Here is a 52,486-nt window from a genome sequence, read left to right as displayed (position 1 = left end):
AGACATACAAGCCAAAATTCCATTGCCGCAGGCAATCTGGAATGAATTTTGGCTATGTTACTGAGAACGGAGTGAACAGTAACATATATTTTTGAGGAAAGAGGCTATTCAGACTTTTTACTTGCGTAACTCTGGCGGGAAACGTATAATAGAAAAAAGCAATACTCGAGGGTGAGGAAAAGAGGATGAAGATAACAGAAGAACTGTTAAATGAGATGAAAATTAAGGATGAGAACTTTTCTGACGGTCTGATCAAGCCGGACGGCGATTACGTAAGAATACCCAGAGGACATCTTCATGGAATGATGGAATTGCTTCCATGGACAGAGAACGAAATCTGGAAAATGATCCCGGATGATGATTCTCCGCTGTTCTGGCTGATTGAGAAAACAGGATGCGTTCTTACGGATTATAATAATTCTATTGGCATGAAGATGACACCTGCTCAGCAGACTGTGTTTGATATGATGCGAAAACATGGGGTTCTTACAGATGATTATTACGATCTGACGAAACAGAGGGAGAAAGTAAGAGAAGCCAGAGAACAAAAAGAGAACAGGAAACAATAGTTAAGTGCATATGAATATATGGGAGTGCATCGATGGAAAAGCATGCTCATTAAAGTCATCCGATGCAGAAAAAAACAATATACGATATTAAAAAGCAGCATATCAGAGTTATGGATCATAACCTGATATGCTGCTTTTAACGTGTCTGAAGAAAAATGAAATGTCAATCATAAAAACAAAACAAAAACAACCAGAACAGAAGAAAAAACAAATAAAAAACAACATAAAAGTTCGGGATATATATGTTGATTTATGTTGACTTCGCGATAGCCATAAGGTATAATGAATCTATATGAAAACATGGAGGATATTGCTGTCAGAATGATACCGGAATGTATTGGGGTCTGGTATGGGTGCAGCTTTTATTCATGAGAAAGGAGTAACATGGAAAAATTTCAAACATCAGATATTCCCAAGTCTCCCAGAATTCAGAAACTGGTAGATGCATTGTATGAACATATGCCGGTGATCGAATCAGCCAGAGCAAAGCTGATCACAGAATCTTATAAGGAAACAGAAGGAGAACCGATCATCACACGCAGAGCAAAGGCTTTTGCGCATATTCTTCATAACATTCCGATCATTATCCGTGACAATGAACTGATTGTCGGAAGCAGTACGATTGCGCCGAGGGGATGTCAGACATTTCCGGAGTTCTCTTATGAGTGGCTGGAAGCTGAACTGGATACAGTTGCGACCAGAACTGCGGATCCTTTTGAGATTGCTGAGGAGACCAAAGCCGAACTTAAGGAGGCAGATAAGTATTGGAAAGGGAAAACAACCAGTGAACTTGCAACTTCCTATATGGCACCGGAAGCAATCAAGGCAATTGAACACAATATTTTTACACCTGGAAATTATTTTTACAATGGTGTAGGACATGTAACAGTTAAATACTGGGAAGTACTGGAAACCGGTTTTGAGGGAATCATGGAGAAGGCTCAGAAAGAGCTGGATGGATGCAGTGTCGGTGACGGTAATTATGCAAGAAAGTCTCACTTCCTTGAGGCAGTGATTTTAAGCTGTAAGGCGGTGATCGATTATGCAGGCAGATATGCAAAACTTGCGCAGGAAATGGCGGCACAGACAAGTGATCCGGTAAGAAAACAGGAACTTTTTGTTATCGCAGAGAACTGCAGCAGGGTACCGGCAAAGGGTGCACAGAATTTCTATGAGGCATGTCAGTCATTCTGGTTTGTACAGCAGCTTCTTCAGATGGAATCCAGTGGACATTCTATTTCACCGGGGCGCTTTGATCAGTATATGTATCCATATTATAAGAAGGATATGGAAGCAGGAACTATTACCCGAGAGTTCGCACAGGAATTGATGGATTGCATCTGGGTTAAATTAAATGACCTGAATAAATGTCGTGATGCGGCTTCAGCGGAAGGATTTGCAGGATATAGCCTTTTCCAGAATCTGATCGCAGGTGGTCAGAATAAAGAGGGAGAGGATGTAACTAACGATCTTTCTGTTATGTGTATTCAGGCATCCATGCATGTGCATCTTCCGGCTCCATCACTGTCTGTGAGAGTGTGGAATGGTTCTCCGCATGAATTCCTGATAAAGGCAGCCGAGCTTACGAGAACAGGAATCGGACTTCCTGCATATTACAATGATGAGGTGATTATTCCGGCACTGCAGAACAGAGGCTTATCCCTGGAGGATGCCAGAGAGTACAATATCATCGGATGTGTGGAACCGCAGAAAGCCGGTAAGACAGAAGGGTGGCATGATGCCGCATTCTTTAATATGTGCAGACCTCTGGAACTTGTTTTTTCGAATGGTATGGATAAAGGTGAGATGGTGGGAATCCCCACCGGCGATGTCACTCAGATGAAGACCTTTGATGAATTCTTTGACGCATATAAGAAACAGATGGAATACTGCATTTCCTTGCTGGTGAATGCAGATAATGCTATTGATGTAGCTCATGCGGAACGCTGTCCGTTACCATTCCTTTCCTGTATGATAGATGACTGTCTGAAAGAAGGCAAGTCTGTCCAGGAAGGTGGAGCTGTTTACAACTTTACAGGTCCTCAGGGATTTGGAATCGCCAATATGGCAGATGGACTTTTTGCAATCCGCAAACTGGTCTATGAGGATAAGAAAGTATCTATGAAAGAACTTAAGGAAGCTCTTGCATGGAACTATGATAAAGGACTGGATGCGCAGTCCGCCGGTGATATGACAGAGATGATCATGAAGGCAATGCAGAAAGCAGGCAGAAATGTGGATGCTTCCACTGCAGAAGGACTTCTGAAAACTTTCATGGGGATGAAACCGGGTGAACAGAAGACACAGAGATTCAAAGAAATCCACGATATGATCGATGAAGTTCCGAAATTTGGAAATGATATTCCGGAAGTTGATTATTTTGCAAGAGAAGTTGCCTATACATATTCCAAACCGCTTCAGAAGTATAACAATCCAAGAGGCGGAAAGTTCCAGGCAGGTCTGTATCCTGTATCTGCAAATGTACCGCTGGGCGGACAGACAGGAGCGACGCCGGATGGAAGATATGCACACACACCTGTTGCAGACGGCGTTTCGCCATCTGCGGGCAAGGATGTAAAGGGACCTACGGCAGCGGCAACTTCCGTATCCAGACTGGATCATTTTATTGTATCCAACGGAACACTCTTTAATCAGAAATTTCACCCATCCGCACTTTCAGGAAGAGAGGGACTGGAGAAATTCGTTGCACTGATCCGCGGATACTTTGACCAGAAGGGAATGCACATGCAGTTTAATGTAGTTGACAGGCAGACACTGCTGGATGCACAGGAACATCCTGAGAAATATAAACATCTGGTAGTACGCGTAGCAGGCTACAGTGCACTGTTTACGACACTTTCCCGTTCCCTTCAGGATGACATCATCCGTCGTACAGAACAGGGCTTCTGATCCAGACGTTTTTTGCAGGAAGTAAAAGTGACGGGCAGAGGATGTATGGATAACAGAATAAGAAAGGAAAAGCATGGACTATTTGGATACAAAGGGCAGAGTGTTTGATGTCCAGAAATATTCTATTCATGATGGACCGGGTATAAGGACGATCGTATTTCTGAAAGGTTGTGTCCTGCGGTGCAAATGGTGCTGCAATCCGGAATCTCAGGAATATAAGATCCAGACAATGAAAGTGCAGGGAGAAGACAAGGTCATCGGACGTGATGTGACAGTCAGGGAGATGATTGAAGAAGTTGAGAAAGACAGGGTATACTATTACCGCTCGGGCGGAGGTATGACTCTTTCCGGCGGAGAATGTCTCTGTCAGCCGGAATTTGCAGGAGCACTTCTGAGAGCTGCCAAAGAGAGAGGGATTTCTACTGCGATCGAGAGTATGGCATGTGCAAAATGGGAGACGATTGAGACAATCTTACCGTATCTGGATACTTATTTAATGGATATTAAACATACAAATCCTGCGAAACATAAAGAATTTACAGGACGTTCCAATGAACTGATGATGGAAAATGCCAGAAAAGTGGCGCTTTCCGGTAAAACCAGGCTGGTAATCCGTGTACCGGTGATACCCACATTTAATGATACAGTGGAGGAAATCCAGGGGATTGCAAGGTTTGCAGACACACTTCCCGGAGTGGACAAGATTCATCTTCTTCCGTATCACAGACTTGGACAGGATAAATATGAGGGACTTGGCAGACCATATCTGATGGGAAATGTGGAACCACCGTCCAAAGAACATATGGAAACATTAAAAAAGGCAGTACATGCGGTCTGCGGTCTGGACTGTCAGATCGGTGGATGAGGTATTTTTTGCATCTGATACGATTATTGGAATAAAAAAAGAAAAAAACAAACAAAAACAACACAATAAAACCCGTAAAAACAACATAAAACAACGGAAATGTATTGACTTTTTATGACCGATAGTGTAAAATCACAGGTAGAAACGTCAAAAACTATATCAATGCCTTAAGGAGGAAAATGAGCATGGTAAACGAATATGAAATCAAAAAACAGATCTGCGACATCGGAAGAAGAATCTACAGCCGCAACATGGTAGCTGCAAACGATGGTAACATCTCTGTAAAACTGAACGACAACGAATTTCTTTGCACACCTACAGGTGTATCCAAAGGTTTTATGACACCGGAGTATATCTGTAAAGTAGACAGAGAAGGAAATGTGATCCAGGCTAACCCGGGATTCAAACCATCCTCTGAAATCAAAATGCATATGAGAGTTTATGAGAAGAGACCGGACGTAGGTTCTGTTGTGCATGCTCATCCGATTTATGCAACATCTTTTGCAATTGCAGGTATTCCGCTGACACAGCCGATCATGCCTGAAGCAGTTATCTCACTTGGATGCGTTCCGATCGCTGAATACGGTACACCATCTACAATGGAGATTCCGGATAATCTTGAGAAATACCTTCCATATTTCGATGCAGTTCTTCTTGAGAACCATGGAGCACTGACATGGAGCACAGACTTAAACGCAGCTTACATGAAGATGGAATCTGTTGAGTTCTACGCACAGCTTCTGTATCAGTCAAAAGTTCTTGGCGGACCTAAGGAATTTGATGAGAAGAACATTAAGAAACTGTATGAAATCCGCCGTAAATTCGGTATGGCAGGCAAGCATCCTGCAAACCTCTGCCTGAATAAAGATGGCCATAACTGCCATAACTGCGGCGGCGCATGTCATGACGGCGAATTCAAGAAATTCCCTGGATATCAGTATGATTTCGTAGGCGGCGGAGATTCCCAGCCGGCAGCAGGAACAGCAGACAAATCTGAAGCTGAATTAGTTGCTGAGATCACAAAACAGGTAATGGCTCAGTTAGGAATGAAATAAGAGTATAGATGACCGATAATCAAGGAGGACAGTCTCATGCCAATTAATGAGAATATGGTACAGGAAATTGTACAGGAAGTAATGGCAAAAATGCAGATTGCAGACGCTCCGACTGGTAAACATGGTATTTTCAAAGAAATGAATGATGCGATTGAAGCGGCGAAGAAATCACAGCTTATCGTAAAGAAGATGTCCATGGATCAGAGAGAAAAAATAATTACCTGCATCCGTAAGAAAATAAAAGAAAACGCAGAAGTAATGGCTCGTATGGGCGTGGAGGAAACAGGTATGGGAAATGTTGGGGACAAGATCCTCAAACATCATCTTGTAGCTGACAAGACTCCCGGAACAGAAGTTATTACAACAACTGCATGGTCCGGAGACAGAGGATTAACCCTTATCGAGATGGGACCTTTTGGAGTGATCGGTGCGATCACTCCATGTACCAACCCAAGTGAAACAATTTTATGTAATACAATGGGAATGCTTGCAGGAGGAAATACAGTTGTATTCAATCCTCATCCTGCAGCGATCAAAACTTCCATTTATGCAATCAATCTTTTAAATGAAGCATCATTAGAGTGCGGTGGTCCTGACAACATTGCAGTTACTGTAGAGAAACCTACACTTGAGACAAGCAATGTGATGATGAAACATAAAGACATCCCGCTTATCGCTGCAACCGGCGGACCTGGAGTTGTAACTGCAGTTCTTTCTTCCGGTAAACGTGGTATCGGAGCAGGCGCCGGAAATCCTCCGGCACTGGTTGATGAAACCGCTGATGTCCGCAAAGCAGCCACAGATATTGTAAACGGATGTACATTTGATAATAATCTTCCATGTATTGCCGAGAAAGAGATCGTAGCAGTTTCCTCTATCGTAGATGAGCTGATGCACTATCTTGTAACTGAGAATGACTGCTATCTTGCTTCTAAGGAAGAGCAGGACAAACTTACAGAAGTTGTTCTGGCAGGCGGAAAGCTGAACCGTAAATGCGTAGGCCGGGATGCAAGAACACTCCTTTCCATGATCGGAGTAAATGTACCTGCCAATATCCGCTGTATCGTATTTGAGGGGCCAAAGGAACACCCTCTGATCACTACTGAGCTGATGATGCCGATCCTCGGTGTTGTAAGAGCAAGAGATTTTGATGATGCAGTAGAGCAGGCAGTCTGGTTAGAACATGGCAATCGTCATTCCGCACATATTCATTCAAAGAATATTGATAATATTACAAAATATGCGAAAGCAATTGATACAGCAATTCTTGTTAAGAATGCACCGTCTTATGCAGCTTTGGGATTTGGCGGTGAAGGCTACTGTACATTTACCATTGCAAGCCGTACAGGTGAAGGCCTTACATGCGCAAGCACATTCACCAAGAGAAGACGCTGCGTAATGGCAGACAGTCTCTGTATTCGATAAGAATTGATATAAGGAGAGAAAGAACATGGACATGAATAATGTAAATATAGAAGAAATCGTGAAACAGGTTCTCTCCGGCATGACAGGAAATGCACCGGCAGCAGCTTCTGCACCGGCAGCATCAACTGGAATCCCGAAGACAGCCAGAGTAGCTGTATTAACTGAGAAAGAGCATTTTGACATCAAAGAATATCCAATCCCGCCAATCGGAGATGATGATATCCTGGTTAAAGTTGAAGGATGCGGCGTATGCGGTACAGATGCACACGAATTTAAGAGAGATCCGTTTAACCTGATCCCGGTAGCACTTGGACATGAAGGTACAGGTGAGATCGTGGCAATGGGTAAGAATGTTAAAGTTGACACAGCAGGAAAACCTGTAAAGGTTGGAGACAAAGTTGTTACCTGTATGATCTTCAAGGATGATCCTGATATTACAATGTTTGACCTGAACAAGAAGAACGTAGGCGGAGCTGATGTATACGGACTTCTTCCTGACGATGATGTACATCTCAACGGATGGTTCTCTGATTACATCTTCTTAAGAGGCGGAAACTTCGGAACTACATTCTTTAATGTAAGTGATCTGGATCTGGATTCCCGAATTCTCATTGAGCCATGTGCAGTGCTTGTACATGCAGTAGAGAGAGCAAAAACAACAGGAATTCTTCGTTTCAACAGCAGAGTAGTTGTTCAGGGCTGCGGACCAATCGGACTGATCTGCATTGCAGTACTCCGTACTATGGGGGTTGAACATATCTGCGCAGTAGACGGAAATGAGAAACGTCTTGAATTTGCCAAGAGAATGGGTGCAGACACAAGCGTTAACTTCATGAACTTTAAGGGAATCGAAGCACTGACAGAAGCTGTAAAAGAAGCTCAGGGCGGACATCTTGCAGATTTCGCATTCCAGTGCACAGGAAACCCGAAAGCTCATGCAAACATTTATAAATTTATCCGCAATGGTGGTGGTCTTTGTGAACTTGGCTTCTTCATCAATGGTGGAGATGCTACAATTAATCCGCACTTTGACCTCTGCTCCAAAGAGATCAACTTGGTTGGTTCCTGGGTATATACTCTGAGAGATTATGTAACAACCTTTGATTTCCTTAAGAGAGCAAAAGCAATTGGTCTTCCGATGTCTGAACTGATCACAGATAAGTTCCCGTTAGAGCAGATCAATGAAGCTCTTCAGACAAACCTGGCAATGACAGGACTTAAGATCGCAGTTGTAAACAAATAGTTACTGTTCACCGGTAATATCCCGCAAAGAGTATTGCTGTGAACAGTAGCAACAAATAATAAGCCTGGCAATAGAGGAGAAAAGAAATGGCAGAAGCTGTAGGAATTTTAGAGGTATTCGGGTTGGCGACAGCCTTTGTAGCAGGCGATGCCGGATGTAAGGCAGCAAATGTCCGCCTGGAGGTTTTTGATAAAAACAAACCAGCCAATGCTGACAGCCTGCCGGTACCGCTCCTTGTCTGCATTAAATTCAGAGGAAGTGTAACTGATGTTACAGCGGCTGTGGAAGCAGGCATGGAAGTTGCAAACAGAATGACTGGTGTGGTACAGCATTATGTGATCCCGAACCCGGAAGAGGGAACGGAAAAAATGCTGAAGATCAGCGCCCTGGATAAGGATTAGCAGTTGCATATCCATTGGGCATCAGTTAAAATATAATCAGATATTTATTTGTAGATTCAGGAGGAAGCAGAAATGGCACAGGAAGCATTAGGAATGGTAGAAACCAGAGGACTTACAGCAGCAATTGAAGCAGCTGATGCAATGACAAAAGCAGCTGAAGTAGCATTAGTAGGAACAGAGAAGATCGGATCCGGACTTGTAACAGTTATGGTACGCGGAGACGTAGGAGCTGTTAAGGCAGCAGTAGAAAGCGGAAGCGCAGCAGCATCCAGACTTGGCGAATTAGTTGCTACTCATGTAATTCCGAGACCTCATACAGACGTAGAGAAAATCCTTCCAAGCATCTGACCAGCAGATTGAGAAGTGTAAAAAAGGAGTTCGCTCATGAGTAAATCATATGGATTTATAGAAATCACTGGTGTCGTTGCAGCAATCGATGCACTGGACATCATGTGCAAAACTGCAGACGTTGAGCTGGCGTCATGGGAACGTAAGCTGGGCGGACGACTGGTTACTATTATAGTTGAAGGCGATGTATCTGCCGTTACAGAAGCAGTAAATGCAGCAGCGACAGGTGCGATCAAGAAACCGGTAAGTTATGCAGTAATTGCACGTCCCCATGAAGAAATCGTCAGAATGGTGGAATTAAGTGCAAGTCGCTGGAAGAACAATCAGGGGGATGAATAATGGCTGAAGAGAAGAAACCGGAAGCAGATAAAAATGCCCCTAAAAAGGCAGCCGCTCCAAGAAGAACGAAAGCAAAAATTTCTTCAAAACCGGAAGTAAAAGCTCAGACGGCAGATACGGCGGCAGAAACAGCAAATAAAACAGAATCCCAGAAAGAACAGATAAAGGAAACAGTATCTCATAAGGAGGAAAAAGTTATGACACAGGAAGCATTAGGAATGGTAGAAACCAGAGGACTTACAGCAGCAATCGAAGCAGCAGACCAGATGTGCAAGGCTGCTAACGTAGCATTAGTAGGAACAGAGAAGATCGGATCCGGACTTGTAACAGTTATGGTACGTGGAGATGTAGGAGCTGTTAAATCAGCAGTAGAAAGCGGAAGCGCAGCAGCATCCAGACTTGGTGAATTAGTTGCTACACACGTAATCCCAAGACCACATACAGATGTAGAGAAAATCCTGCCTGTATTAAAATAGTAATCCATCGTAACTGTCCGGTATCTGCACAGCAGACTGCCGGATGGTTATAATCCGTCATATTTGACAGAAAGCAGGTGTATTCTTGGAATCTAATAATATTGAACTGATTACCAGAATGGTCATTCAGGCAATCAATCAGAATGAAAAAAAAGGCGATGGATTCATGGTTCCCATCGGGGTTTCCGCAAGACACATTCACCTGACACAGGAACATGTAGAAGCATTGTTCGGACCCGGATATCAGCTTACGAAGAAGAAAGAGCTGATGGGAGGTCAGTTTGCTTCTAATGAAACAGTTACCATTGTGGGACTGAAACTTCGTGCCATTGAGAATGTAAGAATCCTTGGACCGGTGCGTAAAGCTTCACAGGTTGAGGTATCTGCGACAGATGCCATTAAGCTTGGAATGAATGTTCCGGTTCGCGAATCCGGAGACGTTGCAGGAAGTGCACCAATCGCAATCGTAGGTCCAAAAGGAGCAGTTTATCTGAAAGAGGGATGTATCGTGGCAATGCGCCATATACACATGTCTCCGAAAGATGCACAGGCTGCAGGTGTGAAGGACGGCGATATCGTATCAGTAAAGGCAGATAATGAGAGAGGAACCATCTTCAATCAGGTCAAGATCCGTGTAGACGACAGCTTTACACTGGAAATGCATATTGATACAGATGAAGCAAATGCAGCAAAGATTGCTACAGGCACTACCGTAACAATAATTAAATAATATCGGGGGCCAAAGGTCAAAAAGCCGTTCGTGCCTGCACGATAAGGTTTTTGAACAGAAACCCTTAAGCGTTAATTGGGGGCAGAAGTATTTGCCCCCAATATTATTATCAGAAACAATTTGGAGGCTCATATGATCGTAGGCAAAGTTGTAGGAAGTGTGGTATCCACACGAAAGAGTGAGAAGCTGATTGGAAGTAAATTTATGATTATCGAGCCTGTGCATCATATGAAAGGCGACCTGAGCCAGCTGGTTGCGATCGATATGATCGGAGCCGGAGTTGGTGAATATGTATTGGTGGCACAGGGAAGCGCAGCAAGAATAGGCTGCGGCGTAGAAACAGCACCGGTAGATGCCGCAATTGTCGGTATTATTGATGACGGTGCAGGATTGGAGTAACGCCATGGAAATCAAAGAATTACAGGATATTATACAGCAGAATGGTGTGGTAGGTGCCGGCGGAGCCGGATTCCCTACTTATATGAAGCTTACAGACAAGGCTAATACCATTCTTATGAACTGTGCAGAGTGTGAACCATTACTGAAATTACACAGACAGTTATTGGAAAAACACGCATATGAAATTATGAAAACATTCCATATGATCCAGGAGACGGTTGGTGCTTCTGAAGCAATTATTGGAATTAAGAAGTCTTATGTACAGACAATTCATGCATTAAATCAGCATATTGAAGAATTTCCTGGCATGAGGCTGCATCTTCTGGACGAAGTTTATCCGATGGGAGATGAGGTTGTACTTATTTATGAGGCAACCGGAAGAGTAGTACGGCCGGGAGGACTGCCGATCGAGCAGGGAGTAGCTGTATTTAACGTTGAAACTGTATACAATGTATATCGTGCTGTGGAAGAGAAGCAGCCGGTTACAGACAAATATGTATCTGTTGTTGCAGAAGTAAGTGATCCTGTTACAGTGAGAGTTCCCCTGGGATGTACTCTGGAGGAAGTGGTAGCACAGGCAGGCAGCACAACAGTAAAGGATCCTGTCTATTTCGTAGGCGGCCCGATGATGGGGCGTATCGGAAATGGTTCAGATCCGGTGACAAAGACAACAAATGCGATTTTGGTCCTTCCAAAAGACCATCTTATTGTAGCGAAGAAGCAGCGGACTTCTTCCATAGATTTAAAACGTGCAGCATCTATCTGCTGCCAGTGCAATACCTGTACAGATTTATGTCCGAGACATAATCTGGGACATCCGATCGATCCGGCGAAATTTATGAGAGCTGCATCAAATAATGATTTCAGAGACCTGAATCCATATATAGATGCTTCCTTCTGCAGTTCCTGCGGTGTATGTGAGATGTACTCATGTCCGCAGAGTCTTGCACCGAGAAGTCTTCTCGCAGATATGAAGGGCGGTCTGAGAAAAGCAGGTATCCGTCCTCCGCAGGGTGTACAGCCGAAACCGGTACAGGAATCCAGAGAATACCGTAAGGTTCCGGAAGAACGTCTGATGGCGCGACTTGGTCTTACGAGATATGACAAGGATGCTCCTCTGAAAGAAGAACTTGTACAGGTTAAGAAAGTAAGGATATTATTGAGCCAGCACATCGGAGCACCTGCACAGGCAGTGGTCAAAGCCGGTGATGAGGTAACAAGAGGGCAGATGATCGCACAGCCGGCACAGGGCTTAAGCGTTGGTATTCATGCTTCTGTCAGCGGTAAAGTAACAGAAGTAACAGACCGTTACATTATTATTGCAGTAAAGTAGAAAGGACGTGCACAAAATGAGTAAAGCAATCGGAATGATTGAATTTAAAACCACATCTACAGGCGTTACTGCAGCAGATGCTATGGTAAAAACATCTGAGGTAGAGATCGTCGAGGCACAGACCGTATGTCCTGGTAAATATATTGCAATTATTACCGGTGACTTAAGTGCGGTAAAGGCCGCCGTTGATACGGCAGTAACTACATATGAGGATAAATGCATTGACAGCTTTGTGCTGGGCAATCCGCATGAATCCATTTTCCCGGCAATTTACGGAACTACTCAGGTAGAAGATATCAGTGCGCTGGGAATTCTTGAAACTTATGATGCAGCTTCCATTATCGAAGCAGCAGACCAGGCAGCTAAGACTGCGATCGTAGATTTGATAGAACTTCGTATTGCCAAAGGTATGTGCGGAAAATCATATATGATGATCACCGGTGAAGTTTCTGCGGTAGAGGCTTCCATTGACAGGGCAAAAGAACTTGTAGCTGCCAAGGGTATGTACCTGGATTCTTCCGTTATCGCACATCCTGACAGAAGAATGATCGACAGTATTTTATAATATCCGGGGTAAGAAGTTTCTGACCCTGACACTCATAAAAAATTTCTCAAAAAAAGGGGGCAAAGATATGCTTGCACTGGAGAGAAGAAATCTGATTCTCGAAAAATTACAGGCAGAAAAGCGGGTGGTGGTCAGCGAGCTGAGCCAGCTTTATGATGTCTCTGAAGAGACCATACGCCGTGATCTGGATAAACTTGAAAAGGAAGGACTTGCGATAAAAAGTTATGGCGGTGCTGTGATCAATGAGGATGTAAGCATTGATTTGCCTTTTAATGTACGTAAGAACCAGAATGTTACAGGAAAGCAGAAAATGGCTGAACTTGCAGCTTCCCTTGTGAAAGACGGAGATCATATTTTCCTGGATGCGAGTACTACGGCAGTTTTTGTGGCGAAAGCATTAAAGGAAAAAGAACGTCTTACCGTAATTACCAATTCCATGGAAATACTTCTGGAGTTAGCTGATGTATCCGGGTGGAACATTATCTCCACCGGAGGCGTAATGAAAGAAGGATATCTGGCTTTTCTTGGATCAAAGACAGACGAATCCATACGTTCTTATTATGTAGATAAGGTTATCTTTTCGTGTAAGGCACTGGATCTGGAATGGGGGATTATGGAATCTCAGGAAGCTTTTGGCTCTACCAAGAGAGCGATGATCGGTTCCGGACGAAAGAAAATTCTGGTTGTTGACAGTTCTAAATTTGATCAGACAGCGTTTTCCGTAGCTGGAAGCATGAAAGAAGTAGATATTATAGTGACGGACAAAGAACCGACAGAACGCTGGAAGAAGCACTTTGAGAAATTTAATGTAAAATGCCTATATCCTGTCTGACAAAGAAAATAGGAGTATGATACAATGAATACTTTTGAGATGAAAACCGCGATCCATTTTGGGGATAACGCATTAGACAGATTAAAAGAGATCCCGTATAAAAGGGTTCTCATTATAACAGATCCATTTGTGGTACAAAGTAAAATGATCAATCTGATCACTGCTCCTTTAAACAGTGCAGATATTGAATACGATATTTTCCATGACGTTGTGCCGGATGCACCTGTGGACAAGATTGCAGAAGGGGTAAAGAAGTTCCTGGAATATCAGCCGGAAGCAGTTGTTGCAGTCGGTGGTGGTTCTGCGATTGATTCTTCCAAGGCAATCAGAGAATTTGCACTGAAGATCAACAATTACGGAAAAGTAGGTCTGATCGCAATTCCGACGACAAGTGGCACCGGATCAGAAGTTACTTCTTTTGCAGTAGTAAACGATACTGCAGCACATGTAAAATATCCGCTGATCTCAGAGAGCCTTACAGCAGATGAAGCAATTCTGGATGCAGAACTTGTAAGGAGTGTTCCGCCGGCCATCACAGCGGATACTGGTATGGACGTGTTTACACATGCGCTGGAATCATACGTAAGTACTGCACATAATGAATTCTCTTCTGCACTTGCGGAGAAAGCGATTGAAATTTGCGGAGTATTCCTGCTGAGAGCATATCTGGATGGCAGTGATATGCATGCGCGTAAAAAAATGCATGTAGCTTCCTGTCTGGCTGGTTTATCCTTTAATACAGCAGGTCTTGGAATCACTCACAGCATGGCTCATCAGCTGGGAGCAATGTTCCATATTCCGCATGGAAGGGCAAATGCTATGCTGCTTCCGCATATCGTAGAATTTAATTCTGATATCAATAAGCACAGTAAGAGCCAGAAAGAGTATCTTCCGGCTGTAAAGAGATACGCCAATGTTGCGCACATTCTCGGACTGAGCAATTATAATAAAGTAATGACGGTCCGTTCTCTGGTAAACTGGATTCAGTTTATGCAGAAAGAGATGAATATTCCGCTGACGATTCAGGAACTGGGAACAATTGCACCGGAAGAATATTTTGCAGCAATTGACAAGATGGCAGACGCAGCACTTGCAGATGCCTGCACAGTGAATAATCCGAGAGTTCCGACTAAAGAAGATATTATAAAGATTTATACGAAATTATGGTCATTCTGAAAATGAAGACAATAATTTCCGGCAGATGCTGACTGCCGCTGAAATCAGATACAGGAGATGGAGAAGAGATGAGTATTTATACAAAAAGAGGAGACAGAGGAATTACAGATATGGCTCATGCCGGTAATATTTCCAAGTCTGATGACCGTATCCGCCTTATGGGTGAGGCTGATGAACTGAATAGTCATATTGAACTTGTAAAAAGTATGCTCCGTCAGTCAGAAATACTTCAGCTTCTTGAACGTATTCAAAAGAATCTTGATCTGATCGCAGCGGGAGTCAGTAACCCATATGATCGTGACTGTAAAGTCAGTGAAAAGGAAACAGCAGTGTTGGAGGCGGAAACAGATAAACTGGAAGCACTGTGCGAAAAGCCTGTTCCGGAGAAGCTTACAGGAAAGAGCCGACTGGCTGCAGAGATAGATATTGCACGTACTGTTGCCAGAAGAACAGAGCGCTGCCTTGCACAGGTCAGCGTGAAGTTTGGCGCAGATACAGAGAGTAAGAGATTTCTTAACCGCCTTTCGGATTATCTGTATATTTTGGCGAGATATATAGAGTATTACTCTGATCTTTCAGTGGAACTGTCTGATGATCATGCGGGTGCATTGGCGAAAACGTCTGATAATAATACAGATGCATTGCCGGAACCGTCCGACAGTAATACAGATGTATTAAAAAAGACGGCAGATATCAATGAAGCCGTCATCCAGGAGGTTCTTAAACGAATGGGAATTCAGAGCAGGATAACATTGGATACAGCGAAGAAACTGATCGAGAGACTGGAGCAGGAAGCTGTGCGCAGAGGGCAGCGTGCGGTAATCGCGGTCTGCAATCCGGAAGGAAATCCGGTTGCGGTCCATGTGATGGATGGAGCATTCCTTGTAAGCTTCGATGTGGCAATGAAGAAAGCCTATACTGCAGTGGCAGTGAAGATGTCTACAATGGAACTTTCGAAGATCGCACAGCCCGGAGGAACCTTTTATGGCGTTGACAAGCTGGATGGTGGAAAAATCGTTATTTTCGGCGGCGGTATTCCGCTGAAGTCCGGAAATACAATTATCGGTGGACTTGGAATCAGCGGCGGTACAGGAGAAGAAGACCATAGTCTGGCAGAGTATGGTCAGTCTGTGTTAAATGAAATATTGTAAGATGGATGACAACTATTTGGCAGTCCGCTGTTGAAGGCACCAGACAGTTGCGAAGGAGTATTAAAAAGATCAGAACAGTTTTGAAGAGAGCTGTTCTGGTCTTTTTGCGATGTACTGATTTATCTTCGTTTATATTTCCCGGGAGTCATGCCCTTATATTTCTTAAAGGTACGTATAAAATAACTCAGATCATTAAATCCGTTCCTGTAAGCAATTTCTGTGATTGAATCATCAGTAGCCGCCAGTTGTAAACAGGCTTCTTCAATTCTTTGTCTGTTCAGATAATCCACAGGAGTCTGATGGGTCATTTCCGAAAAGAACCTGCAGAAATATTTCGGTGACATAGAGACAGAAGCAGACAGTTCCTGAAGTGTGATAGGATTGGCATAATTTTTTTCGATAAATTCCAGAACCTGCTTCAACTGGAGAATACGTTTATAGTCTCTGCGCGTTCGGGTAGGATTTTCGATAAAGTAATGATTACTGAAAATCAAACCAAAAAAGTGGTAAAATTGTCCAAATACAGTCAGCTCATATCCGGTATCTTTTTCATACATGGCATCAAACAGAACAGAAATACAGTTCAGAATCTGTGGATGTTCATCTGAAAAATGTGGAAAAAGCATTGTTTCCTGATGCAGGATTTTCTGGATATATTCTCCGCATACAGGATTGTTTTTCAAAAAAGTGTTCATATCAAAAACAATGCACTGATATACACAATCATGGGGAATTCCTGAATGAAGGATTCCACTATGTACAAAAATGACATCATTCTTAACTGCTGTAAAACTTTTTTCGTCTAAAGTGACAGTAAGAGAACCTTCCAGAATACGAATTATTTCATATTCCACATGCCAGTGATAAGACATGACATATCTGGGATGTGTATGATCGATGTGATGAAACTCAAATGGAAACTCATAAGTGCCTCTTGGACGGTCTTCATTATGGTCTAAATCATGCAAAAGAACTTTCCTCCTTACAAAATTTACAGAAATTTTATGATTAAAACAGAAAAAGTGAATATTGTACTGTTTTTTGCTATTATAACACAAGTAATTTTCTGAATGCAATTATATAATAGATATCAGTAACAAAGTTAAGTGGTCAGGCTGCTGTGAACGGAGTGAACAGTGGTTATCGGGCTACTTGGCACAACAGGTGTAGAGGTTATTATTTTTGTTATATTTGCAGTCAGAAGATGCTGCGAAAAGTGAAAATGTAATCTTGGGGGTTAGAGCGTGTCTGAAAAATCATTCCCGCAATCTGCACGCCCCACTTTGCGGGATATTTCACCCGAATTCAGTTGCCGTAGCCCGCTACGGCGCCCTCATCCGGGCAAAATATCCCACAAATTGTGACGCACATCTTGCAGAAAGCCTTTTTCAGACACGCTCTAGCAGGAAATGATCCTGCGGGAATATTACAATAATTTATCAGGAGGTATTTTATTATGGCAAAGAGCAGATTAATTGGCAGCTATCCGGTAATTGGTATCAGACCTACTATCGATGGTCGTAGAGGAGCACTGGATGTTCGTGGATCTCTGGAAGATCAGACAATGAATATGGCGAAATCAGCTGCTAAATTATTTGAAGAGAATTTAAGATATTCCAACGGTGAACCGGTTAAAGTTGTAATCGCTGATACAACCATCGGACGTGTTGGCGAGAGCGCTGCATGTGCAGATAAATTCCGTAAAGAAGGCGTAGATATCACTCTTACAGTTACACCATGCTGGTGCTACGGCGCTGAGACAATGGATATGGATCCACAGACGATCAAAGCTGTATGGGGATTCAACGGAACAGAAAGACCTGGTGCTGTATACCTTGCATCTGTACTTGCAACACATGCACAGAAAGGACTTCCGGCATTCGGTATCTATGGACATGATGTTCAGGAAGCTGATGACACATCTATTCCGGAAGACGTTAAAGAAAAACTGTTAAGATTCGGCCGCGCAGCAGTTGCAGCAGCATCCATGAGAGGAAAATCCTATCTGCAGATCGGTTCTGTAACAATGGGTATCGGTGGATCTATCATTGATTCCGATTTCATCGAATCTTATCTTGGAATGAGAGTTGAGTCTGTTGATGAGGTAGAGATCATCCGTCGTATGACAGAAGGTATCTATGATCACGCAGAATTTGATAAAGCTCTGAAATGGGCAAAAGAAACCTGTAAGATCGGCTGGGATAAGAACCCTGAAGAACTTCAGTTCTCAGCTGAAAAGAAAGAAGAGCAGTTCGAGTTTGTTGTTAAGATGGCAGTTATCATCAAAGAACTGATGAACGGCTGTGACAACCTTGATCCTAAATTCTCCGAAGAAGCAATCGGACACAATGCTCTGGCAGCCGGTTTCCAGGGACAGAGACAGTGGACAGATTTCTATCCGAACGGTGACTTTGCAGAAGCTATGCTGAACACCTCCTTTGACTGGAACGGAGCACGTGAACCATACATCCTGGCTACAGAGAACGATGTTCTTAACGGACTTGGAATGCTGTTCATGAAACTTCTTACAAACAGAGCACAGATTTTCGCTGATGTTCGTACATACTGGAGCCCGGAGGCTGTTAAGAAAGCTACAGGATATGACCTTGAGGGCGTAGCAAAAGAAGCCGGCGGTTTCCTTCACCTGATCAACTCCGGTGCTGCCTGCCTTGATGCTAACGGAGAAGCAAAAGAAGCTGATGGAACAGCTGTTATGAAACAGTGGTGGGATATCACAGAAGAAGACCAGAAAGCAATCATGGAAAACACAGAATGGTGTATGGCTGACAACGGATATTTCCGTGGAGGCGGATACTCCAGCCGTTATGAAACACGTGCCCAGATGCCTGCAACAATGATCCGTCTGAACCTTGTAAAAGGACTTGGACCGGTTCTGCAAATCGCTGAAGGATGGACAGTAGCTCTTCCTGAAGAAGTATCTGACAAGCTGTGGAAACGTACAGACTATACATGGCCATGTACATGGTTTGCTCCAAGATGCGATGGCAAAGAAGGACCGTTCAAGACAGCTTATGATGTAATGAACAACTGGGGTGCAAACCATGGAGCAATCTCCTACGGACACATTGGTGCAGATCTTATCACAATGTGCTCTATGCTGAGAATTCCTGTATCCATGCACAATGTTCCTGAGAAAGATATCTATCGTCCGGCAGCATGGAATGCATTTGGAATGGATAAAGAAGGTGCAGATTTCAGAGCATGCAAGAATTATGGACCTCTTTACAAATAATAAATAAAACCAATATGTAAGAATGTATATCGGCCGCCCGGAGTTGGAGATGATCTGACTTTGGGCGGCTGTTTGTATCAGGGGGAATCAAAAAAACAAACTGATATCTGTGTGTACAGATACCAGCCTGTTGTATATATATGTATGTGTGATGTGTGTATAATGTGTAAAAATGATATTTGGCATGAATATGCCAAAATCCCGAGACATACAAGTCAAAATTCCATTGCCGCAGGCAATCTGGAATGAATTTTGGCTACGTTACTGTGAACAGTAACGAAAAGATAAAGCAAAGTCAGTTGTTGATTACAACACCTTTCTGAAGCATTATATTTGCATACAGAGCTTTTTCGCTTGTGGAAATAATGCAATATGCAGTTTTGGCTTCTTCATAGAAAGCGAAACGTTCAATATTTCCAACCGCTTTATCGCCGCGCTCGTCATATTTGGCAACGATTTCTTTATATGTATCCCAGATTGGTGTTTCTACATTATCGCCAGGCATAACTTCCATGAGATTTACAGGATGCTCTACATAAGTATCCAGTGGAAACAGTTTGAGGATTGCATCCAGGATTTCCGGTACACCATGTCCGTCACAGCGGATAGTGATGGCATTCTTTCCCATAGATTCAACAGGGAAGTTACCGTCTGCGATAACAAGACGATCGCTGTGTCCCATTTCACATAAAACTTTTAATAATTCCGGTGATAAAATTTCAGGAATTCCCTTTAACATAATTCGTATTCTCCTTTCAAAATTCTGAAAATCATTGTAAACAGTTTAATGAAAAAAATCAGATTATTCAAGGCAATATTTTACGCAAAAAGAGTAAATTTTTATAGTTTACAGCGGAGGAAACAGTAACACACGGAGTTGTATGAAATGCACAAAAAATATATTGAAAAATTGAAAAAATAGTATAAATATGCTATTATCATTATAGCGAATCAAGCGGATATTTGAAATTTACTTTGCTGTTTGCTCATAACCGAATAGCTGCCTGGCAGAGGACTTACCTGATTCGGTTAAATAAGTAAAAGGATGTAGTAGTTTTAAGCCAAAATTCCATTGCCGCAGGCAATCTGGAATGAATTTTGGCTAAGTTAGTGTGAACGGAGTGAACAGTAACATTTTTATTTGGGTTATCAGGCAGGGGATGATGCCTGATCTTATGGGGGATAAAATTTAATATGTACAAAATATTATTGGTAGACGACGAAATCCTGGTCAGGGATGCAATCAGGGAGAACATTGACTGGAAAAGCCTGGACTGTGAGCTTGTGGGGGATTGTGAGAATGGCAGACAGGCAGTGGAATTTGTGCAGAGCCACAAGGTGGATGTTGTATTGACAGATATCTGTATGCCTTATATGGATGGTATGGAACTGAGCGAGTTTCTTCATGATAATTATCCGGATATTCTTATTGTTATATTCAGCGGTTTTGGGGAATTTGAATATGCGAAGAAAGCAATCCGTTATAATGTAAGTGAATATATGCTCAAACCTGTCACAGCAATGGAACTGACAAAAGTGCTCCGGAATATGAAAGAAAAGCTGGATTCCAGAAAAAAAGAACAGAAAAAAATGGAATCCCTGTCGCAGACTTCAAAGGATTATCACAAGAATGTGGATGTCATCCGATCGAAAGCACTGGAGACTCTTGTAAATTGTACAAGAGATGTACAGGTAAGTCTTCTAGAACTGAAAAAGCTGGGGATCAGCTTTGACTGTTCTAGCTACAGAGTAGCTGTTTTTGATATGGACACTTACTCAGAAATGTATCAGGTAGATATGCATAAACAGCAGGAAAGCGCACTGATGTCCTTTGTACTTTTTAATATAGGAAATGAAATTGTTACCAGAGAGAATGCAGGTGTTGCTTATCAGGAAGGCAGCAATCGGGTATGCATTATATTTACAGGATGCAGATCCAGAGAATTCGGAGACAAAATACATAGTATCTGTCAGGAAATCCAGCAGAAAGTAAAAGAAGTGATTGGGATTGAAACTTCTATAGGAATCGGAAGCTGGGTGAGATCACCTCAGGAACTGGTCTATTCCTATAAGCTTGCTGAGAAAGCCATTGGCTATCGGTATCTGCTGGGAGGCAGCCTCCTTTTGGATATGGAAGAAAAGAAAACGGACAACAGTATTAATCTTATAAAATCTCTGGAAACACTGACAGAAGAGATAAAGGTCGGAAACAGGCAGAAAGTGACAGAAATCCTGGAGCAGATCGAGCATGAGATCAAAGGGGCACTGGTGGAGAAAAGCTATGCCTGCATTTATCTTCAGCAGGTGATACGTGCCATCGGAAATACCTGCCAGTCCCTGAGTGATGATCCGGAAAAGATCATTGCTCAGAGAGAGAAGCTTCTGAAAGAAGTTTCTCAGGCAAAAACCTTTGATAAAGCAGTGACATTGGTGAAGGAGTATGCTGAAGGAGTATTTGAATCACTTCAGGATCTGAATAGTTCCAGCGGCCAGAGGCAGGGAATGATGGCTATGGATTATATCCGGAAAAATTATATGGATCCGGATCTGAGTCTGAACAGTATCTGTTCTTATCTGAATATCAGTACCAGCTATTTCAGTACTATTTTTAAGGAGATGACAGGGGAAACATTTGTCGAATCACTTACCAGGATCAGAATGGAGAAGGCGAAGGAACTCCTAGAGAATACAACTCTGAAGAATTATGAGATTGCGGAAAAAGTAGGATTTTCAGATCCACACTATTTCGGAATTTCATTTAAGAAGATGACAGGAAAAACACCTACCGAATATGCAAGGGAGAAACGCCGATGAAGATTTCTTCAAAATTTAAGAGTATTCAGAGTTCTATTTTCTGTGCGGTGTCGATCCTGGTATTAAGTGCTGTGCTGGTTGTGACAGTGGTATCTCTGAGATATACGAATTCATCTATTTATGAAAATTCTGTCATGTATACACAGACGATCATCAAACAGCTGAATCAGAATATAGATTCGTATATCAGTTATATGGATAATATTGCGTCAGTGATCGCGCAAAGCGGTGATGCTTATAAATATCTGTACAGTGAAAAAGGATATGGAGCCACAAAGGATGAAAATTACAGTGAATACAGACAGCGTCTTGTGGAACAGTTTAAAACAATCCTGAAGGGCAGGGCGGATATCAGAAATATCGGGATTGTCAGAGAGGATAAGAACTCTCCATCTCTGTTTGACAATGGATTATCTGTGAGAAATACATATGTAGATCTTAATACACAGCCATGGTATGCAGATGCAGTCGGAAAATATGACCGGTATAATCTGACATCATCTCATGTGCAGAATGTGATAAAGGGAGAAAGACCATGGGTCATCACACTCAGCAGAGGAATCCGCAATTATACAGGAACAGAAGCAGAGGATGGAGTAGTTTTTCTGGATCTGAATTACAGTGCGATCAGTGAACTCTGTGCACAGAGCAGCATGGGAGATAAAGGATATGTTTTTATTCTTGATCAGAATGGAAATATCGTTTATCATCCACAACAGCAGCAGTTATATAATGAACTGCAGACAGAGAACATTTCACTTGTTATGAATGCAAAATCAGATATTGTTACTGTCGGAAAGGGAGATGACGAGAAAATTTATGCACTGTCCCATTCTGATATCACAGGATGGACTATTGTGGGATGCATGAATATGTCTGAACTTTTACGAAACAGCAGACAGACAAGAAGTATTTATGTGCTGGTAGCAGTGGGGCTGATCATAGTTGCTCTTCTGATTTCCAGCCTGATTGCCAGAAATATTACGCTGCCGATCCAGAAGCTTCGCGATTCCATGAAAAGTGTGCAGAAAGGAAATTTTGATATTGAAGATATAGAGGTTATTTCCGACAATGAAATAGGAAGTCTTACCAGATCTTTTAATGTGATGACGCACAGGATACGGGAATTAATGGAGCAGAATGTAAAGGAGCAGGAGCAGAAGAGAAAAATAGAACTGAAAGCCCTGCAGTCGCAGATCAATCCACATTTTCTGTATAATACGCTGGATTCTATTATCTGGATGGCTGAAGGAAAGAAGAATGAGGAAGTGGTGATAATGACGGCTTCTCTGGCGCGACTGCTCAGACAGAGTATCAGCAATGAGGATGAGCTTGTAACAGTCGGACAGGAGATTGAATATGTCAGAAGTTACCTCACGATCCAGAAGATGCGCTACAAGGATAAGCTGGAATTTGAGATAAAGGCAGATCCATCCATTACACAGGTACCTATCATTCGTCTGGTATTGCAGCCGCTCGTGGAGAATGCAATTTATCATGGCTTAAAATATAAAGACAGTAAAGGACTGTTGACAGTACATGGATATATGAAAGGTGAGAATGCAGTAATCGATATTACGGACGATGGTGTGGGAATGGATGAGGAAACCCTGAAACATATTTATGATAAGCATAAGGTGAATTACCGTTCCAATGGAGTTGGGGTGTACAATGTGCAGCAGCGTCTGGTTTTATATTATGGAAAAGATTATGGCATTATCTATCACAGTGAAAAAGGAAAGGGAACCACAGCATCTGTTGTAATTCCCGGAATACAGGAGGAATCCCATGAAAAGTCATAAAAAAGAGATTATAACAGTTGCAATCCTTATGGCGGCAGCAGTGGTGATTTTTGCCGGAATCCTGAAACCGGAGGCAACACAGACAAAAAAATGCTCCCTCATTTATATTCCAAAGATTAGGGATAATACCAATGATTTCTGGACTTCGGTAATATCCGGCTGTAAGATGGCGGCAGAGGAATATGAATCTGACCTTGAAATCCTGGCTCCGGATAAAGAAGAGAATATAGAAGAACAGAATAAACTTCTGAAAAAAGCCATTGAGCAGAAACCGGATGCGATTCTGTTTTCCCCTTCCAGCATGGATTCATCAGACGAACTTCTGAAGGAAGCAAAAGAAAAAGGAATCCGTATTACCTATATTGATTCCTATACAAAAGAAAAACTGCAGGATCTCACAGTTGCCACAGATAATGTGAATGCGGGCAGGATGTTAGGAGAGTATGCCAGAAAATTAATCGATAAAGATTCAAAGATAGCCATTGTCAGCCATGTAAAAGGTGTTTCTACAGCTGTGGAGAGAGAACAGGGATTCAGGGAAGGCCTTGGTGACTATGCTGATAACATAGTAGATATTGTCTACTGTAACTCACTCTATGAGAAATCCTATGAACTGGCGCAGGAACTGATGAGGAAATATCCGGATCTGGAACTGATTGCAGGAATGAACGAATATTCTGCAGTTGGTGTGGGAAGAGCAGTCAGTGATGCAGGAGCGAAAGATAAGATCGCAGTAGTTGGTGTGGACTGTTCTCAGGAGGCCATCAATCTTATGGAAATGGGCGTTTATAAGGGAATTATTGTGCAGAAAGCATTCCGGATGGGGTATATCGGAGTGGAAGAAACCATTCATATGCTTAACGGGGATGCAGTAGAGAAGAATATTGATTCAGGATGTGAGCTGGTTACGCCGGAGAATATGTATAACAGTGATATTGAACGGCTGATCTTCCCGTTTAGCTGACTGACGCGTTGAAACGACTGCGTAATATAAGGATAAAAGAAGCAAAAAGGTTAAATATTTCCGGATGAAAAAAAGGAAATATTTAACCTTTTTTTGGAAGATATTTCATTACAATTATCCGACTGGTAAGGTAAGATATAGAAAACAAAGAGAGATACGAAATAACGTAAGGAGGGTGAAAAACTTGGAAAAGTTGAAACAAAATCCAATTGTGAAGAAACTCGGTCTGAACAGAATCCTGTTAGCATGTATTCTGGTTCTTATGTTCGTAGTCTTCAAAGTAGTTCTGGGAAGTAAGTTCCCTGTAGGTGACAGTATCAAATCTACTTTGAACTATGTATACTTCCTGGGCTTTCTGTCACTTGGAGTAACATTTGTAATTGCCACTGGAGGAATCGATTTCTCCATTGGACCGGTAATGTTCTGCTGTGCCCTGATCTCAGGTTACTGCATGACATCTTATCATGTACCTTGTGCAGCAGCAATGGTGATCTGTATCTTGATCGGATTTGCATTTGGCGTGTTTAATGGCTGGATGGTATCTTATATGTCAGTTCCGCCATTTATCATTTCCATGGCATCTATGAACATTGCAAAAGGTATTGCATCTGTATTTACAAAGACACAGTCCGTCAGCTGGCCGCTGGGAAGTGATCCTGTAAACGGATGGTTCAGAAATCTTATCTCCTATAAGGGATTCCCTGTAGGACTTGTGATTTTCCTGGCAGCAGCAGTGATCTGTGGGATTATTCTTTATAACACAAAACCGGGACGTTATATCCTTTGTCTTGGTTCTAACAGCGAAGCAGTAAGACTCAGCGGTGTTAATACAAAAAAATGGAGAATGCTTGCTTATGTGATCTGCGGTGTTCTTGTAGGAATCGGAGCAATTTTCTTTGTTGGCGCTTATACAACTGTTCAGCCTGGATACGGCGATCAGTACAACAATGAAGCGATTGCAGGCTGTGTAATGGGTGGTACATCCATGGTTGGCGGACTTGCTTCTATCGGCGGTACAGTCATCGGTGTATTTATCATTTCTCTTCTTCAGCAGGGTATCATGGCATTTGGTCTTGGTAAAGGTCAGCAGATGATCATCACAGGACTTATCGTAATTGTAGCAGTTTATGTCGACGTTTCTGCAAGACGCAGAAAGAACTGATCGGAAGGGAGGATGTAACAATGGGTGAAGTTATTTTGACTATGAAGGACATTGATAAGTCCTTTCCTGGAGTTCATGCTCTGGATCACGTTAATTTTGAAGTGAAACGCGGCGAAGTACATGCTCTTATGGGAGAAAACGGTGCCGGAAAGTCTACATTGATGAAAGTTCTTACCGGTATTTATCAGAAAGATTCAGGATCCATTACCTATAAAGGAAAGGAAACTGAATTCCATAACACAAGAGAAGCGCAGGATGCAGGTGTTGTAATCGTGCATCAGGAGCTGAACATGGTAGGTGATCTTACCGTAGCTCAGAATATTTTTATCGGACGTGAACCAAAGAAAGGGTTCAGCATTGATGATAAGAAAATGATCGAAGATTCCAAAAAACTCTTTCAAGAACTGAACATTGAAATCAATCCAAAAGAAAAGATGAACAATCTTACCGTCGGAAAACAGCAGATGTGTGAGATCGCAAAGGCTATTTCCCACAAAGCAGAGGTTATTATCTTTGATGAGCCGTCAGCAGCACTGACAGAGAAAGAGATTGCAGACTTATTCGAGATTATCCGTGATCTTCGTAAGAAAGGTCTTGGAATCGTTTATATTTCCCACCGTATGGATGAGATTAAAACGATCACTGACAGAGTAACAGTCATGCGAGATGGTGGTTATGTAGGAACGCTGATCACAGCAGACAGTACAAAAGAAGACATCATCAACATGATGGTTGGACGTGTCATTTATGAAGATCCTAAGGAACACAGCATGGTTGCACCGGATGCACCTGTTGTTCTTAAGGTAGAGAACCTGAATGCAGGTAAGATGGTTCAGAATGTAAGCTTTGAACTTCGCAAAGGTGAGATTCTTGGTTTCTCAGGACTGATGGGAGCCGGACGTACTGAGACAGCAAGAGCACTGTTTGGTGCTGACCCGAAACAGAGTGGAAAGATCTCTATAAGGGGAAAAGACGGACAGCTTCGCGAGGTAACTATCAACAGTCCTCAGGATGCAGTTAAATATGGTATTGGTTATCTGTCAGAGGACAGAAGAAGATATGGTTGTGTCGTACAGAAATCTGTAACAGAGAATACTACGCTGGCAACCATGGAAGAATTTACCAGTGGTATCTTCATTAATAAATCAAAAGAAAAAGAGGTTTCAGAGAAATACGTTAAAGAGCTGGCAACCAAAACTCCAAACTGCGAGCAGCTGGTAGTCAATCTTTCCGGTGGTAACCAGCAGAAGGTCGTTATCGCAAAATGGCTGACACGAGACAGTGAGATTCTTATTTTTGATGAGCCGACCAGAGGTATTGATGTTGGTGCCAAGAATGAAATTTACAAGTTAATGAACAGACTGGCTGCAGAAGGTAAATCTATTATCATGATTTCTTCTGAAATGACAGAAGTTCTCCGTATGAGTGACCGTATTATCGTTATGTGTGAAGGTAAGATTACAGGAAATATTGATATTTCCGAAGCTACACAGGAACACATTATGAATCATGCAACACGGAACATCAATTAAGGAGGAAAGTCATGACTAAGAAGAAAAAAAGTATTTTAAGTGATCAGAGATTTATTGTATTACTGGTTATTATTGTACTGTTTGCAATTTTCTCCTTTAAGAGCAGGGAGTTCAGACAGTATACCACAATCCTGAGTATGCTGGATTTCTCATATTATGATCTTCTGATGGCAATCGGTGTTACATTCCCTCTTATTACAGGAGGTGTAGACCTGTCAATCGGAACAGGTATGGTATGTTACGCATTGATCGCAGGATCTCTGGTAAGAAATAATAATCTTCCGGTTGTACTTGCAATGTTACTTTGCATTGTACTTGGAATTATTGTAGGAGCAGCAAATGGTGTGCTGATCGGTATTATGAACCTGCCGCCATTCCTTGCAACACTTTGTACCTGTATGATTACCCGAGGTGCAGGATCCCTGTGCAGTGCCACTCCCTGGCCGGGACTTACACAGGAGGGCGGATGGTTTCATTCAATCTTTAAGATTACAGTTGGAACAGGAAGAAGTGCTTCCCGTTATCCTATCGGTTTCTTATGGATGATCATTCTGGTCCTTGTAATGGAATATGTTCTGAATCATACAAAATTCGGTCGTTATACGATCGCGATCGGTTCCAATAAAGAAGCAGCAGCTCTTTCGGGAATCAACGTTAAATTCTATCATGTTATGGTATATGTAGTATGCGGACTCTTCACAGGTCTTGCAGCTATCGCATATGCGGCAGTTACACCAACTGTACAGCCTGGTACCGGTGCAGGACTTGAAATGGATGCCATCGGTGGAGTATTCGTAGGTGGTGTTGCAGCAACAGGTGGTTATGGATCAGTAATCGGTACTTTAGCCGGTATCTTCGTTATCATGCTTCTGAAAACCGGTCTTCCATATATCGGACTTCAGGCAAACTGGCAGCAGATCATTACAGGTGCAGTTCTTATCATTGCAGTACTGATCGATATCATGAAAGAAAAGAAAGCAGCAGCAAAATAATTTTCAAAACTGAATAAAGAAAAATGCATCTTACGACAGATGCAAAACAGCAGGATATGAAACAACGGAGGGCTTCCAGGGGATGTTCGGCGACAGTATTGTCATATGTGTATTTTGGGGAAGGCGGAACGAGAGAGGAAGCCTCCGGGGTATCATTTATAAAAAAACTATATTAAAAATGTATATTTAAAAGGAGGAAATTTTAAATGAAAGCAAAAAAAGTGATCGCATTAGTTATGTGTGCAGCAATGGTAGCAGGTATGTCCGCATCAAGCGTTATGGCAGCCGATATGCCGGAACAGTTCAAAGATCTGAAAGCTAATGAAGCTTATGATTTCCCGATGATGGTTAAATCTTTCCAGTCTACATACTGGGATGCAGCTCAGGAAGGTATGAAGAAAGCTGCTGATGAACTTGGTGTTACATACAAAGCACAGGGACCAAACAGTGAATCTGATATCGCTGACCAGGTTAACATGATCAACACAGCAATCGCTGCAAAGCCGGCCGGATTAGGTCTTGCTGCATGTGATACATCTTCTGTTCTTGATGCACTTCAGGAATGTGCTGACAAAGGAATCCCGGTAGTAACATTTGATACAGGTATCGCTGATGCTCCGGAAGGATCTGTAGTATGTGAAGTTTGTACAGATAACACACAGGCTGGTTCTGTTGCAGCTGAAAACATGTATAATTCCATCAAAGATGTTATAGCTAATGCAGATGGACAGGTTATCATCGGTGAAGTTAACCAGGATGCTACAGGTCAGAACATCCAGCAGCGTGGTGGCGGATTCATTGACAAAATGATCGAACTTATTCAGGCTGACGGAAAAACAGTTGCAGTTAAAGGTAACGAGTTCTATGTAAACGCAGCTAAAGGTGCAGATGCAAAAGAAGCAGACGCAGACGTTGTTATCCAGGTCGCTGTTCCTGCACAGACAACTGTAGAGCTTTGCTCAACAGAGGCTCAGGCAATCCTTTCTCAGGAAAACTGCATCGCTATCTTCGGTTCCAACCAGACAGCAGCAGAAGGTGTTCTTGCAGCTAATGCTAACCTGAACGTTCTTGGTTCTGACGCAGGAGCAGGCGATGTTATCGGTGTTGGTTTCGATGCTGGTTCTATCATTAAAGCCGCTGTACAGGATGGAACATTCATCGGTGCTGTTACACAGTCTCCTCTGATGATGGGTTACTATGCAATCTACGCTCTGACAGCAGCAGCTAACGGACAGGAACTTGAAGATGTTCCTACAGATGGATACTGGTATGATTCCACAAATATGGACAGCGAAGAAATCGCTCCTAACCTTTATGACTAATCGATAAGTAAATATCGAGAGGAAATGAATCCTTAGAATTAAGTATTAATTATTAATACAAATACAGACGCCGCACTGCCGTATGGCAAGTGCGGCGTTGTTGTTCAAACAATAAAACAATGATTGGAAATGATGATTTTATTAAGTTGTAAAGATACTTATTTCGACGATAGATTTCAAAATAGCAAATAAGGACACTTTTTCAGACAAACAAGGTTCTTATTTTGGGGAGTAAGTTGAGATAAAATGAAATCATCAGATATGAAGAGCGTATAAATTCATATATTGAGGAGGTTTTGCAATGGCAGCATATTATTTAGCAGTAGATATCGGAGCATCCAGCGGACGTCACATCATTGGACATATGGAAAACGGAAAAATGGTTCTGGAAGAAATTTATCGTTTTGAGAATGGAATGGTAAAGAAAGACGGAGAACTCTGCTGGGAATTTGACCGTCTTTTCAAAGAGGTAGTAAATGGTCTGAAGAAATGTAAAGAAATTGGCAAGATTCCGGTAAGTATGGGCGTGGACACATGGGGCGTTGACTTCGTACTTCTGGACAAAAATGACAATGTTCTTGGAAATACAGTAGGATATCGTGACCACCGTACAGAGGGAATGGATAAAGAAGTTTATAAGGCAATTTCCCTGAAAGATCTCTATTCAAGAACAGGTATCCAGAAAGCTGATTATAATACGATCTATCAGCTGATGGCAGTGAAAAAGAAACATCCGGAATATCTGGAACAGGCGGAGACACTTCTTCATGTGCCGGATTATTTCCATTTCCTTCTTACAGGACAGAAAACCTGTGAGTACACAGAAGCTACGACAGGACAGCTTGTAAGCCCGATCACTAAGGACTGGGATTATGAACTGATTGATATGCTCGGTTATCCGAGAAAAATGTTCCAGAGGCTGATCATGCCCGGAACAGGCATCGGACATCTGTCAGATAAGATCAGGGAAGAAGTGGGCTTTGATCTGGAAGTAGTTGCACCTGCAACACATGATACAGGATCCGCTGTACTGGCAGTTCCTGCAAATGACGATGACTTTATCTACATCAGCTCCGGAACATGGTCACTGATGGGAATTGAGAGAAAAGAAGCTGACTGCTCTGAGAAGAGCTGTGAGATGAACTTCACAAATGAAGGCGGTTATGCAGGCCGTTTCCGTTACCTGAAGAATATCATGGGACTCTGGATGATCCAGTCTGTGCGTCATGAAGTAAATGATGCATACAGCTTTGCAGAAATCTGCGCAATGGCAGAGGAAGCAAAGGATTTCCCGTCAAGAGTAGACGCAAATGATGAGTGTTTCCTTTCTCCTGACAATATGACAGAGGAAGTTAAGGATTACTGCCGCAGAACAGGACAGAAGGTTCCGGAAACTCTGGGAGAGATTGCAACAGTTATCTACACAAGTCTTGCAGAATGCTATGCAAAGACAGCAAAAGAGCTGGAAGAGATGACAGGCAGGACTTACAGCCGTATTCATATCGTGGGCGGCGGTTCCAACGCAGGATATCTCAATGAGCTGACTGCAAAGGCAACAAAGAAAGAAATCCATGCAGGTCCAGGAGAGGCAACTGCAATCGGAAATATCACAGCACAGATGCTGAAAGCAGAAGAGTTTAAAACCATTGAAGAGGCTCGTACTATCATTCATGAATCCTTTGGTGTAAAAGTTTATAAATAATAAAAGGGGAACAGGGTATTGGCTCTGTTCCTTTTGTGTCTGTGATAATAAGAAAAAAATTTCAACCGGGAGGTTTTAATTTTATATATCTGAGAAGGTTGTCTGAAAAAAATGAATCGTATATAATGAGGTTAAAAGGTGTTTGGAAAATCATTCGTTACTGTGAACGGAGTGAACAGTAACGTTTGGCTGTGAGAAAGGAGTCAACGGCGAGGGAATATGTTGACTATCATGGGGTTTCAAAGTATAATGATGGCTGGTGAATTGGGCGGAAATACAGGGTGATTCATCAGAGGTAAGTGATTGATTTTAATAGATAAAGGCAGGTTATATATGAATACAATTAGTGTGGAAGAGCTGGAGAAGATTGATTCTTCTAAGATTACGATCGTGGATGTGCGGCCGGCGGATCAGTACAGCAGGGGATCTTTTCCGGGGGCAGTGAATATTCCGCTGGATGAGTTTGAGGAAAGAATGGAGTCTGTGGACAGGGAGAAGATGGTGTATGTTCTCTGCCATACGGGGGACAGAAGCCGGGACTGTGTGGAGAAGCTGAGTGATGCAGGGTATGAGGCTGTGAATATTGAAGGTGGATATCGTGCGTATCTGAGACTTTCTCTGAGCCGTTTTATGGAGAATGATGCTAAGGATCAGAAGGAACTGAAGACGAAGGAGATTGAGCACAGTATTATCAAGACGTTCAGAAAGACAGTCTGGAGACCGTTTACCAAGGCTTTGAATGAGTATCAGCTGATCCAGGAGGGAGATAAGATTGCTGTCTGTATTTCAGGTGGTAAGGACTCTATGCTGATGGCGAAGCTGCTTCAGGAGCTGAAGCGTCATGGGAAGATTCATTTTGAACTGGTGTTTCTGGTAATGAATCCGGGCTATAATGCGGATAACTGGAAGATTATTCAGGATAATGCAGAGCTTCTGGGAATTCCTCTTACGGTTTTTGAAAGTGATATTTTTGATACAGTGGCAGAAATTGAGAATAATCCCTGTTACCTGTGTGCGAGAATGAGACGTGGTTATCTGTATTCTCATGCCAAGGAGCTGGGATGTAATAAGATTGCGCTGGGACATCATTTTGATGATGTGATCGAGACAATCCTCATGGGTATGCTGTACAGTGGTAAGGTGGAGACTATGATGCCGAAGCTGCACAGTCAGAATTTTGAGGGAATGGAACTGATCCGTCCCATGTATCTGATCAAGGAATCTGCGATCAAGGCATGGAGAGATACTAATGGGTTGCACTTCATTCAGTGTGCATGCCGTTTCACCGAGAACTGTGTAAGCTGTGGGGGCGGACGTGGTTCCAAGCGTGATGAGATGAAAGAGTTGGTTGCACAGTTTAGAAATACAAGTAGTGTGATCGAGACGAATATCTTTAACAGTGTGCGGGATATTAATCTTCGTACTGTTATGGGATATCATAAAGATGGAGAATATTATAATTTCCTGGATGACTATGATCAGCGTGGAAATAAGGGCGTTGATAAGGATAAAGAATGATAACAGCAAAATCTTCATTTGTGGAAGAGAAATACACTGCTCAGTATTATAGTGGGAACGGTTGTCTGTATGTTTCTGGTGCAGGTGGTGTTCTAAAAGGAGGAATCCATGACCTTACAGGAAATTCTTGAAAGTGTAAAAAGTGGTTCGGTATCTGTGGAAGAGGCAGAGAGAATCCTTAAGAAAGAAAGTTATGAAGAAATGGGGTATGCGAAGCTGGATACAAGCCGTAAGGCAAGAACCGGTTTCGCAGAAGTAATCTACTGCAGTAATAAGGCAGATGAACATCTTCTGAATATTTTTGAAAGATTATACAGAGAAGACGGCGAGGTATTCGGAACCAGAGCTTCCCAACATCAGTATGAACTGGTGAAGGAGAAGTTTCCGGAAACAGAATATGATCCGATCTCACGCATCTTAAAAGTTGAGAAGAAAGATAAGAAGCGTATTGGTAAGATCGCCGTGTGTTCAGCAGGAACTGCAGATATTCCGGTTGCTGAGGAAGCTGCACAGACAGCGGAATATTTTGGCACAAATGTTGAACGGATTTATGATGTGGGAGTCAGCGGAATGCATCGTTTATTCTCCAGACTGGAGACGATCCAGAGTGCGAACTGTGTAATTGCAGTTGCGGGAATGGAGGGAGCTCTTGCCAGTGTGATGGGCGGTCTGGTGAGCAGACCGGTGATCGCAGTACCGACTTCTGTGGGTTATGGTGCAAGTATGCATGGTCTTTCGGCACTTCTTACCATGATCAATTCCTGTGCGAACGGGATTGCTGTGGTGAATATTGATAACGGCTACGGTGCCGGCTATCTGGCAACACAGATTAACCGTCTGGCAGCAGGTACAGATGAGAAAGGAAATTGATTATGGGAAAAACATTATATCTGGAATGTTATTCAGGGATAAGTGGTGATATGACGGTTGCGGCTCTTCTTGATCTGGGGGGTGACAGAACTGTGTTGGACAAGGTGCTGAGAAGCCTTCCGATATCAGGATTTGAGACAAAGATCAGCAGAGTTGTAAAGTCCGGAATAGATGCATGTGATTTTGATGTTGTGCTGGATAAAGATCATGAAAATTATGACCATGATATGGAATATCTGCATGGACATCATCATGAAGGCCATGAGAGCAATCACGCCCATGGCACAGGAACAGCGCAAGACCATCACCATCACGAACACCGTGGAATAAAAGAAATTACCTATATTATAGAGCATAGCGCAATGACTGAGAATGCAAAGAAGATCGCATTGCGTATATTTGAAATTCTTGCAGAGGCAGAGAGTAAAGCACACAATGTGCCTGTGGATCAGGTGCATTTTCATGAGGTGGGAGCAGTGGACTCTATTGTGGATATTGTGTCTGTGGCAGTCTGTCTGGATGATCTGGATGTTACAGAGGTGATCGTTCCTGTTCTCTGCGAGGGACGTGGAACTGTCCGTTGTCAGCATGGCATCCTGCCAATCCCGGTTCCGGCAGTTGCAAATATAGTAAGTGCCAATCATTTACATCTGAAAATGACAGAGGTAGAAGGTGAACTTGTAACGCCTACAGGTGCGGCGATAGTGGCAGCAGTAAAAACAAAGGATAAACTTCCGGAAACATTTGAAATCCAGAAGATTGGAATCGGTGCAGGTAAACGCCAGTATGAGTGTCCGGGAATCCTAAGGGCAATGATTATCTCACAGAGCGCAGAAATAGATGAAGAAAAGGCTCAGACAGAAGAATTCAAAAACGCGGAAATCGGAAATAATCCGAAAGCTGAAAATCAGGAAACCAAAGATACGATTATCAAGATGGAGACAAACATTGATGACTGCAGTGGAGAAGTTCTGGGATTTGTCATGGAACGTCTGATGAAAGCCGGTGCCAGAGATGTGCATTATGTGCCTGTTTTTATGAAAAAAAACAGACCTGCATGGGTTCTGAATGTAATCTGTAAGGAAGAAGATATAGAAACGCTTCAGAATATTATTTTTGAAGAAACTACTACGATTGGAATTCGTTATAGCATAATGGAACGTACGATTCTTCCCAGAGAAACGAGAACCCTTCCGACTCCCTGGGGAGAAGTTCTGGCAAAGGTATGCACTTTGAATGGAAAAGAGCAGCTTTATCCGGAATATGAGAGCGTTGCACAGTTGAGCAGAGAAAAAGAAATTCCATTTGCAGAAATTTACCGTTATATTGTTTTGGCAAATAAAGATAAAGAATAACAATGTAAAAGAAAACAGTCACATACTTGAGTGAATGTCTCAACATTCATCAGATGTATGTGACTGTTTCTTTTTATTATTTTTATGAGGTGACTTCTGGTTCAGTTCTATCTGCTGCCTGGTACTTTTTGCAATTCAGGCAGGGAAAGTTGTCTGATTCGGTTAAATTACAGAGTGCTTACACCGTCATCATCATAACGGTCATATTCAGCTCCCTCATATCCGATCATGCGGATAGTAGCAGGATCGATATCCTTTACTGTCTGTGCAACATCAGCAACTGGGATTGCTTTTCCCTTGCGGATGAACAGTGGAACTTCATTCAGGGCAACTTCTACATAGTGATGTCCTTTTTCGAGGATTTCCTGAGAGATGGTTCCATCCGGCAAGAATTTTACGAACATCATTTCTTCTGGCAGATATACATAGCGGCCTTTTGCATTCTGTGTGTAAACAGGTGCGATCATGATTTCGTTTCCAAGGAGAAGCTGATCTTCTACCTGAGTTGCGAATGCATCGTCTGTGTAGTCAAATGCCAGCGGACGGAACATCATATCATCGTTTAATGCTGCTTTCATGTATTCGCTGTACAGATATGGAACAAGGCGATATCTGACACCGATCACATGGCGGAAGTCTTCGATATTTTCAAACTGGTAAGCTTCCTGTTCTCTGGTTCCCAGAGCGGAGTGGTTTCTCATAAGAGGTGTGAATACACCAAGTGCCAGCCAGCGCAGTACCAGATCACGTGTGGTATCTGCACCGAAACCGCCCAGATCTGCACCTGTGTAAAGGAAACCGCACATATTCAGGGATGGAAGCATCTTTAAGTTCAGAAGGATGTGTGACCACCAAGATTTATTGTCTCCCATCCAGATTCCGCCGTATCTGTGCATTCCCACATAGGAGGAACGGGAGAACATCAGGAAACGTTTGCCAGGTGCGATTTTTTCAAATGCTTCACCTGCTGCACGGGTCATGTTATAGCCAAACAGGTTATGTACCTTGTCGTGGCGGATTTTCTGACCGTTTACATTGTGATAGAAGCGTTTGTAATCTTCCGGATTGTTTGCAAGGGCGTTTACTTTATCACCGAGTGTAAATCCAGGTGCTTCTTCCTTGTCCATGAAGTTGTCTTTGATGTATTCTTTTAATTCAGCAACGCCTTCCGGTGTACAGAACATTGCAGGTTCGTTCATGTCATTCCAGAAACCGTCGATTCCTTTGGAAATGAGACGTTCGTATTTCTGTCCGAACCATGCTCTGGCATCTGCGTTCAGGACATCCGGGAAATGAGTCCAGCCTGGCCATACAGCGGAAACGAAATCACTGCCGTCTTCACGTTTGCAGAAGTAGTTCTTCTCAACGCCTTCTTCATAAACATCATAGCCAGCCTCTACTTTGACACCAGCATCGATGATCGGGACAAGGTGGATACCTTTTTCTTTCATTTCATTGACATAGGCCTCAAAGTCAGGGAAGTTTTCCTGATTGACTGTGAAATCTTTGTAGTCTTCCATGTAATCGATATCCATGTATACCATATCGATCGGAATATTGTTTTCACGATATCCGTCAGCGGCTTTTCTGAAATCGTCAGCAGTTGTATATCCCCAGCGGCTCTGACCGAAACCAAATGCGAATTTAGGCGGGATATAGCTTCTTCCGATGATTTTGCGGAACTGTTTTACGATATCGTAAGGGGTTTCACCCTCGATCACATACAGATAAAGGTCTGCATCCTCACAGGTGATCTTTAACTGGGAAGAGAGTGTGTAACCGATATCAAACTTCAGTTTTCCTGGATAATCAACGAAGAGACCGAAAGTCTGTTTTCCGGAGATTACGAGGAAGTTGTGTGCTCCATAGAGGGAGATTTTATCTTCTGTATGGTTTGGCTGGTCGGAACAGTTGCTTTCATAAACGTATCCACGTTTGTTGATTCCGCGGTTTGATTCGCCCAGACCATAGACAACATCGTTGTCATCCATGTCATAAGTAAAAGAGAAGCCGTTCTCTGTGGAGATAGTTCCGTATGCAGGAGTTCCCTCAGAAGCCGGGATAGAAGTTACGATGGCATCGGTTTCAAATGGGGTCCCGTAAGTATATTTCTGAATCATTTTGTCATGTCCTCCTTAGGTTGAAAATGGTCAAGCGGATAAAATCATCCGCTTTGCTACGCGGCGCTACACCGAATAACTGAAACGCTTAAGTACTGTTAGAAAATACACAGGTGTTTTCCTTGATTTCATATTTACAATAATAGAGGTTTGGGTGAGGAAATGCTACTGAAATTATGACAAATTTATACGTTATTTTGACTTTTGCTCAAACTGTGAAGCAGTGATATGGGTATGGCAAGCAGTGGAGCGGCTGATCGTATCTGTTTGCGCTGTTAACTTATTGTGCTTTAATGCTTTATCTTAATAGAATTTTTCTGTACATACGGTGAAAAAAGTGCTAAACTGTTATTATTACACGAAAGAAAGGTTTATTTAACATGCTTCAGACAATTGAATCCATCAATAACGTCGTAAATAATTTTATCTGGGGTGTCCCGGCTATGATCTGTATTATCGGCGTAGGGCTTTACCTGAGCCTGCGGACCGGGTTTGTCCAGATCCGCAAATTCCCGTATGCGCTTAAAACCACACTGGGAAGAATTTTTAAGAAAAAAGAGGCCTCTGACGGTTCCATGACACCTTTTCAGGCAGTCTGTACTGCGTTGGCAGGTACAGTAGGTACTGGAAATATCGCCGGTGTTGCCGGAGCTATCGCCATCGGCGGACCGGGAGCTGTATTCTGGATGTGGATTTCCGCGCTCCTTGGAATGTGCACGAAATTTACAGAGGTTACTCTGGCAGTACATTTCCGTGAGAGAAACAGACATGGGGATTATGTAGGCGGACCTATGTATTATATTAAGAACGGATTGGGAAAGAATTGGAGATTTCTTGCAGTTCTTTATTCTGCATTCGGTGTACTGACTGTATTTGGAACAGGTAATGCTACTCAGGTAAATACCATTACAACAGCAATTGATACAGCTCTTATTAACTTCAATGTGATTTCAGAGTCTTCCACAGGCAGACTGAATCTGATCCTTGGAATTGTGATCACGCTGCTGGTTGGTATGGTACTGCTGGGCGGTATCAAGCGAATCGGAAGTGTTTCCGAGAAGCTGGTGCCCTTTATGGCATTGTTTTATATTGTACTTGCATTGGGTGTTGTGGTCTTAAATATCGGAAGAGTTCCGGCAGTTTTTCATGATATTGTTTATGGAGCCTTTAATCCGTCAGCAGTGACAGGCGGTGTGATCGGAAGCTTTTTCCTCAGTATGAAAAAGGGTGTTTCCAGAGGTATTTTCTCCAATGAAGCAGGACTTGGTACAGGGTCTATCGCTCATGCCTGTGCAGATACAAGCAAGCCTGTAAAACAGGGTATGTTTGGTATTTTTGAGGTATTTGCAGATACGATTGTGATCTGTACTCTGACAGCACTTGTAATCCTTGTAAGCGGCGTGCCGGTAAATTACGGTGCAGCGGCAGGTGCAGAACTTACAATTTCCGGATTTACTGCTACATACGGAGGCTGGGTTTCCATCTTTACGGCAGTTGCCATGTGCTGCTTTGCATTTTCAACGATTATCGGATGGGGACTTTACGGAGCTCGCTGCATTGAATTCTTATTCTCTGCAAAAGTTATCCGCCCATTTATGATCGCCTATTCATTAGTGGCAATCCTTGGTGCAACTGTAGATCTGGGACTTCTCTGGAGCATTGCTGAGACATTCAACGGTCTCATGGCAATCCCCAACTTAATTGGTGTATTTCTGCTTTCAGGAATTGCCATTACACTTACGAAAGAATATTTTGCACAGAAGAAATAACAATAATAGCCCGGAGAGTTATTTTTCCGGGCTATTATTTTATGAGAATTGCGGGAGCTGCTTTGCAACGGAGCAATTCGTAGATATCAAGTTAGGGGCAAAATGCCTTTTGACCCTAACATCATTTTATGAAAAAGGTAAAAGGAGAATAGAGCCATGGTTCCAATCGCACATATAGAAAATGATTTTCCAACCAAATTTGGTATTCCCAGGCAGAGTGGTCGGGTAGGGGCACTTAAAGCGAGAATTGTATTTGAGTCGGAATATCGAAATGTGGATGCCTGCCGTGGTCTGGAGGAGTTTAGTCATATCTGGCTGATCTGGGAGTTTTCGGAGGCAAAGAGGACAAAGTGGTCACCGACTGTCCGTCCGCCCAGACTTGGGGGAAATGTGAGAAAAGGAGTTTTTGCCACAAGATCTCCCTTCCGTCCCAATTCCATAGGATTATCCTGTGTGAAGCTTGAGAAAGTAGCTCTGGATGAGCCGGACAGCCCTGTACTTTATGTAGAAGGTGCAGATCTGATGAATGGAACACCGATTTTCGATATTAAACCATATATTCCTTATGCGGATTGCCATCCGGAAGCAACAGGAAGTTTTACCGAATATTCCAAAGATCATCATCTGAATGTAGAATTTCCCCAGGAGCTCCTGGAAAGAATACCCGGGGAAAGCAGAGAGGCTCTGATCGCAGTTCTTGCAGATGATCCCCGTCCTGCTTATCAGAATGATCCGGAACGGTCTTACGGAATGCCTTTTGGAGAGAAGGATATTCATTTTCGGGTGGATGGAGATATCCTTCGTGTTTATAATGTGACAGAATTTGTAAAAAAACAGCAGGAATCTTCGGCAGATTGTGGAAAATAACCATTTTCGGATATTTCTGTAAGAAAGGCTTGCAAAATTGGCGTTTATTCAATACAATATTAAACAGACTTTATGTTGGTAGAGTGACAAAGACTGATGGGAGATCGGTCTGAAAATATTTAGTGACATATGAGGAGCAGGAAAAATGAAGAAAATTGTTAAATTCGGAGGAAGTTCTCTGGCAAATGCAGAACAGTTTCAGAAAGTAGGGGAGATCATCAGAAGTGATGAGAGCAGACGTTATGTGGTTCCGTCCGCTCCCGGAAAGAGATTTGACGGAGATACAAAGGTTACAGATTTACTTTATAAATGTTATAATACTGCAGTTGAAGGGGAAGATTTCATCCCGATTCTGCAGGAGATCAAGGGAAGATATTATGAGATTATCCGCGGACTGAACCTTGATCTTTCTCTGGAAGATGAATTTGCTCAGATCGAAGCTGATTTCAAGGCACAGGCAGGCACAGACTATGCAGCATCCAGAGGAGAATTTCTCAATGGTAAGGTGATGGCAGCATATCTGGGTTATGAATTTGTTGATGCAGCAGATGTGATCCGTTTTGATAAGAACGGAAATCTGGATGCCGAGAAGACAGACAGACTTCTGTCCAAAAAGCTGGCAAAATGTGAACATGCCGTTATCCCTGGATTTTATGGCGCTGGTGAAGATGGAAAAGTTAAAACTTTTTCCAGAGGAGGTTCTGATGTAACCGGTTCTCTTGTGGCAAAGGCTATCAAGGCAGACCTCTATGAAAACTGGACAGATGTTTCTGGTTTCCTGGTAACAGACCCACGTATTGTTAAAAATCCGGAAGTGATTGAGAGCATTACCTACAGAGAACTCAGAGAGCTTTCTTATATGGGTGCAACTGTTCTTCATGAAGATGCGATCTTCCCGGTTCGTAAAGAGGGAATTCCGATCAACATCAAAAACACAAACAGACCGGAAGACAAGGGTACTTTTATTGTTGAGAGTACATGCAAGAAACCGAAATTTACAATCACAGGTATTGCAGGTAAAAAGGGATTCTGTTCTATCAATATTGAGAAATCCATGATGAACAGTGAGGTTGGTTTCGGACGTAAGGTACTTCAGGTATTCGAAGATCAGGGAATCAGCTTTGAGCATGTTCCATCAGGAATCGATACAATGACTGTATATGTACATCAGGATGAATTCGAAGAGAAAGAGCAGCAGGTAATCGCAGGAATCCATCGCGCAGTACAGCCGGATTTCGTAGAAATGGAATCTGACCTTGCACTGATCGCTGTTGTAGGACGTGGTATGAAATCCACCAGAGGTACAGCAGGAAGAATCTTCTCAGCACTTGCCCATGCAAATGTAAATGTGAAGATGATCGACCAGGGCTCCAGTGAGCTGAATATCATTATCGGTGTGGAGAACAGAGATTTTGAGACTGCAGTAAAGGCAATTTATGATATCTTTGTAATTACCCAGATCTAATTGAGAATTGCAGGAGCTCCTTCACAGCGGAGCAATTTGTGGATATGATGTTTACCAATTATAGGATAAACAAAATAATGGACCGTCAGAAATCAGCATAGAGATTTCTGGCGGCTTTTTATATTATAGGAAATTACTCCGTAATGTTCCTATAACATAAAAAAGCCCTCCGGGCAGGATCGCACTGCGACGGAGCGGAATTATGTCGCTGAAGCGACCTGTTGCAGGCGGAGAATCCTGCAAGCAGGATTCTTTCTTGAATTCAGGAGTTTTTACATGATGATGAATTCTGTGTTATAATGAACGGACGATGTGAATAATTATTTGATAGCTATTGTTGCGTGAGGTGTTTTGATATGGATAAGCCGGTGGTTCGTATTTCCGTCAGAAATCTGGTGGAGTTTATATTAAGAAGCGGGGATCTTGACAACCGGGGAGGATCTTCTGACAGAGAAGCAATGCAGAAGGGCAGCAGACTGCACAGAAAAATACAGGGCAGGATGGGAAGCCATTACAGAGCGGAGGTTTCTCTTAAATATAAAACAGAATATGAAGATGTAAGTATCCAGGTAGAGGGCAGAGCTGACGGAATCTTCACAGAGGATGGACAGTGCTGGATCGATGAGATCAAGGGTGTTTATGCAGATGTCAGTCAGTTGGAAAAGCCTGTGAAGGTTCACAGTGCACAGGCAATGTGTTATGCCTGGATCTACGCACAGGAGCAAAAACCGGAGAAGATCGGAGTGCAGATGACATATGGGAATCTGGACACAGAGGAGCTTAAGTTTTTCAGAGAAGAATATACGCTGGAAGAACTCGGACTGTGGTACCAGAATCTTTTGGACAGGTATCATAAATGGATCGCATACCAGTTTGCATGGAAAAAAGAACGGAATGCGTCCATGAGTGATCTGGAGTTCCCTTTTGAATATCGTGAGGGACAGCGAAAAATCGTATCCGGTGTATATCACACTATATCCACAGAAAGACAGATTTTTGTCCAGGCACCTACAGGAGTAGGAAAGACCATGTCCACGATCTTTCCGGCAGTGAGAGCAGTTGGTGCAGGACTGGGGGAAAATATTTTCTATCTTACAGCAAAGACCATTACCAGGACTGTGGCTGAAGAAGCTTTCTACATATTAAAGGAGCATGGACTGAAATTTAAAGTGATAACCATTACCGCGAAGGAAAAGCTGTGCTTCTGCGATAAAACAGAATGCAATCCTGAGAACTGTCTGTGGGCGAGAGGACATCTGGACAGAGTGAATGATGCTGTTTTTGAATTGTGGACTACGCAGGACAGCTATGACAGGGATACTTTGCTGGAATATGCGAAGAAATGGCAGGTGTGTCCTTTTGAAATGTGCCTGGATCTGGCAGTCTGGGTGGACGCTGTGATCTGTGATTATAATTATGTATTTGATCCCAATGTTTATCTGAAAAGATTTTTCGGGGAGGGTACTTCCGGAGAATACATTTTTCTGATCGATGAAGCTCACAATCTGGTGGACAGGGGAAGGGAAATGTATAGTGCTCATGTGGATAGAGCGGATGTACTGGAGGCGAAGAGACTGGCCGGGGATTACAGCAAAGGTCTGGTGCGAGCACTGGAAAAAGTGAACAGACAGCTTCGAACTCTGGAAAAGGAGTGTACAGAGTACGAAATCCTGCCAAATCCCGGAGCAGTTTCTCTGGGAATGCTTCAGGTGATGGGGGAGATGGATAAGCTCCTGGAGGAACTTCATGGAAAGGAACTTCCGGAGCAGCTGCTGGAATTTTACTTCTGTGTGAGAGATTTTCTGAATATTGATGAACTTTTGGATGAAAATTATGTGGTTTATACAGAAATGGGAGAAGGGGGAAAGGTGATTTTGCGGCTTTTCTGTGTAAATCCTGCAGCAAATATTCATAGATGTCTGGAAAAGGGAAAAAGTGCGGCGTTCTTTTCTGCGACTCTGCTTCCCATGGATTATTACCGTGCACTTTTAAGCACCAGAAAGGATGACTATGGGATTTATGTGACTTCTCCTTTCAGGCAGGAGAACAGGTGCATTCTCACAGGACGGGATGTGAGCAGCAGGTATACCAGAAGAGGATATGAGGAATATCACAGGATCGCATCTTACATTGCCAGAACTGTATGGACAAGAAAAGGAAATTATATGGTATTCTTTCCTTCTTATAAATTTATGGAAGATGTTCTGGAGGTGTATGAGAATGAGTTTTCAGCGGAATGGGTTCGTTGTATTTCGCAGACATCGGGAATGAATGAAAGGGAGAAAGAGGAATTTCTGGAGGAATTTTCTGCATCAGAGGGAACGCTGGTAGGATTTTGCGTGATGGGCGGGATTTTTTCAGAGGGAATTGATCTGATGGGAGAGAAGCTGATCGGAGCAATCATCATAGGGACTGGTCTTCCTCAGATTGGAACAGAAAGGGAGATCCTCAGGCAGTATTATGATAAAAAGGGTGTGAATGGATTTGATTATGCATACAGATATCCGGGGATGAATAAGGTGCTGCAGTCAGCCGGGCGTGTGATCAGAACCCAGGAGGACACAGGGATCATACTTCTGCTGGACGAGAGATTTGCAGGGAAAGATTACAGGAATCTGTTTCCTGCTGAGTGGTCTGACAGGGGAAACTGTACTTTAAATACTGTGGAAGAACAGCTGGGAAGCTTCTGGAACAGGATAAGAGAAAAGAACTGAACACTGATACTGAGATTCTGGTCTTTGCTGGAAAAAAGATAAAAATCTTGCTATCCTGAATAAAACAATATATACTTTGCTTACTGTGAATGGGATGTGAAAAGAAACCGTAAAAGGAGTTTTGCATGAGAAAAAATAGACAAACAGCGAAATATCATATTAAAAGTTATATCATAGCCGGAAGTCTGGCCGGAGCCATTTCCATGGCACTGGCTTTGCCGGTTCCTGTTATGGCTGCACAGCAGAGCCTTGCATCTGTCACCGGGCAGGCACAGATTCAGCCCATGGGAGACGGAAGTGGCAAATATATGATGAAGAGTGACGGATTTTACTGTCTGGATGTGAATGGCGCCGGAAGTACCCAGGCGGAGATCCATTATTTTCAGGATTATGAGATAGACGGAACTGTATTTGATGGATATTATTATCATGATGCAGATGGGAAATTCAAAGCCTGCAGTCCTCATATGGAGCATCTGAAAGGTGTTGCAGTGTTTGGGGATAAGACAGATGAGGAAGCTGATACACAGAATGCCCAGGAGGCAGAGAAATTTGACGGATATTACTTTGTGAATAATCTGGGGCGTCTGTCAGCAGCACCGCAGGTAAGGTATATTGACAATCTGGCAATAGACGGGATTACTCTGAATGGATATTATTATTTTGATGAAAATGGCAGACTGGTAACCGAGCCAGGTATCCATTCACTTGAGATGGACTGTTGTGAAATGAATTTTGACGGAAGCTATTATTTTGGCGGTACAAATGGCGCCCTGCTTCAGGAAAGCACAGTGACGGATGATGGTTTTATTGTGGATGATACGGGAAAGATCGTGAATATGGATGATCTTGGGATGGATAATCTGAAGCCTCAGCTTGAGAAGATGCTGTCCGGATATCAGGGAACCTGGAGTGTTTATGTGAAAGACCTTAATGAAGAAAAGGAAATCCTGATCAATGATACTTCCCTTTATTCTGCAAGTCTGATCAAAGCCTTTGTAATGGCAAAGACATATGAGGACATGGAGCAGGTAAAGGCAGATGAGGCAAAGAAATTAAATACTGCAGATACAAAAACTGTAGATGTAAAATTAAATGACCTGCTGTGGAATATGATCACAGTCAGTGACAATGAATCCTGCAATGAACTGGTGAAGCTTCAGACAGATTCCCTTGATTTCAAAAAAGGTGCGGAGGATATTAACAAATATCTGGAAAAAGAGGGCTATACAGAGACAAGTGTGCAGCATACCCTCCATCCGGCAGCTTCTGCGCAGGAGAGTCTTGGAGGCAGAAACATGACTTCTGTGAAGGATTGCGGCACTCTGCTTGAAAAAATCTACAAGGGGGAATGTGTCAGCAAAGAGGTGTCAGAAGAAATGTTAAATCTTCTGTCAAATCAGGAAAACACCTGGAAAATCCCCCAGGGACTTCCGGATGGAATAAAATCTGCCAACAAGACCGGCGAGACAGACCAGGATCAGCACGATATCGCAATTGTCTATGGCGAAAAGACAACTTATATCCTATGTGTGATGTCTGAAAACTGCCCGGAGAGTACGGCGGTGACGAACATACAGAATATTTCAAAGATTGTATATAATTATTTGAACCTGTAGCCGCCAGACCTGCGCGGAATGATTGATTTTTATAGGAAAATCATGTATAATACCAACGAACTATGCCTATAGAAAAAGTTTAACCGAATCAGGCTGTGAAACAACTATTCAACTATGAGCAGATAGTCAAACGGATGATTTTATCCGCTTGATTCAGGAAAGTCAGGAGGAAGAATTTAAATGCGAGTTGATGCGGACGATTTTGCCCGACCTTGCAGCTGCGGCAGGGAACACCAGATTGCAGTGAAAGAGATTTTGATAGAAGCCGGAGCTGTAGAGAAGCTTGAAGAAGAGATGTCAGAGGGAATGCTCAGAGAGTACATATCCCCGCTGGTCATCTGCGATACCAATACCTATGCAGCAACAGAAGAACTTATGGAGGATATCTATGACAGGTGTCAGGTACTTGTTCTGGATGCAGAGGGACTTCAGGCAGACCGGCATGCAATAAAAATTGTGGAGAACAACATGGAAGAGGACATTGACCTGATCCTTGCAGTAGGAGCAGGCACGATCCATGATATCAGCCGTTATATTGCACATAATTACAAAGTACCTTTCATTTCAGTGCCTACCGCAGCAAGTGGAGATGGATTTGTAACAACAGTAGCAGCAATGACCCTGGATGGAGTAAAGAAGACTGTGCCTTCAGTAGCTCCGATCTGTGTATATGCAGATACAGATATTTTTTCAAAAGCACCACAGCGCCTGACTGCAGCCGGGATTTCAGACCTGATGGCGAAATACATCTGTCTTGCAGACTGGAAGATCGCGAACCTGGTCACCGGAGAGTATTTTTGCCGCGAAACTGTAAAGCTGGAAGAGAAAGCGTTAAAAACTGTGAAATCTTCGATTCAGGATATTACAGAGGGAGAGGAAGATGAATGCGAACAGCTTATGTATGCATTGATTCTTTCCGGACTTGCAATGCAGATGATTGGTAATTCAAGGCCTGCGTCCTGTGCAGAGCACCAGGTCACACATCTGTGGGATATGGAAGTGATCAATGGTCCGCTGGATGCACTCCACGGAGAGAAGGTTTCTGTAGCAGCACTTCTTGTACTGGAAGAATACAAGCGTATCGCTGCAGCCATCACACAGGGAAGATGTCACGCAAAACCCTATGAGAATGAGGACGAAGAGCTTCTGAAAGAAACTTTTGGAAAAAAAGGACTTCTGGAAGAAATAAGAAAAGAAAATGAGCCGGAATTGTTAGAAACTATTTCACCCCAGCATCTGGAAAAATGCCTGAACGGGATAGAGGAGATTATTGATGAGCTTCCCAGTGAACAGACTATGTTCCATTTGCTGGAGAAAGCCGGATGCGCGAAAACCGTTTATGATATCGGACTCGATGAAGCGGCTGTTTTGCCAAGCCTCAGACTTGCTCCTTATACAAGGAGACGGTTAAGCTTATTGAGAATCAGCAAGATGCTGGATATAAGAGGAGAATGATTATGCGTGTTGGAATGGGATATGATGTACACAGACTGACCGAAGATAGAGATCTGATTCTGGGTGGTGTGAAGATAGACTGGGAAAAAGGTCTCCTGGGACATTCAGATGCAGATGTACTGATCCATGCAGTTATGGATGCACTTCTGGGAGCTGCTGCACTGGGCGATATCGGAAAACATTTTCCGGATACAGACCCTGCATATAAAGGAATTTCCAGTATTCTGCTGCTGGAACATGTGACGAAGCTTTTGAGAGAGCACCATTATGAGATCGGAAATATAGATGCAACGATCATTGCACAGAAACCAAAGATGGCACCTCATATTCCACAGATGAGAGCCAATATGGCAAAAGCAATGGGAATCAATGAGTCTCAGCTGAACATTAAGGCCACTACAGAGGAAAAACTGGGATTTACGGGAAGAGAAGAAGGAATTGCATCTCAGGCGATCTGTCTTCTTAATGAAAGAAAAGAGAGTTAATGATAGAGAAAACTGGAGGAATAAAACATGAAACTTTTTAACACACTGACACGTAGAAAAGAAGAATTCGTACCTCTTGAAGAGGGAAAAGTTCGTATGTATGTCTGCGGTCCGACTGTATACAACCTGATCCATATCGGAAATGCACGTCCGATGATCATCTTCGATACCGTACGCCGATATATGGAATACAAAGGATATGAAGTAAACTATGTTTCCAATTTTACAGACGTAGATGACAAGATCATCAAGAAAGCAATCGAAGAGGGCGTAAGCGCACAGGAAATTTCCGAGCGTTATATTGCAGAGTGTAAGAAAGATATGGATGGCATGAATGTAAAACCTGCCACAACCAATCCACAGGCAACCCAGGAAATCAACGGAATGATCAGTATGATCCAGACTCTGGTTGATAAGGGATATGCTTATCCGGCAGCAGACGGTACTGTTTATTTCAGAGTTAAGAAGTTCAAAGAATATGGCAAACTTTCGCACAAGAACCTGGATGATCTGCAGTCCGGCTTCCGTTCTCTGCAGGTGTCCGGTGAAGACCAGAAAGAAGATCCACTGGATTTTGTTCTCTGGAAACCGAAGAAAGAGGGAGAACCATCCTGGCCTTCACCATGGTGTGACGGACGTCCGGGATGGCATATTGAGTGTTCTGTTATGGCGAAAAAATACCTTGGTGATGAGATTGATATCCATGCAGGCGGAGAAGACCTGATCTTTCCTCACCATGAGAACGAGATCGCACAGAGTGAATGCTGCAACGACAAAATCTTTGCAAAATACTGGATGCACAATGCATTCTTAAATATTGATAACAGAAAAATGTCCAAGTCTCTTGGAAACTTCCGTACTGTTCGTGAAATCAGTGAACAGTATGACCTGCAGGTGCTTCGTTTCTTCATGCTGAACGCCCATTACAGAAGTCCGCTGAATTTCAGCGCAGATCTGATGGAAGCTGCAAAGAATGCATTAGAGCGTATCACAGATGCAGCAGCAAACTTAAAGGACAGAAAAGCAGCAGCACAGACAGAAACTGCAACAGATGCAGAGAAAGAACTGCTTGCACAGGCACAGGAATTCGTAAAGAAATTTGAAGAAGCTATGGATGATGATTTCAACACAGCAGATGCACTGGCAGCAATCTTTGAACTGGTTAAATTTGCAAATACAAATGTATCAGAGGCAAGTTCCGCAGAATTTGCAGGAACACTTCTTGACACAATGGTGAAATTATGCGATGTACTTGGTCTGAAGGCTGTGAAAACAGAAGAAATCCTTGATAAAGAAATCGAAGACCTGATTGCAGAGCGTCAGGAAGCAAGAAAAGCAAAGAATTTCGCAAGAGCAGATGAGATCAGAGATGAGCTTCTGGCTAAGGGAATCATCCTTAAGGATACCCGCGAGGGAGTAAAATGGAAACGAGCTTAAATGATATGAGTGGAACAAACGGACTTAATGAAGAGAATTTGAGTAGTTTGAAAGGCATGCTTCATCAGTTGTTTCATTTGGAAGATAAAGACTTGCGAACATATTCTCCGCTGACATTGGCGTATATCGGAGATGGCGTCTATGAACTGGTGATCCGCACGATCCTTGTAAAAAAAGGCAACTGTCCGGTGAACCAGCTTCACAGAAAAGCCAGCAGTCTGGTTAAGGCAGGAACTCAGTCTTCCATGATGGAAGTAATCGAGCCCATGCTTACAGAGGAGGAACACAGCGTTTACAGAAGAGGAAGGAATGCTCATTCTCCTACAATGGCTAAACATGCAACCATGGCAGACTACCGCAGGGCAACAGGGTTTGAAGCTCTGATGGGCTATTTATATTTAAAAGATGATTTCAGCAGGATCATAGAACTGGTCCGTGCAGGGATTGGAGAGGATAAGATATGAGTGAACAGATAGAAGGACGCAATGCGGTTCTGGAAGCGTTTCGTTCCGGCAAATGTGTAGATAAGCTTTTTATCCTGGACGGATGCCAGGACGGACCGGTCCGCACTATTGCCAGAGAGGCAAGAAAAAAAGATACGATTATTAATTATGTGGCAAAAGAACGTCTGGATCAGTTAAGCGAGACAGGCGCACATCAGGGCGTAATCGCTCAGGTGGCAGCCTATGAATATGCAAGTGTAGAAGATATTCTTGCGAAGGCAAGGGAAAAAGGAGAAGATCCCTTTATCTTTATCCTGGATAATATTGAGGATCCTCATAATCTTGGTGCGATCATCCGTACAGCAAACCTTGCAGGTGCACATGGGGTGATTATTCCCAAGAGAAGAGCAGTTGGCCTGACTTCCACAGTTGCCAAGACTTCAGCAGGTGCATTAAACTATACACCTGTTGCAAAAGTTACCAATCTGGGACATACCATCGATGAACTGAAAGAACAGGGCATGTGGTTTGTATGTGCAGATATGGGCGGTGAAACCATGTACAATCTTAACCTGACAGGTCCGATCGGCGTAGTGATCGGCAATGAAGGTGAAGGTGTAAGCAGACTGATCCGTGAGAAGTGTGATTTCGTGGCATCTATTCCTATGAAGGGTGACATTGATTCCCTCAATGCATCTGTGGCAGCCGGAGTACTTGGATATGAGATTGTACGTCAGAGACTGCAGAAGAAATAAGTTTATCTCAGTCTGAGATAAAGGCTTCGTGAGGATGTGCAGCGATTATTAAGAGGAATTTTTGCAGCAGAAAATTATTCCACAATATTGTTATGCTATAAGAAGCCCTCTGGGCGAATGATAGAGATTTTCAGAAAAACGGAAGGGTTAAATTGATGAAACAGTATGACGGAATTAAAGATGAAGAATTAATTTCCCGTTTCAAAAACGGGGAATCAGAAATCCTCGACTATCTGATGGAAAAATACAAGAACATGGTCCGCAAGAAAGCAAGGACCATGTTCCTGATAGGCGGGGAGAACGATGACCTGATACAGGAAGGCATGATCGGACTGTTTAAGGCAGTCCGCGATTACCAGCCGGACAGGGATGCTGCATTCCAGACCTTTGCCAGTATATGTGTGGACAGACAGATCTACAACGCCATCCAGAGTTCCAACAGGCAGAAGCACCAGCCACTGAATTCCTATATTTCCCTCAGCGAACAGGATGGGGAAAATGAAGAACATCTTGGAGATAACTGGGGAGAGAACCCGGAGTCTATCATTATTGACCAGGAGAATGTCCAGGATCTGGAGCAGGAGATAACAGCAACGTTAAGTCCAATGGAGAACCAGGTTCTTGAATATTATCTGGCAGGAAACGGATACGGAGAGATTGCCCAGATCATGGGAAAAACACCCAAATCCATAGATAATGCATTACAGCGTATCCGAATCAAGATCAGAGAGCAGTTGGAGCAATATCAAAAATAGAAAGATATCTGTATAAAACCCAAAAATAAAAATCAAAAAGTTAAAAATAGGGATTGACAATACAAACAAGTTCTGATAGTATATTTAAATGTGAGCGGTAAATCCGACACAATGCTGATGTGGCTCAGAGGTAGAGCACTTCCTTGGTAAGGAAGGGGTCACGGGTTCAATTCCCGTCATCAGCTTGCTAAGAATAGCTTATTTACTGGGTTTGTGAGGTGCCAGTAAATCAAAGTTACTCAAGATAATCAGGACATAGGTTCTGATTATTTTTTTTGTGCAATTTGCAGTTCCGGGATACTGCTCAGAATTGCAGTTTTTGTACTGAGACTCTTCCTATTCCTGAAGATGATTTTAGGATGATATACTCGAATAAACCCAGTATTATTTTATAAACTTCTAAGAACTGTTTGTACTTCCAGAATGACAAGAGATATGTTATACTTACAGTGTTGTCCAACCGATACCCGGCAACGGGAGGAGGTGAAGTCTATATGGAGAATCTTGCTGTTTCTTTTCTTGTCACCTTTATGGCAAGCATAGCTGCCTATTATGTTTGCAAATGGTTAGACGGAGATAAGTAGGGCAACACTAACCTGGCAGTTTCTTGTCTGCCATAAAAAATAAGAAGAAGCCCCCAGTATTCGCACTACTGAGGGCTTCATTCTTTTTGTCTACATGGACTTGCTATTTCTTTTCGCCTACTGGCATTATAGCATATGCAGATCAGGAAATCAATATGCAAGTGATTCTGAAACATTCTGAAACAAATAAAAAGAGTAAACTATTTCCTTGGTTTATGCCTTATTTTTCGTTAATATTCACCAATGTCGAACAGCTCGTCAAAGGTTATCTTCAGATTCGGAAACATAACCAGATGTAAATCTTCTTTATTCTGGGCTGTGACAGTCTTATAAAGATACGGATAACCAGTGCCATCTTCTTTGAAATCGAAGAGATAAATCTCTACAGATTTTTTTCTCCAGTCAACGATCCAATACTCAGAGACACCGACCTTGCAATAAATATTCATTTTTTCATGTCGATCATATTCTTCTGTGGCATTGGACAAAACTTCCATCACAAAGCGGGGAATGCCAGTGAAAGAAATGTTCTTACGGTCTCTCAGGTTACAGATGATTGATACGTCAGGAATGATTACTTTATCATCATTTTCACGCCATTCATACTGAACACCATCACCAAAGACACGACATAAGCTGTCTTTGATTTGGCTGCCGATCTTGATAACAAAGTTATTGATAACCATAGAATGTTCCAGGTAAGTTTTACTTAAATCTTCAATTGGTAGTGCATTACTCATATTGCCGCACCTCCTTGATATGTTGATATAATTATAATATTTTGCAAGATGTTAGTCAAGGATATGAGCTGCTGAAAGAGAGTGCAGATGAGTCTGAGAGTTACTGTTCACACACCACTGTCCCGCAAGGTGTTTTGGCATGAATATGCCAAAATCCCGAGACATACAAGCCAAA

General features: G+C 42.8%; 45 protein-coding genes, 1 tRNA gene and 2 pseudogenes. 43 read left to right on the top strand and 5 right to left on the bottom strand.

The annotated features are described in order from the left end of the window. Window positions 1–185: 185 nt before the first annotated feature. The 17 genes from LJE11_RS11375 (at window position 186) to LJE11_RS11295 (ending at window position 15,817) form a co-directional block, all read left to right on the top strand. Window positions 186–569, top strand: a complete 384-nt coding sequence (locus tag LJE11_RS11375) for a hypothetical protein (RefSeq protein WP_008705589.1) — start codon at window positions 186–188, stop codon at window positions 567–569. A 384-nt stretch (window positions 570–953) separates the two neighbouring features. Continuing rightward, window positions 954–3,479: a glycyl radical protein gene (locus LJE11_RS11370; protein WP_008705588.1), complete on the top strand. Its 2,526-nt coding sequence runs from the start codon at window positions 954–956 to the stop codon at window positions 3,477–3,479. A gap of 73 nt (window positions 3,480–3,552) precedes the next feature. Next, window positions 3,553–4,344 (top strand): glycyl-radical enzyme activating protein, encoded by a 792-nt coding sequence (locus tag LJE11_RS11365; protein ID WP_008705586.1) that lies wholly within the window; start codon window positions 3,553–3,555, stop codon window positions 4,342–4,344. A gap of 185 nt (window positions 4,345–4,529) precedes the next feature. Beyond that, a complete protein-coding gene (locus LJE11_RS11360) occupies window positions 4,530–5,399 on the top strand; it encodes a class II aldolase/adducin family protein (RefSeq protein ID WP_118330070.1) in 870 nt (289 codons plus the stop codon). Between the two features lie 36 nt (window positions 5,400–5,435). Continuing rightward, window positions 5,436–6,824, top strand: a complete 1,389-nt coding sequence (locus LJE11_RS11355) for an aldehyde dehydrogenase family protein (protein WP_025580587.1) — start codon at window positions 5,436–5,438, stop codon at window positions 6,822–6,824. Between the two features lie 25 nt (window positions 6,825–6,849). Further along, window positions 6,850–8,067, top strand: coding sequence for a zinc-binding dehydrogenase (locus LJE11_RS11350; RefSeq protein WP_025580588.1), 1,218 nt, complete (start codon window positions 6,850–6,852; stop codon window positions 8,065–8,067). Window positions 8,068–8,153: 86 nt separating this feature from the next. Next, window positions 8,154–8,468, top strand: coding sequence for a BMC domain-containing protein (locus LJE11_RS11345; RefSeq protein WP_008705582.1), 315 nt, complete (start codon window positions 8,154–8,156; stop codon window positions 8,466–8,468). Between the two features lie 72 nt (window positions 8,469–8,540). Next, complete coding sequence (locus LJE11_RS11340; protein ID WP_008705581.1) at window positions 8,541–8,816, top strand: BMC domain-containing protein; 276 nt, start codon at window positions 8,541–8,543, stop codon at window positions 8,814–8,816. Between the two features lie 36 nt (window positions 8,817–8,852). Further along, window positions 8,853–9,155: a BMC domain-containing protein gene (locus LJE11_RS11335; protein WP_008705580.1), complete on the top strand. Its 303-nt coding sequence runs from the start codon at window positions 8,853–8,855 to the stop codon at window positions 9,153–9,155. A 197-nt stretch (window positions 9,156–9,352) separates the two neighbouring features. Further along, the gene (locus LJE11_RS11330) at window positions 9,353–9,631 is read left to right on the top strand and encodes a BMC domain-containing protein (RefSeq protein ID WP_005427721.1); all 279 of its coding nucleotides are present in this window, start codon (window positions 9,353–9,355) and stop codon (window positions 9,629–9,631) included. A 118-nt stretch (window positions 9,632–9,749) separates the two neighbouring features. Then, complete coding sequence (locus LJE11_RS11325) at window positions 9,750–10,361, top strand: phosphate propanoyltransferase (protein ID WP_370792859.1); 612 nt, start codon at window positions 9,750–9,752, stop codon at window positions 10,359–10,361. A 132-nt stretch (window positions 10,362–10,493) separates the two neighbouring features. Beyond that, window positions 10,494–10,760 (top strand): EutN/CcmL family microcompartment protein, encoded by a 267-nt coding sequence (locus LJE11_RS11320; protein WP_008705576.1) that lies wholly within the window; start codon window positions 10,494–10,496, stop codon window positions 10,758–10,760. Between the two features lie 4 nt (window positions 10,761–10,764). Further along, a complete protein-coding gene (locus LJE11_RS11315; protein WP_022381347.1) occupies window positions 10,765–12,093 on the top strand; it encodes a 4Fe-4S dicluster domain-containing protein in 1,329 nt (442 codons plus the stop codon). Between the two features lie 16 nt (window positions 12,094–12,109). Next, on the top strand, window positions 12,110–12,658 hold the full coding sequence (locus LJE11_RS11310; RefSeq protein WP_008705571.1) for a BMC domain-containing protein: 549 nt from the start codon (window positions 12,110–12,112) through the stop codon (window positions 12,656–12,658). Between the two features lie 67 nt (window positions 12,659–12,725). Beyond that, window positions 12,726–13,490, top strand: a complete 765-nt coding sequence (locus tag LJE11_RS11305) for a DeoR/GlpR family DNA-binding transcription regulator (RefSeq protein ID WP_055059883.1) — start codon at window positions 12,726–12,728, stop codon at window positions 13,488–13,490. Between the two features lie 24 nt (window positions 13,491–13,514). After that, window positions 13,515–14,666, top strand: coding sequence for a 1-propanol dehydrogenase PduQ (locus tag LJE11_RS11300; RefSeq protein ID WP_161276361.1), 1,152 nt, complete (start codon window positions 13,515–13,517; stop codon window positions 14,664–14,666). Window positions 14,667–14,734: 68 nt separating this feature from the next. Next, window positions 14,735–15,817, top strand: a complete 1,083-nt coding sequence (locus tag LJE11_RS11295; protein WP_055053737.1) for a cob(I)yrinic acid a,c-diamide adenosyltransferase — start codon at window positions 14,735–14,737, stop codon at window positions 15,815–15,817. 119 nt (window positions 15,818–15,936) lie between these two features. Here the strand turns inward: LJE11_RS11295 and LJE11_RS11290 are convergent, their stop codons facing one another. Further along, on the bottom strand, window positions 15,937–16,785 hold the full coding sequence (locus LJE11_RS11290; protein WP_008705564.1) for an AraC family transcriptional regulator: 849 nt from the start codon (window positions 16,783–16,785) through the stop codon (window positions 15,937–15,939). 229 nt (window positions 16,786–17,014) lie between these two features. Then, a pseudogene (locus tag LJE11_RS20385) lies at window positions 17,015–17,167 on the bottom strand (DUF6783 domain-containing protein). Between LJE11_RS20385 and LJE11_RS20380 the strand changes: the two are divergent. Both LJE11_RS20380 and LJE11_RS11285 read left to right on the top strand, forming a co-directional pair. Continuing rightward, window positions 17,126–17,230, top strand: a pseudogene (locus tag LJE11_RS20380) (DUF6783 domain-containing protein); the annotation flags it as partial. The pseudogenes LJE11_RS20385 and LJE11_RS20380 sit on opposite strands and share 42 nt — an antisense overlap. Window positions 17,231–17,273: 43 nt before the next feature. Continuing rightward, window positions 17,274–19,070 carry an L-fucose isomerase gene (locus LJE11_RS11285; protein ID WP_008705563.1) on the top strand — a complete coding sequence of 599 codons (1,797 nt, stop codon included), beginning with the start codon at window positions 17,274–17,276 and terminating at the stop codon, window positions 19,068–19,070. Between the two features lie 295 nt (window positions 19,071–19,365). On the opposite strand, the gene LJE11_RS11280 is transcribed toward LJE11_RS11285, so the two are convergent. Further along, complete coding sequence (locus tag LJE11_RS11280; protein WP_008708382.1) at window positions 19,366–19,809, bottom strand: RbsD/FucU family protein; 444 nt, start codon at window positions 19,807–19,809, stop codon at window positions 19,366–19,368. A 455-nt stretch (window positions 19,810–20,264) separates the two neighbouring features. Here LJE11_RS11280 and LJE11_RS11275 point away from each other — a divergent pair, with 455 nt between their 5' ends. From LJE11_RS11275 to larC, 12 genes are all read left to right on the top strand, one after another. Further along, entirely contained in the window at window positions 20,265–21,884 is a 1,620-nt protein-coding gene (locus LJE11_RS11275) for a response regulator (protein WP_008705562.1), read from the top strand. After that, on the top strand, window positions 21,881–23,686 hold the full coding sequence (locus LJE11_RS11270) for a sensor histidine kinase (protein ID WP_008705561.1): 1,806 nt from the start codon (window positions 21,881–21,883) through the stop codon (window positions 23,684–23,686). The genes LJE11_RS11275 and LJE11_RS11270 overlap by 4 nt, the downstream gene beginning before the upstream one ends. Continuing rightward, window positions 23,673–24,650: a substrate-binding domain-containing protein gene (locus LJE11_RS11265; RefSeq protein WP_008705560.1), complete on the top strand. Its 978-nt coding sequence runs from the start codon at window positions 23,673–23,675 to the stop codon at window positions 24,648–24,650. The genes LJE11_RS11270 and LJE11_RS11265 overlap by 14 nt, the downstream gene beginning before the upstream one ends. A 184-nt stretch (window positions 24,651–24,834) precedes the next feature. Then, window positions 24,835–25,812, top strand: a complete 978-nt coding sequence (locus tag LJE11_RS11260) for an ABC transporter permease (protein ID WP_008705559.1) — start codon at window positions 24,835–24,837, stop codon at window positions 25,810–25,812. A gap of 20 nt (window positions 25,813–25,832) precedes the next feature. Beyond that, window positions 25,833–27,344 carry a sugar ABC transporter ATP-binding protein gene (locus tag LJE11_RS11255; RefSeq protein WP_008705558.1) on the top strand — a complete coding sequence of 504 codons (1,512 nt, stop codon included), beginning with the start codon at window positions 25,833–25,835 and terminating at the stop codon, window positions 27,342–27,344. An 11-nt stretch (window positions 27,345–27,355) separates the two neighbouring features. Beyond that, a complete protein-coding gene (locus LJE11_RS11250; RefSeq protein WP_008705556.1) occupies window positions 27,356–28,336 on the top strand; it encodes an ABC transporter permease in 981 nt (326 codons plus the stop codon). 206 nt (window positions 28,337–28,542) lie between these two features. Continuing rightward, entirely contained in the window at window positions 28,543–29,658 is a 1,116-nt protein-coding gene (locus tag LJE11_RS11245) for a substrate-binding domain-containing protein (protein WP_055150866.1), read from the top strand. A gap of 301 nt (window positions 29,659–29,959) precedes the next feature. Continuing rightward, window positions 29,960–31,360 (top strand): rhamnulokinase, encoded by a 1,401-nt coding sequence (gene rhaB, locus LJE11_RS11240; RefSeq protein ID WP_008705551.1) that lies wholly within the window; start codon window positions 29,960–29,962, stop codon window positions 31,358–31,360. A 333-nt stretch (window positions 31,361–31,693) separates the two neighbouring features. Further along, complete coding sequence (locus LJE11_RS11235; protein WP_008705549.1) at window positions 31,694–32,878, top strand: ATP-binding protein; 1,185 nt, start codon at window positions 31,694–31,696, stop codon at window positions 32,876–32,878. After that, window positions 32,875–33,009 carry a hypothetical protein gene (locus tag LJE11_RS19950; protein WP_008705547.1) on the top strand — a complete coding sequence of 45 codons (135 nt, stop codon included), beginning with the start codon at window positions 32,875–32,877 and terminating at the stop codon, window positions 33,007–33,009. Before LJE11_RS11235 ends, LJE11_RS19950 begins: the two co-directional genes overlap by 4 nt. Then, window positions 32,987–33,748 (top strand): nickel pincer cofactor biosynthesis protein LarB, encoded by a 762-nt coding sequence (larB, locus tag LJE11_RS11225; protein ID WP_020993373.1) that lies wholly within the window; start codon window positions 32,987–32,989, stop codon window positions 33,746–33,748. Before LJE11_RS19950 ends, larB begins: the two co-directional genes overlap by 23 nt. A gap of 2 nt (window positions 33,749–33,750) precedes the next feature. Then, entirely contained in the window at window positions 33,751–35,103 is a 1,353-nt protein-coding gene (larC, locus tag LJE11_RS11220) for a nickel pincer cofactor biosynthesis protein LarC (protein WP_008705542.1), read from the top strand. 167 nt (window positions 35,104–35,270) lie between these two features. Here larC and LJE11_RS11215 read toward each other — a convergent pair whose 3' ends face one another. Next, window positions 35,271–37,223 (bottom strand): glycoside hydrolase family 31 protein, encoded by a 1,953-nt coding sequence (locus LJE11_RS11215; RefSeq protein ID WP_008705541.1) that lies wholly within the window; start codon window positions 37,221–37,223, stop codon window positions 35,271–35,273. Between the two features lie 380 nt (window positions 37,224–37,603). Here LJE11_RS11215 and LJE11_RS11210 point away from each other — a divergent pair, with 380 nt between their 5' ends. From LJE11_RS11210 to LJE11_RS11155, 12 genes are all read left to right on the top strand, one after another. After that, entirely contained in the window at window positions 37,604–38,992 is a 1,389-nt protein-coding gene (locus LJE11_RS11210; RefSeq protein ID WP_008705539.1) for an alanine/glycine:cation symporter family protein, read from the top strand. A 156-nt stretch (window positions 38,993–39,148) separates the two neighbouring features. Beyond that, complete coding sequence (gene tsaA / locus LJE11_RS11205; protein WP_008705537.1) at window positions 39,149–39,859, top strand: tRNA (N6-threonylcarbamoyladenosine(37)-N6)-methyltransferase TrmO; 711 nt, start codon at window positions 39,149–39,151, stop codon at window positions 39,857–39,859. Window positions 39,860–40,004: 145 nt separating this feature from the next. Continuing rightward, window positions 40,005–41,324, top strand: coding sequence for an aspartate kinase (locus tag LJE11_RS11200; protein ID WP_008705535.1), 1,320 nt, complete (start codon window positions 40,005–40,007; stop codon window positions 41,322–41,324). 356 nt (window positions 41,325–41,680) lie between these two features. Then, the gene (locus LJE11_RS11195) at window positions 41,681–44,038 is read left to right on the top strand and encodes an ATP-dependent DNA helicase (RefSeq protein WP_227295985.1); all 2,358 of its coding nucleotides are present in this window, start codon (window positions 41,681–41,683) and stop codon (window positions 44,036–44,038) included. A 125-nt stretch (window positions 44,039–44,163) separates the two neighbouring features. Then, window positions 44,164–45,657, top strand: coding sequence for a serine hydrolase (locus tag LJE11_RS11190; protein WP_020993371.1), 1,494 nt, complete (start codon window positions 44,164–44,166; stop codon window positions 45,655–45,657). Between the two features lie 180 nt (window positions 45,658–45,837). Beyond that, window positions 45,838–47,112 (top strand): sn-glycerol-1-phosphate dehydrogenase, encoded by a 1,275-nt coding sequence (locus LJE11_RS11185; RefSeq protein WP_008705530.1) that lies wholly within the window; start codon window positions 45,838–45,840, stop codon window positions 47,110–47,112. A gap of 2 nt (window positions 47,113–47,114) precedes the next feature. Next, complete coding sequence (gene ispF, locus LJE11_RS11180; protein ID WP_008705528.1) at window positions 47,115–47,597, top strand: 2-C-methyl-D-erythritol 2,4-cyclodiphosphate synthase; 483 nt, start codon at window positions 47,115–47,117, stop codon at window positions 47,595–47,597. Between the two features lie 27 nt (window positions 47,598–47,624). Beyond that, window positions 47,625–49,034 (top strand): cysteine--tRNA ligase, encoded by a 1,410-nt coding sequence (gene cysS / locus LJE11_RS11175; RefSeq protein ID WP_008705525.1) that lies wholly within the window; start codon window positions 47,625–47,627, stop codon window positions 49,032–49,034. Continuing rightward, complete coding sequence (locus tag LJE11_RS11170) at window positions 49,019–49,498, top strand: Mini-ribonuclease 3 (protein ID WP_008705523.1); 480 nt, start codon at window positions 49,019–49,021, stop codon at window positions 49,496–49,498. Before cysS ends, LJE11_RS11170 begins: the two co-directional genes overlap by 16 nt. Next, window positions 49,495–50,232 (top strand): 23S rRNA (guanosine(2251)-2'-O)-methyltransferase RlmB, encoded by a 738-nt coding sequence (gene rlmB / locus LJE11_RS11165; protein WP_008705522.1) that lies wholly within the window; start codon window positions 49,495–49,497, stop codon window positions 50,230–50,232. Before LJE11_RS11170 ends, rlmB begins: the two co-directional genes overlap by 4 nt. A gap of 152 nt (window positions 50,233–50,384) precedes the next feature. Then, window positions 50,385–50,987, top strand: coding sequence for an RNA polymerase sporulation sigma factor SigH (sigH, locus tag LJE11_RS11160; RefSeq protein WP_044951859.1), 603 nt, complete (start codon window positions 50,385–50,387; stop codon window positions 50,985–50,987). A 113-nt stretch (window positions 50,988–51,100) separates the two neighbouring features. Next, window positions 51,101–51,172, top strand: a tRNA-Thr gene (locus LJE11_RS11155). Between the two features lie 629 nt (window positions 51,173–51,801). On the opposite strand, the gene LJE11_RS11150 is transcribed toward LJE11_RS11155, so the two are convergent. After that, entirely contained in the window at window positions 51,802–52,311 is a 510-nt protein-coding gene (locus LJE11_RS11150) for a Uma2 family endonuclease (protein WP_008705519.1), read from the bottom strand. Between the last annotated feature and the right edge of the window lie 175 nt (window positions 52,312–52,486).

It is taken from the genome of Blautia sp. DFI.1.216 (assembly GCF_020594215.1).
In the GTDB taxonomy this organism is placed as follows: Bacteria; Bacillota; Clostridia; order Lachnospirales; family Lachnospiraceae; genus Blautia_A; species Blautia_A wexlerae.
This window is presented reverse-complemented; position numbering and strand designations above follow the sequence as displayed.

What these genes read in the sequence shown, in the direction of transcription:
- LJE11_RS11355 (WP_025580587.1), top strand. Translation starts at nt 5,436, where the DNA reads ATGCCAATTAATGAGAATATGGTACAGGAAATTGTACAGGAAGTAATG.
- LJE11_RS11300 (WP_161276361.1), top strand. Translation starts at nt 13,515, where the DNA reads ATGAATACTTTTGAGATGAAAACCGCGATCCATTTTGGGGATAACGCA.
- LJE11_RS11305 (WP_055059883.1), top strand. Translation starts at nt 12,726, where the DNA reads ATGCTTGCACTGGAGAGAAGAAATCTGATTCTCGAAAAATTACAGGCA.
- LJE11_RS11265 (WP_008705560.1), top strand. Translation starts at nt 23,673, where the DNA reads ATGAAAAGTCATAAAAAAGAGATTATAACAGTTGCAATCCTTATGGCG.
- LJE11_RS11170 (WP_008705523.1), top strand. Translation starts at nt 49,019, where the DNA reads ATGGAAACGAGCTTAAATGATATGAGTGGAACAAACGGACTTAATGAA.
- LJE11_RS11255 (WP_008705558.1), top strand. Translation starts at nt 25,833, where the DNA reads ATGGGTGAAGTTATTTTGACTATGAAGGACATTGATAAGTCCTTTCCT.
- ispF (WP_008705528.1), top strand. Translation starts at nt 47,115, where the DNA reads ATGCGTGTTGGAATGGGATATGATGTACACAGACTGACCGAAGATAGA.
- LJE11_RS11235 (WP_008705549.1), top strand. Translation starts at nt 31,694, where the DNA reads ATGAATACAATTAGTGTGGAAGAGCTGGAGAAGATTGATTCTTCTAAG.
- LJE11_RS11310 (WP_008705571.1), top strand. Translation starts at nt 12,110, where the DNA reads ATGAGTAAAGCAATCGGAATGATTGAATTTAAAACCACATCTACAGGC.
- LJE11_RS11295 (WP_055053737.1), top strand. Translation starts at nt 14,735, where the DNA reads ATGAGTATTTATACAAAAAGAGGAGACAGAGGAATTACAGATATGGCT.
- cysS (WP_008705525.1), top strand. Translation starts at nt 47,625, where the DNA reads ATGAAACTTTTTAACACACTGACACGTAGAAAAGAAGAATTCGTACCT.
- larB (WP_020993373.1), top strand. Translation starts at nt 32,987, where the DNA reads ATGACCTTACAGGAAATTCTTGAAAGTGTAAAAAGTGGTTCGGTATCT.
- LJE11_RS11345 (WP_008705582.1), top strand. Translation starts at nt 8,154, where the DNA reads ATGGCAGAAGCTGTAGGAATTTTAGAGGTATTCGGGTTGGCGACAGCC.
- larC (WP_008705542.1), top strand. Translation starts at nt 33,751, where the DNA reads ATGGGAAAAACATTATATCTGGAATGTTATTCAGGGATAAGTGGTGAT.
- LJE11_RS11350 (WP_025580588.1), top strand. Translation starts at nt 6,850, where the DNA reads ATGGACATGAATAATGTAAATATAGAAGAAATCGTGAAACAGGTTCTC.
- LJE11_RS11375 (WP_008705589.1), top strand. Translation starts at nt 186, where the DNA reads ATGAAGATAACAGAAGAACTGTTAAATGAGATGAAAATTAAGGATGAG.
- LJE11_RS11315 (WP_022381347.1), top strand. Translation starts at nt 10,765, where the DNA reads ATGGAAATCAAAGAATTACAGGATATTATACAGCAGAATGGTGTGGTA.
- LJE11_RS19950 (WP_008705547.1), top strand. Translation starts at nt 32,875, where the DNA reads ATGATAACAGCAAAATCTTCATTTGTGGAAGAGAAATACACTGCTCAG.
- tsaA (WP_008705537.1), top strand. Translation starts at nt 39,149, where the DNA reads ATGGTTCCAATCGCACATATAGAAAATGATTTTCCAACCAAATTTGGT.
- LJE11_RS11340 (WP_008705581.1), top strand. Translation starts at nt 8,541, where the DNA reads ATGGCACAGGAAGCATTAGGAATGGTAGAAACCAGAGGACTTACAGCA.
- LJE11_RS11215 (WP_008705541.1), bottom strand. Translation starts at nt 37,223, where the DNA reads ATGATTCAGAAATATACTTACGGGACCCCATTTGAAACCGATGCCATC.
- rlmB (WP_008705522.1), top strand. Translation starts at nt 49,495, where the DNA reads ATGAGTGAACAGATAGAAGGACGCAATGCGGTTCTGGAAGCGTTTCGT.
- LJE11_RS11250 (WP_008705556.1), top strand. Translation starts at nt 27,356, where the DNA reads ATGACTAAGAAGAAAAAAAGTATTTTAAGTGATCAGAGATTTATTGTA.
- rhaB (WP_008705551.1), top strand. Translation starts at nt 29,960, where the DNA reads ATGGCAGCATATTATTTAGCAGTAGATATCGGAGCATCCAGCGGACGT.
- LJE11_RS11150 (WP_008705519.1), bottom strand. Translation starts at nt 52,311, where the DNA reads ATGAGTAATGCACTACCAATTGAAGATTTAAGTAAAACTTACCTGGAA.
- LJE11_RS11275 (WP_008705562.1), top strand. Translation starts at nt 20,265, where the DNA reads ATGTACAAAATATTATTGGTAGACGACGAAATCCTGGTCAGGGATGCA.
- LJE11_RS11370 (WP_008705588.1), top strand. Translation starts at nt 954, where the DNA reads ATGGAAAAATTTCAAACATCAGATATTCCCAAGTCTCCCAGAATTCAG.
- LJE11_RS11245 (WP_055150866.1), top strand. Translation starts at nt 28,543, where the DNA reads ATGAAAGCAAAAAAAGTGATCGCATTAGTTATGTGTGCAGCAATGGTA.
- LJE11_RS11185 (WP_008705530.1), top strand. Translation starts at nt 45,838, where the DNA reads ATGCGAGTTGATGCGGACGATTTTGCCCGACCTTGCAGCTGCGGCAGG.
- LJE11_RS11360 (WP_118330070.1), top strand. Translation starts at nt 4,530, where the DNA reads ATGGTAAACGAATATGAAATCAAAAAACAGATCTGCGACATCGGAAGA.
- LJE11_RS11325 (WP_370792859.1), top strand. Translation starts at nt 9,750, where the DNA reads ATGGTCATTCAGGCAATCAATCAGAATGAAAAAAAAGGCGATGGATTC.
- LJE11_RS11320 (WP_008705576.1), top strand. Translation starts at nt 10,494, where the DNA reads ATGATCGTAGGCAAAGTTGTAGGAAGTGTGGTATCCACACGAAAGAGT.
- LJE11_RS11190 (WP_020993371.1), top strand. Translation starts at nt 44,164, where the DNA reads ATGAGAAAAAATAGACAAACAGCGAAATATCATATTAAAAGTTATATC.
- LJE11_RS11210 (WP_008705539.1), top strand. Translation starts at nt 37,604, where the DNA reads ATGCTTCAGACAATTGAATCCATCAATAACGTCGTAAATAATTTTATC.
- LJE11_RS11335 (WP_008705580.1), top strand. Translation starts at nt 8,853, where the DNA reads ATGAGTAAATCATATGGATTTATAGAAATCACTGGTGTCGTTGCAGCA.
- LJE11_RS11330 (WP_005427721.1), top strand. Translation starts at nt 9,353, where the DNA reads ATGACACAGGAAGCATTAGGAATGGTAGAAACCAGAGGACTTACAGCA.
- LJE11_RS11270 (WP_008705561.1), top strand. Translation starts at nt 21,881, where the DNA reads ATGAAGATTTCTTCAAAATTTAAGAGTATTCAGAGTTCTATTTTCTGT.
- LJE11_RS11285 (WP_008705563.1), top strand. Translation starts at nt 17,274, where the DNA reads ATGGCAAAGAGCAGATTAATTGGCAGCTATCCGGTAATTGGTATCAGA.
- LJE11_RS11280 (WP_008708382.1), bottom strand. Translation starts at nt 19,809, where the DNA reads ATGTTAAAGGGAATTCCTGAAATTTTATCACCGGAATTATTAAAAGTT.
- LJE11_RS11365 (WP_008705586.1), top strand. Translation starts at nt 3,553, where the DNA reads ATGGACTATTTGGATACAAAGGGCAGAGTGTTTGATGTCCAGAAATAT.
- LJE11_RS11200 (WP_008705535.1), top strand. Translation starts at nt 40,005, where the DNA reads ATGAAGAAAATTGTTAAATTCGGAGGAAGTTCTCTGGCAAATGCAGAA.
- LJE11_RS11195 (WP_227295985.1), top strand. Translation starts at nt 41,681, where the DNA reads ATGGATAAGCCGGTGGTTCGTATTTCCGTCAGAAATCTGGTGGAGTTT.